The 51,271-nt window shown below is 64.7% G+C and carries 40 protein-coding genes; 26 read left to right on the top strand and 14 right to left on the bottom strand.

Annotated elements, in window-relative coordinates; all coding sequences use genetic code 11:
• The 3 genes from ABIV12_RS15885 to ABIV12_RS15875 form a co-directional block, all read right to left on the bottom strand.
• The coding region (locus ABIV12_RS15885) for a DNA topoisomerase I (RefSeq protein WP_348061102.1) at positions 1–2,159 on the bottom strand (2,159 nt) is incomplete at its 3' end.
• Positions 2,160–2,408: 249 nt separating this feature from the next.
• Entirely contained in the window at positions 2,409–3,572 is a 1,164-nt protein-coding gene (gene dprA / locus ABIV12_RS15880; protein ID WP_348061100.1) for a DNA-processing protein DprA, read from the bottom strand.
• A gap of 81 nt (positions 3,573–3,653) precedes the next feature.
• The gene (locus ABIV12_RS15875; RefSeq protein WP_348061098.1) at positions 3,654–4,814 is read right to left on the bottom strand and encodes a LysM domain-containing protein; all 1,161 of its coding nucleotides are present in this window, start codon (positions 4,812–4,814) and stop codon (positions 3,654–3,656) included.
• Between the two features lie 337 nt (positions 4,815–5,151).
• Between ABIV12_RS15875 and def the strand changes: the two genes are divergently transcribed.
• The 8 genes from def (at position 5,152) to ABIV12_RS15835 (ending at position 13,936) form a co-directional block, all read left to right on the top strand.
• Entirely contained in the window at positions 5,152–5,655 is a 504-nt protein-coding gene (gene def, locus ABIV12_RS15870) for a peptide deformylase (RefSeq protein ID WP_348061108.1), read from the top strand.
• A gap of 199 nt (positions 5,656–5,854) precedes the next feature.
• Positions 5,855–6,790: a methionyl-tRNA formyltransferase gene (gene fmt / locus ABIV12_RS15865; RefSeq protein ID WP_348061096.1), complete on the top strand. Its 936-nt coding sequence runs from the start codon at positions 5,855–5,857 to the stop codon at positions 6,788–6,790.
• Positions 6,787–8,151, top strand: a complete 1,365-nt coding sequence (gene rsmB, locus ABIV12_RS15860; RefSeq protein ID WP_348061094.1) for a 16S rRNA (cytosine(967)-C(5))-methyltransferase RsmB — start codon at positions 6,787–6,789, stop codon at positions 8,149–8,151. Before fmt ends, rsmB begins: the two co-directional genes overlap by 4 nt.
• Before the next feature lie 145 nt (positions 8,152–8,296).
• Positions 8,297–8,827, top strand: coding sequence for a DUF4390 domain-containing protein (locus tag ABIV12_RS15855; protein WP_348061092.1), 531 nt, complete (start codon positions 8,297–8,299; stop codon positions 8,825–8,827).
• Positions 8,806–10,968, top strand: a complete 2,163-nt coding sequence (locus tag ABIV12_RS15850; RefSeq protein WP_348061090.1) for an ATP-binding protein — start codon at positions 8,806–8,808, stop codon at positions 10,966–10,968. The genes ABIV12_RS15855 and ABIV12_RS15850 overlap by 22 nt, the downstream gene beginning before the upstream one ends.
• Positions 10,969–11,029: 61 nt before the next feature.
• Positions 11,030–12,019: a glycosyltransferase gene (locus ABIV12_RS15845; RefSeq protein WP_348061088.1), complete on the top strand. Its 990-nt coding sequence runs from the start codon at positions 11,030–11,032 to the stop codon at positions 12,017–12,019.
• Positions 12,020–12,045: 26 nt separating this feature from the next.
• Positions 12,046–12,984 (top strand): UDP-glucuronic acid decarboxylase family protein, encoded by a 939-nt coding sequence (locus ABIV12_RS15840; protein WP_348061086.1) that lies wholly within the window; start codon positions 12,046–12,048, stop codon positions 12,982–12,984.
• A 7-nt stretch (positions 12,985–12,991) separates the two neighbouring features.
• Positions 12,992–13,936 (top strand): glycosyltransferase family 2 protein, encoded by a 945-nt coding sequence (locus tag ABIV12_RS15835; protein WP_348061084.1) that lies wholly within the window; start codon positions 12,992–12,994, stop codon positions 13,934–13,936.
• A 17-nt stretch (positions 13,937–13,953) separates the two neighbouring features.
• Here ABIV12_RS15835 and ABIV12_RS15830 read toward each other — a convergent pair whose 3' ends face one another.
• A complete protein-coding gene (locus ABIV12_RS15830; protein ID WP_348061082.1) occupies positions 13,954–14,733 on the bottom strand; it encodes a glycosyltransferase family 2 protein in 780 nt (259 codons plus the stop codon).
• Positions 14,734–14,925: 192 nt separating this feature from the next.
• On the opposite strand from ABIV12_RS15830, the gene ABIV12_RS15825 reads away from it, so the two are divergent.
• From ABIV12_RS15825 to ABIV12_RS15815, 3 genes are all read left to right on the top strand, one after another.
• Positions 14,926–16,323 carry a sigma-54 dependent transcriptional regulator gene (locus ABIV12_RS15825; protein WP_348061080.1) on the top strand — a complete coding sequence of 466 codons (1,398 nt, stop codon included), beginning with the start codon at positions 14,926–14,928 and terminating at the stop codon, positions 16,321–16,323.
• A 248-nt stretch (positions 16,324–16,571) separates the two neighbouring features.
• Positions 16,572–16,901 carry a hypothetical protein gene (locus tag ABIV12_RS15820; protein WP_348061078.1) on the top strand — a complete coding sequence of 110 codons (330 nt, stop codon included), beginning with the start codon at positions 16,572–16,574 and terminating at the stop codon, positions 16,899–16,901.
• 15 nt (positions 16,902–16,916) lie between these two features.
• The gene (locus ABIV12_RS15815) at positions 16,917–17,510 is read left to right on the top strand and encodes a hypothetical protein (RefSeq protein ID WP_348061106.1); all 594 of its coding nucleotides are present in this window, start codon (positions 16,917–16,919) and stop codon (positions 17,508–17,510) included.
• On the opposite strand, the gene ABIV12_RS15810 is transcribed toward ABIV12_RS15815, so the two are convergent.
• Positions 17,507–18,400, bottom strand: coding sequence for a lipid A biosynthesis acyltransferase (locus ABIV12_RS15810; RefSeq protein ID WP_348061076.1), 894 nt, complete (start codon positions 18,398–18,400; stop codon positions 17,507–17,509). The genes ABIV12_RS15815 and ABIV12_RS15810 overlap by 4 nt on opposite strands.
• A 133-nt stretch (positions 18,401–18,533) precedes the next feature.
• Between ABIV12_RS15810 and dtd the strand changes: the two genes are divergently transcribed.
• Positions 18,534–18,974, top strand: a complete 441-nt coding sequence (gene dtd / locus ABIV12_RS15805) for a D-aminoacyl-tRNA deacylase (RefSeq protein ID WP_348061074.1) — start codon at positions 18,534–18,536, stop codon at positions 18,972–18,974.
• A 176-nt stretch (positions 18,975–19,150) separates the two neighbouring features.
• Positions 19,151–21,007, top strand: coding sequence for an RNA polymerase sigma factor RpoD (rpoD, locus tag ABIV12_RS15800; RefSeq protein ID WP_348061072.1), 1,857 nt, complete (start codon positions 19,151–19,153; stop codon positions 21,005–21,007).
• Between the two features lie 75 nt (positions 21,008–21,082).
• Here rpoD and ABIV12_RS15795 read toward each other — a convergent pair whose 3' ends face one another.
• Positions 21,083–21,454, bottom strand: coding sequence for a nuclear transport factor 2 family protein (locus tag ABIV12_RS15795; RefSeq protein ID WP_348061070.1), 372 nt, complete (start codon positions 21,452–21,454; stop codon positions 21,083–21,085).
• A gap of 309 nt (positions 21,455–21,763) precedes the next feature.
• Complete coding sequence (locus ABIV12_RS15790) at positions 21,764–21,991, bottom strand: hypothetical protein (RefSeq protein ID WP_348061068.1); 228 nt, start codon at positions 21,989–21,991, stop codon at positions 21,764–21,766.
• A gap of 186 nt (positions 21,992–22,177) precedes the next feature.
• Here ABIV12_RS15790 and fusA point away from each other — a divergent pair, with 186 nt between their 5' ends.
• Entirely contained in the window at positions 22,178–24,307 is a 2,130-nt protein-coding gene (gene fusA, locus ABIV12_RS15785) for an elongation factor G (protein ID WP_348061066.1), read from the top strand.
• Positions 24,308–24,468: 161 nt separating this feature from the next.
• Entirely contained in the window at positions 24,469–26,190 is a 1,722-nt protein-coding gene (locus tag ABIV12_RS15780) for an alkaline phosphatase (RefSeq protein ID WP_348061064.1), read from the top strand.
• A 112-nt stretch (positions 26,191–26,302) separates the two neighbouring features.
• On the opposite strand, the gene ABIV12_RS15775 is transcribed toward ABIV12_RS15780, so the two are convergent.
• The 5 genes from ABIV12_RS15775 to ABIV12_RS15755 all read right to left on the bottom strand — a co-directional run bounded on the left by ABIV12_RS15775 (position 26,303) and on the right by ABIV12_RS15755 (position 33,702).
• On the bottom strand, positions 26,303–27,409 hold the full coding sequence (locus tag ABIV12_RS15775) for a hypothetical protein (protein ID WP_348061062.1): 1,107 nt from the start codon (positions 27,407–27,409) through the stop codon (positions 26,303–26,305).
• A 130-nt stretch (positions 27,410–27,539) separates the two neighbouring features.
• Positions 27,540–29,900, bottom strand: a complete 2,361-nt coding sequence (locus ABIV12_RS15770) for a winged helix-turn-helix domain-containing protein (protein WP_348061060.1) — start codon at positions 29,898–29,900, stop codon at positions 27,540–27,542.
• A gap of 37 nt (positions 29,901–29,937) precedes the next feature.
• Positions 29,938–30,534, bottom strand: coding sequence for a class I SAM-dependent methyltransferase (locus tag ABIV12_RS15765; protein ID WP_348061058.1), 597 nt, complete (start codon positions 30,532–30,534; stop codon positions 29,938–29,940).
• Between the two features lie 345 nt (positions 30,535–30,879).
• A complete protein-coding gene (locus ABIV12_RS15760; protein WP_348061056.1) occupies positions 30,880–32,337 on the bottom strand; it encodes an alkaline phosphatase D family protein in 1,458 nt (485 codons plus the stop codon).
• A gap of 249 nt (positions 32,338–32,586) precedes the next feature.
• Complete coding sequence (locus ABIV12_RS15755; protein WP_348061054.1) at positions 32,587–33,702, bottom strand: substrate-binding domain-containing protein; 1,116 nt, start codon at positions 33,700–33,702, stop codon at positions 32,587–32,589.
• Positions 33,703–33,865: 163 nt separating this feature from the next.
• On the opposite strand from ABIV12_RS15755, the gene ABIV12_RS15750 reads away from it, so the two are divergent.
• From ABIV12_RS15750 to ABIV12_RS15725, 6 genes are all read left to right on the top strand, one after another.
• A complete protein-coding gene (locus tag ABIV12_RS15750; protein ID WP_348061052.1) occupies positions 33,866–35,545 on the top strand; it encodes an OFA family MFS transporter in 1,680 nt (559 codons plus the stop codon).
• Positions 35,546–35,659: 114 nt separating this feature from the next.
• On the top strand, positions 35,660–36,112 hold the full coding sequence (locus tag ABIV12_RS15745; protein ID WP_348061050.1) for a formate dehydrogenase subunit gamma: 453 nt from the start codon (positions 35,660–35,662) through the stop codon (positions 36,110–36,112).
• Positions 36,109–37,653 (top strand): NADH-ubiquinone oxidoreductase-F iron-sulfur binding region domain-containing protein, encoded by a 1,545-nt coding sequence (locus ABIV12_RS15740; protein ID WP_348061048.1) that lies wholly within the window; start codon positions 36,109–36,111, stop codon positions 37,651–37,653. Before ABIV12_RS15745 ends, ABIV12_RS15740 begins: the two co-directional genes overlap by 4 nt.
• A 121-nt stretch (positions 37,654–37,774) precedes the next feature.
• A complete protein-coding gene (fdhF, locus tag ABIV12_RS15735) occupies positions 37,775–40,666 on the top strand; it encodes a formate dehydrogenase subunit alpha (RefSeq protein WP_348061046.1) in 2,892 nt (963 codons plus the stop codon).
• Positions 40,647–41,495, top strand: coding sequence for a formate dehydrogenase accessory sulfurtransferase FdhD (fdhD, locus tag ABIV12_RS15730; RefSeq protein WP_348061044.1), 849 nt, complete (start codon positions 40,647–40,649; stop codon positions 41,493–41,495). The genes fdhF and fdhD overlap by 20 nt, the downstream gene beginning before the upstream one ends.
• Complete coding sequence (locus ABIV12_RS15725; RefSeq protein ID WP_348061042.1) at positions 41,492–41,725, top strand: formate dehydrogenase subunit delta; 234 nt, start codon at positions 41,492–41,494, stop codon at positions 41,723–41,725. The genes fdhD and ABIV12_RS15725 overlap by 4 nt, the downstream gene beginning before the upstream one ends.
• A 15-nt stretch (positions 41,726–41,740) precedes the next feature.
• Here the strand turns inward: ABIV12_RS15725 and ABIV12_RS15720 are convergent, their stop codons facing one another.
• Positions 41,741–42,622, bottom strand: coding sequence for a PHB depolymerase family esterase (locus ABIV12_RS15720; RefSeq protein ID WP_348061040.1), 882 nt, complete (start codon positions 42,620–42,622; stop codon positions 41,741–41,743).
• A 213-nt stretch (positions 42,623–42,835) separates the two neighbouring features.
• Between ABIV12_RS15720 and ABIV12_RS15715 the strand changes: the two genes are divergently transcribed.
• From ABIV12_RS15715 to ABIV12_RS15700, 4 genes are all read left to right on the top strand, one after another.
• Entirely contained in the window at positions 42,836–44,176 is a 1,341-nt protein-coding gene (locus ABIV12_RS15715; protein ID WP_348061038.1) for an outer membrane protein transport protein, read from the top strand.
• A 212-nt stretch (positions 44,177–44,388) separates the two neighbouring features.
• Positions 44,389–45,474, top strand: a complete 1,086-nt coding sequence (locus ABIV12_RS15710; protein WP_348061036.1) for a glycosyltransferase — start codon at positions 44,389–44,391, stop codon at positions 45,472–45,474.
• 123 nt (positions 45,475–45,597) lie between these two features.
• Positions 45,598–45,918, top strand: coding sequence for a hypothetical protein (locus ABIV12_RS15705; protein WP_348061034.1), 321 nt, complete (start codon positions 45,598–45,600; stop codon positions 45,916–45,918).
• Positions 45,918–47,300, top strand: a complete 1,383-nt coding sequence (locus ABIV12_RS15700; RefSeq protein ID WP_348061032.1) for a collagen-like protein — start codon at positions 45,918–45,920, stop codon at positions 47,298–47,300. The genes ABIV12_RS15705 and ABIV12_RS15700 overlap by 1 nt, the downstream gene beginning before the upstream one ends.
• Before the next feature lie 95 nt (positions 47,301–47,395).
• Here ABIV12_RS15700 and putA read toward each other — a convergent pair whose 3' ends face one another.
• A complete protein-coding gene (gene putA / locus ABIV12_RS15695) occupies positions 47,396–50,521 on the bottom strand; it encodes a bifunctional proline dehydrogenase/L-glutamate gamma-semialdehyde dehydrogenase PutA (RefSeq protein WP_348061104.1) in 3,126 nt (1,041 codons plus the stop codon).
• A 355-nt stretch (positions 50,522–50,876) separates the two neighbouring features.
• On the opposite strand from putA, the gene ABIV12_RS15690 reads away from it, so the two are divergent.
• The coding region (locus ABIV12_RS15690) for a cytochrome c oxidase subunit II transmembrane domain-containing protein (RefSeq protein WP_348061028.1) at positions 50,877–51,271 on the top strand (395 nt) is incomplete at its 3' end.

Below are 51,271 nucleotides of genomic sequence, written 5' to 3'. Positions count from 1 at the left end.
ACCTGGATGCCGTTGCCAAAGTCCTTGATGATCCGGTTCGCAGCGGCTTCGGCCTTCGCGCGGATCAATTCCACGGCGCGATCAAACTCGATGGTGTACGGATCATCTTCCGGCTGCAGCGATGCGTAGGTCGTGCCGTATTTGACGAACGGACCGAATCGGCCGACGCCGACCGTGATGTCCTCGCCATCGGCGCCGGGCCCGAGATTGCGTGGCAGCTTGAACAGTTCCAGCGCTTCGGGCAGCGAGATCGTGTGCATGCTCTGGCCGGTTCGCAGGGACGCGAATTTCGGCTTGTCCTCGTCCTCCTTGGTACCGATCTGCGCGAACGGCCCGTAGCGGCCAAGGCGCACCTGCACCGGTTTGCCGCTCTTCGGATCCAGCCCGAGTTCGCGCGCGCCGGTCGCCTCGGAGCGGTCGACGGTTTCGTTCTTGTCGTCGACCTGCGCCTTGAACGGTTTCCAGAATTTCTCCAGCAGCGGGACCCAGTCTTCCTCTCCTCGACTGACCGCATCGAGCTCGTCCTCGAGCTTCGCGGTGAAGTCGTAGTCGACGTACTTGGCGAAGTGACCGGCGAGGAACTTGGCCACCGCGCGACCCACGTCGGTCGGCTTGAAGCGACGCGCATCAAGGATCACGTATTCCCGGTTGAGAAGCACCTGGATGATGCTCGCGTACGTCGAGGGACGGCCGATGCCATGTTCCTCGAGCGTTTTGACCAGACTTGCTTCCGAGAAGCGCGGCGGTGGCTCGGTGAAATGCTGGTCGGCCGAGATCTCGCGCAGCGGGACCGCCTCGCCGACCTTCATGGCTGGCAGCTTGCGGCCTTCATCGTCTTCCTCGGCGTTTTTCTGGTCGCGTCCTTCCTCGTACACCGCGAGGAATCCCGGATCGACGACGGTGGTCCCGCTCGCGCGAAACGCGGAATCCGGACCGCAGCCGAAATCCACCGACACGGTGTTGAGCGTGGCGTACTGCATCTGGCTCGCGACGGCGCGCTTCCAGATCAGTTCGTAGAGCTTGCGGTGCTCGTCGCCGAGGAACGCGGCAATGTCTTTCGGACGATGCAGCGCGGAGGTCGGGCGGATGGCTTCGTGCGCTTCCTGCGCGTTCTTCGACTTGTTCTTGTAGGTGTTGGGTTCGGGAGGCAATGCGCGCGCGCCGTAGTCGCGACCGATCACGTCACGCAGTTCGGTGATGGCATCGGCGGACAGCGACACCGCATCGGTACGCATATAGGTGATGAGGCCGACGACACCTTCGTCGCCCAGCGCCACGCCTTCGTACAACTGCTGCGCGATCTTCATCGTGCGGCTGGTGGTGAACCCGAGCTTGCGCGCCGCTTCCTGTTGCAGTGTGGAGGTGGTGAAGGGAGGCGACGGGCGCCGCTTGCGTTCCTTCGACTGCACGTCGGCGACAACGAGTCGGCCGGCCGCCGCCTTCTTCAACGCATCGCGCGCGGCGTGCGCCGTCGTTTCGTCGACGATGTCGAACTGCTCGAATTTCTTTCCATTCAATCGGAGCAGGCGCGCCTTGAATGCCTGATCCGGATGCGCGCAATCGGCCTCGATGGTCCAGTATTCGCGCGCCTTGAAGGCCTCGATCTCTGCCTCGCGCTCGGCGATCATGCGTAGCGCCGGAGACTGGACGCGGCCGGCAGAGAGTCCACGCTGCACCTTGCGCCAGAGCACCGGCGACAGGTTGAAGCCGACCAGATAGTCCAGCGCACGACGCGCCTGCTGCGCATTCACCAGGTCCATCGACAGCTTGCGCGGGTTGGCAACTGCTTCCTTGATCGCCTTCGGCGTGATCTCGGAAAACACCACGCGATGCACAGTGCGGCCTTCCAGCAGCCCGCGCTCTTTCAAAATTTCGGCGATATGCCAGGAAATGGCCTCGCCTTCGCGGTCAAGGTCGGTCGCCAGATAGAGCGAGGTGGCCTGCTTGGCCGCCTTGGCGATCGCTTCAACGTGTTTCTCGTTGCGTTCGATCACCTCATAGTTCATCGCGAAATCGCGATCCGTCGCGACCGCGCCTTCCTTCGGTACCAGATCGCGCACGTGGCCGTAGGACGCCAGAACATGGAAGTCCTTGCCGAGATATTTGTTGATCGTCTTCGCCTTTGCGGGCGATTCGACGATCAGTAGGTTCTTTGCCATTGCTTTCCTTGGCCGTGCCGGTGACGGACGGCTTCTTCGACCAGTGGATCATCCACGGACGCGATCAAATTGATGTGACGGGCACCTGGGGCTCTTTTCAACGGCCGGCTTCTTTTAGTGGAAACACGCCGGGTGGCGGACTGTCAAGCTCGGGATGCCGGGACCGGAGCATCGGCGAAGGGATTTCATTGCCCCGCATATCATTGGTAACTCGTTGATATCTCGTGCGCGAACGCTCACAACCTCGTCTCAGCGGGGCTCGATCCGGCGTGCATAACCACCGCCCGGGGTCGCCACCACGTCGCCTTCGAGTTCGAGCATCAGCAACATCGAGGAAAGCGCCGACACATCCAGACCGGAGCGCCGGGACAGCTGGTCGATGCCAACCGCGTCATGGTCCAGTGCGTCAAACAGGGCGCGGTAATCGGGGTCGTCGATGCGGTTCGAACGCTTCGGGCGTGCCGCTGGTGCCGCGACGCCCTCGGAGGGCGCGAGTCGTTGCTGCACGCTCGCACCCCAGCGCAGCGCCAGCGGTGCAAGTTCTGCAACGACTTCTTCGGCCGACTCGACGAGGCGCGCGCCGTTGCGGATCAGTTCGTGGCAACCGCGCGACAACGGGTGATGGATCGAACCGGGGATCGCGAAGACCTCGCGTCCTGCATCGATCGCGTTGCGTGCGGTAATCAGCGAACCGGACCGCAGACTCGCTTCCACGACGAGGGTGCCGAGACCGAGGCCGGCAATCAGCCGGTTGCGACGCGGGAAGTGGCTGGCTTGCGCGGGTGTGCCGGGCGGGAACTCGCTCACCAATGCTCCGTGCGCGCAGATGCGGGCGGCGAGATCGCGATGCGACGTCGGATACACGCGGTCCGGCCCGGTTCCAAGAACGGCGATGGTCGTCGCGCCGACCGCCAGCGCGGCCTCGTGCGCCGCACCGTCGATCCCTTCCGCGAGCCCGCTGGTGATCGCGAAGCCGGCGCTGGCGAGCGCCCGCGCGAACGCGGTCGCATTGGCCAGCCCGGCATGGCTCGCGTTGCGACTGCCCACCACCGAAATCTGCGGACGCCACAGCGCGGCGGCATCACCGGCGACGAACAGCGCCGCAGGGGCCGATGGGATCTCGGCAAGCAGTTCGGGAAAATCGTCGGCGCGGTCGAACGTCAGCAAGGTGTGGTCGGTTGCTGCGAGCCAGCGCAGATCCTCGTCGATGCGCGTGCGATCCGGCGAGCGCAGCCAGCTGGCGCTCGCGGCGTTCGCCCCGTCATGACCGGCTTGCCGGCGCGCGACACCGACGGCTGCGGGCGCACTGCCGTGGCGCGTGACGAGCTCGCGAATTGCCGCCGGTCCCAGCCCCGGCGCGCGCAGCAGGATCAACCATGCTTCGATCGTGGAGCGATGCGCTTCGATGTCCATCCGGCGACTCTAGCGAGCGCCGGACATGGAAACGGCGCGATGTTGCCATCGCGCCGCGTAGGAAAACGCTGCGAAAACGACTTACGGCGTCGTATCCGGATCGTGCAGGAATGCACCGATATGCACCGGCTTGATCGAGTCCATCACCAGGCCGTAGCTCACCCGGTTGAACGTGCGGAAGATCATCACATGGCCGATGAACTCGGAGGGCAGGACCAGTTTGGAATCATGCGGGTGGAAAAACTTGCGCGCGCTTTCGTCCGGGTAATCGGTGCGATCGGTGATTTCCTCACCAGGCTGATAGATCGAGAAGGTCTGGCCGTTCTCGATGCTGTCCTCCGACCCGCGCGACAATGCGATCACCTGCTTCGATCCCACCGCGTTCAATGCGTCGCTGAACGCGACGACGCGCATGTTGTCCGGCGCCTTGCTCGGCGAATGGGGAACGTACTGGTCGTCGTAGGGCTTGTCCTCGATCGGCAGTACATAGTCCCCGGCGCGCACCTCGAAATCGGAATAAGTGACCAGCGCCGACGAGACATCGCCGCTGCGCGTGACTTCGACCACGCCGAAATCGCGCATCTCGTAGCCGAGGAAGCGCACGTTGCCCTTCAGCGAGAACTCGTTCGGACCGTGGCGCCAGAGCAGCGCGGGACGGCCGTCGCGGGCGTCCTTCTCCTGGCGGAAAACTTCGCGTGGGCTGTTCGCATCTTCGGGCGGCATGTCGTAATAGCGGCCGCTCGGACGCACCAGCGCGAGGCGCTGGCCCGGCTGTGCGCTCAGACCGCGGATATACACGAGCTGGCCGGCCGCGCCACGCAGCTGGTTCTCCTCGATACCCACCACGTGCGGGGCGTTCCGGAAATCGTCTTCACCGACGATGCGGGTGTTCTTCAGCCACTGCTTGAGCGCCGACAACGGAATCGGCGGAATCGCATCGTCGTAGCTGGTGATGCGTGCGTGCGGCCCGATCGACCCGTCGCCATGGCCGAGATGCCGGCCGGAAACGACCAGTTCGTCGCCCGGATAGATGAGATGGGGGTTGCGGACCTTCTGGTTGTCCTGCCACACCTCCGGCCAGAGCCAGGGCTGTTTCAGGAACTTCGCCGAGATGCTCCAGAGCGTATCGCCCTTCTGGACGATGTAGGTGTCCGGGTGGTGATCCGCCCATTGGGCAGTCGCCGCGTACACGGTGAGGGTCAGAAACAGACCGGCGCAAACCGAAAGCAGTTTTTTAAGCATGACGGCCAATCCCCTCATCCCCAAGCAATTTCACCGAGTGTAATGCAAAAGTTAACGGCGGGAAAACGAACTGCGTCGCAAGTGAAGAAGGCCGGTTTATCTTCTGAAGAGCGCAGGGCGGCTCGTCGGCCGGGTCTCGCGCACGGAGTCGTGACCCTCCATGGCTGTGGGGACTCATCCTCCGTTGCAGTCGCCGGCAGGCGATCGTCCACGATTCCCGGCGCCCTCTGACCTTTCAGACGGCAGCGAGAAGAGCGCATCGCGTACAGGCGTGCGACTCGGTAAAATCCCGGCATCGTCCCTTGCAGATCCGATGCGAACCCGCATCTTGCGTGCCATGAGCCAGCTCGAGATCCTCGAATTTCCCGATCCGCGCCTGCGTACGCTGGCGCAACCCGTGACCGTGTTCGATGCGGCACTGAAGACGCTCGTCGCCGACATGTTCGAGACGATGTATGCCGCTCCGGGTGTCGGTCTCGCCGCGACCCAGGTGGACGTGCATCAGCAACTGCTCGTCGCCGACATGTCCGAGAATTCGGACCATCCGCTCGTGTTGATCAACCCGCGCATCCTCGAGAAGGACGGCGAGCAGGTCTACCAGGAAGGGTGTCTGTCATTTCCGGGCATCTTTGCCGATGTCGATCGCGCGCTGCGCATCAAGGTGGCAGCGCACGACGCGGACGGCGGTGAGTTCGTTCTCGATGTCGAAGGCCCGCTTGCGGTGTGCATCCAGCACGAAATGGACCATCTCGTCGGCAAGCTGTTCGTCGACCATCTCTCGTTGCTCAAGCGCACGATGCTTCTCAAGCGCATGGAAAAGAAGCGTCGGCAGAATGCCTGAATCGCGCTCGGCCCGAAGGCTTGAAGCGAACGACTGAAACACGAAGAACACCGGGAGGCCTTCGAGCGCTGCCTGTGGATGCTTTGTTTTCTCCCGCCCTTCGTGTCCTTCGTGTTTCGCGCTTTGTTCTTCACGCCGTCGCCTGGGGAACAGTGCAAGCCCTACAATCGCGCCTGTTTCCCAGTCTGCCGCCCCTTTCATGTCACGACCCCTGCGCGTGGTGTTCGCTGGAACGCCGGACTTCGCCGTGCCCTCTCTCGATGCCTGCCTCGCGAGTGGCGTCGAGGTCGTGGCGGTGTACACGCAGCCTGATCGGCCGGCCGGTCGTGGCCGCAAGCTCGCCGCCAGTCCGGTCAAAGCGGCAGCACTTGCGGCCGGAGTGGTCGTCGAACAACCCGAAACGCTGCGCGACGCGAGTGTCCGCAAGCACCTGCGGGGCCACGCACCGGATCTGATGATCGTCGTGGCGTACGGATTGATCCTGCCGAGGTCGGTCCTCGCCGTTCCACGGCTGGGCTGCTGGAACGTGCATGCGTCGATCCTTCCGCGCTGGCGCGGCGCCGCGCCGATCCAGCGCGCGATCCTTGCGGGCGATTCCGAAACCGGTGTCGCGCTGATGCAGATGGAAGCAGGACTCGACACTGGCCCCGTGCTGCTGGACGTGCGCACGTCGATCGCCCCGGACGAAACGGGAGGTCAACTGCACGATCGTCTCGCGCAGCTCGGCGCGGGTGCGCTGCGCGAAGGACTCGGGTGTGCGATGCGCGGAGAGACACTCCCGCCGCATGCGCAATCCGACGTCGGTGTGACCTACGCGCACAAACTCGACAAGGCCGAGGCGCGCCTCGACTGGCATGAGTCAGCGGCAACGCTGGCGCGCAAGGTTCGGGCGTTCGACCCATGGCCGGTGGCCGACGCTGAAATTGAAGGCGAACGATTGCGCATCTGGTCGGCCGAAGCGGTCGCGGCGGGTGAAGCGGTCGCGGAGCCCGGAAGGATGGTCGCGCGCCACCGCGATGCGATCGATGTTGCGACCGGCGACGGCTTGCTGCGCATCCGCCAGGTGCAACGCGACGGTGGCCGCCCGATGGCCGTGCGCGACTGGCTCAATGCCCGCGATGGGTTGAAACGATGACGAAGCCACCGCAGCGCCGCCCTGCACCTGCCAGCTCCGCAGCGCCCGCACCCGGCGCGCAATTGCGCGTGGAGGCAGCGCGCGCGCTGGCTCGCGTCGTGTCCGAAGGCATATCGCTGCGCAGCGCACTGGGCGACGCCAACAGCCGGGTCGCCGATCCTCGCGACCGCTCGTTGCTTGCCGCGTCGCTGTTTGCGGCGTCACGTTGGTGGCTCCGGTTCGACGCGGCGCTCGATGCGCTCATCGACAAGCCTCTGCCGCCCAAGGCACGCGAGGCGCGCGCACTGCTGATCATCAGCATGGTGCAGATCGCCGTGATCGGACTGCCGGACTACGCGGTGGTTGCAGCGTGCGTCGATGCAATGCGCACCCTCGGCCAGCCGCACTACGCCGGCTTGGCCAACGCGGTACTGCGCCGCTTCCTGCGCGAACGCGAAGCGATCGAGAAAACCCTCGACGCCAGCGAGGTCACCCGCCATGCGCATCCGCGCTGGCTGATCGACGCGATCACGCGCGACTGGCCGGAACAGGCTGACACGATCTTCACGGCCAACAACCATCAGGCGCCTCTCACGCTCCGCGTGAACCGCCGCCGCGTCGAGCGGACGGTCCTGCTCCAACGGCTGTACGACGCAGGCATCGCCGCATCACCCCACGCGGATCTCGCCGACGCGATCGTGCTCGCCGAAAGCACCGACGTCACGCGCCTGCCCGGATACGCCGAAGGACTGTTCTCGGTGCAGGACGGAGCTGCCCAACGGGTCGTGGATCTGCTGGACATCGAGGATGGATTGCGCGTCCTGGACGCATGCGCGGCGCCCGGCGGAAAAGCCGCTCATCTGCTCGAGCGCGCGAACATCGAACTGCTCGCGCTCGACAGTGACGCCGCCCGACTGGATCGCGTGCACGAGAATCTTGCCCGCCTTGGCCTCGATGCCGACGTCGCCGTGGGCGACGCAATGGCTGTCGCCGGATGGTGGGACGGCCGTCCATTCGATCGCATCCTTGTTGACGCGCCCTGTTCGGCCACCGGCATCGTGCGCCGCCAGCCGGACATCAAGCTTCACCGGCGCGCCGCCGACATCGCACCGCTGGTCGCGGGCCAGTCGGCTTTGCTGGCGGCGCTCTGGCCGACCCTCGCGCCACGCGGTCGGCTGGTCTACGCGACCTGTTCGCTCCTGCGTGCGGAAAATGAAGACGTGATCGCGACGTTTCTCGACGCGCACGCGGATGCGCGGGCATTGCCCGTGCCTGCGAATTTCGGTCTTGAAGCCGGTCCGGGCCGGCAGAACCTGCCCGGTGAGAATGGCTGCGACGGCTTCTTCTATGCGGCGCTCGTCAAGGTGCAGGTGAATGAATGAGCGCGAACCGGCTAATCTATGCCGCCACCGGGGATGTGCCTGTCGCGAATCGGCATCGCCGCTGATGCGGTATCGCGCTCGGGTTGCGCAGCCGGCGGAGCCCGATTCCACGATCCCGATGCATCGTCGACCCTCATCGCTGTCCATGCTCATGCTGTCTTGTGCGCTGCTTGCCGGCTGCGGCGTGCTTCTGCAGCAGGCTCCGGGATCCCTGCAAGTGCGTGGCGCGTCGCTGCTCGCAGCGGGCAGACCGGCGCAATTGCATCTGGGCCTTGATTGCCGGCTGAGCGGTCCGATGCAGGACGCGCTCGATCATGGCATTCCGATCACGCTGCGCATCGATCTGCAGGCAGGCCGCTGGCCGCGCGCCCTCGTGTCCACGACGCGCTGGATCGAGCTGCGCTATTTCCCGCTGTCGCGCCGCTACCAGTTGCGTGAAACAGGCAACGACGACGTACGCAGTTTCGCGACACCAGCGCACCTGATCGCCGCGTTGGGATCGTTGCGCATCGACGTGCCGGCCGAGTTCGCGGCATTGCCGGCCACGACACCGTTGACGGTATCCGCACGCATCGATCCCGGCGCGTTGCCCGGCGCCTTGCGCCTGCCTGCGTTGTTCGAACCCGCGTGGCGGCTTGCCGCGAAGGATTTCGCGTGGACGCTCGCGGCGCGCTGAATTTTCTCCTTCGGCGGGCCTTGCCGATGCTGGCGGTCGCGGCGTTGCTGGTTGCGTCGCTGAAGCTTGCCGACGACGTCGCCGGCGACAGTGGCCGCTTCGCTGCCCACTACAAATGGGTGCTCGGAGCAGCGGTCGGCGCACTGGTCGTGCTGGTCGTGACGATCGGCCAGCGCCTGTGGCGGCTGCGCGCGGAACTCAAACGCGCGGCGCCGGGCGCACGGCTCAGCCGTCGTTTGCTGATCGTGCTGATCGCGCTCGCGTTGCCGTCAACCATCGTCGTGTACGGATTCGCGCTGCGCTTCCTCGACGCAACGGTCGACAGCTGGTTCGACGTGCATCTGGAACAAGCGCTCGACGACGCGTTGGAAATCGGCAGGATCGTGGTCGACGAACACCTGCACGCCGCCGAAACGTCGAGTTCGCCGCTGGTGCAGCTCCTGTCGACCGAACCGGACGCTTCCGCGCAGGCGGCGCTCGACGAGGCGATCGATCCATTGGCGGCGATCGAACTGACGGTGTTTGGCGCCGATGGCCGCGTCCTCGCGACCGCAAGTTCGGACCCGCGCTATCTCAATCCGCCGATCCCTGACAGCGCGCTGCTGATGCGCGTTCGTGGCGACGGTCGCTATGCAGCGGCCGAGCCATTCGGCGAAGGGCTTGCGTTGCGCGTGGTGCTGCCGCTCGGCAGGCCCGGAAGCGTCGAAACGCAGGGTCGATTGCTGCAAGGAATCTTTCCGCTGCCTGCCCGCCTGCAACCATTGACGCGTGGCGTGGAGCGCGCGAATTTCGATTTCCAGCGCCTGAAATTCCTGCGCGGTTCGTTCAAGCTCACCTTCGGACTGATCCTCACGTTTGTGCTGCTGTTATCCGTGCTGGTGGTGGTGTTGGCGGCATTCGGCATCGCGCGCAGGCTGGTCGCGCCGGTCGGTCGGCTCGCCGCCGCGACGCGCGCGATCGGTGCCGGACGCTACGACACGCCGCTGCCGACCGCGAGCGACGACGAACTCGGTTTCCTGGTCAGTTCATTCGCGCAGATGACACGCGAACTCGAATTCACGAGCGCACGCGCACAGAAAAGCGCGCGCGAAACCGAACAGCAGCGCGCATGGCTGGAGGCCGTGCTGGAGCGGCTGTCAGCAGGCGTGCTCGGCTTCGATCGCGAGGGCCAGTTGCGGGTTGCGAACCGCGCGGCGGAAGCGATCCTCGACGTGCCGCTGGCGCGCTGGCTCGGCCGCAGCATCGTCGAGCTGAAGCACGAACGCGCCGAACTCGCCGCGTTCGTCGATCCGCTTGCGCGGCATCTGCGCGAGAACCTGCGGGAGTGGCGCGAGGAAGTGGTCCTCGATACCGACGCCGGACCGCGCATGCTGATGCTGCGCGGCACGGCGCTTCCCGACAACGCGGGCTACGTCGCGGTTTTCGACGACCTGACCGTGCTCAACCGGGCGCAGCGCGATGCCGCATGGGGCGAAGTCGCGCGGCGACTTGCACACGAGGTGAAGAATCCGCTGACGCCGATCCAGCTCGCGGCAGAACGCTTGCGCAGGCGCTTTCTCGGCCGTCTCTCGCCGGAGGAAGGCGAGCTGATCGACCGTGCCACCCACACCATCGTCAGCCAGGTCGAGGCGCTCAAGACGATGGTCAACGCGTTCGCCGACTATGCGCGCGCGCCGCAACTGGCGATCCGCGCAATCGCTCTGCATGCATTGCTCGACGAGGTTCTCGATCTCTACGAGAACGATCAGCGGATGAGCCTGACGCGCCACCTGGCGGACGGTGAGCCGCGCGTGCGTGTCGATGCGGTGCGTTTCCGGCAGGCGTTGCACAACCTGATCAAGAATGCTCTGGAGGCAATCGGCGACGCACGCAAACCGCAAATCCGCGTTGCCACACGTCGCTTGCGCGTCGCCGATGAAGACTGGATCGAACTGTCGGTGAACGACAACGGCCCCGGCCTGCCGCCTGAATTCGGGGATCGGTGGTTTGAGCCATACACCACGAGCAAGGCGCGAGGAACCGGACTCGGCCTCGCGGTCGTGAAGAAAATCGTCGAGGAACACGGCGGCAGCGTGCGTGCGGAAAACGATATTCAGGGTGGCGCGACCTTCACATTGCGATTGCCGCTGGATGCATCGTGATGACGAGTCCTGTTTTTTCCGCACAACCACCCAATCGTGCTCTTGAGAGCGGGGAACACGCATGCTGCGCGTCAATCTGATCAGCTGGGACAACGGGGTCGGACTCAGCCGCGATCTGGACTTGCTCGCGGAGGCGCTCGCCGCCGGCGGCGCACACGTCCATTTCACGCGACGCGGCCGTGGCACCTGGCGCAAGCTCGGTCGCCCGCTCAAGGTCTTCGCGCAGACTGCGTGGCAAGCGATCCGCCACCGCGGCCGTGCGCGGTTCGACCTCAACATCATGCTGGAGCATGTGTTTCCAGAATACCTGCGATGGGCGCGCGCAACCGCGTTCATTCCCAATCCGGAGTGGTGCACGCCATCGGATGTTGCCGCACTCGACCGGGTCGCGCTCGTGCTTGCCAAGACGCATGCCGCGGAGCGGTTGTTCGCTGCGCATTCGACCGCCAGTGCGTACATTGGATTCACGAGCCCCGATCGCCTCGATCGTGATGTCGCGCGTCAACGCACGTTCTTCCATCTCGCTGGCCGCAGTGGCAACAAGGGCACGGAGCCACTGCTCGCGTTGTGGCGTGCGCATCCGGAGTGGCCGACCTTGACGGTGGTGCAGAGCCCGCGCACCGCAAAGCCAGGTGCTGCGGCGGCGAACATCCGGCACCGGGTCGACTACGTGGCCGATGGCGAGCTTCGCGCATTGCAGAATGCGCACCGGTTCCACCTGTGTCCGTCGGAAACAGAAGGGTTCGGACACTACCTGGTCGAAGCGATGAGCGTCGGCGCGGTTGCGTTGACGCTCGACGCGGCGCCGATGAACGAATTGGTGCAACCCGATCGGGGTATCCTCGTGCCCGCATCACGTACCGGCACGCAGAATCTCGCGACAACCCATTTCTTTGACGAGCGTGCCATGTCTGCGGCGATCGAGCAGATGATCGGCATGAGCGCGGACGAAGTCGATTTGCGAGGTTGCGCGGCGCGCGCATGGTACGAAACAAACAGCGCGGCCTTTCCGCAGCGACTGCTGGACACGGTCCGACGGTTCGAAACGTAAGCGTGACATCACAAGGACATTCGACCATGCAAAGCGTGCTGGTGACCGGCGGTGCCGGATTCCTCGGATCGCACCTGTGCGACCGGCTGATCCGCGATGGCCACGAGGTCCTGTGCGTCGACAATTTCTTCACCGGCAGCCGGCGCAATGTTGCGGCCCTGCTGAATGAGCCGGGTTTCGAGTTGATGCGCCACGATGTGACGTTTCCGCTGTACGTCGAGACCGAGCGCATCTTCAACCTCGCCTGTCCTGCGTCACCGGTGCACTACCAGTTCGACCCGGTGCAGACCACCAAGACGAGTGTCCACGGCGCGATCAACATGCTCGGGCTCGCGCGACGTGTGAAGGCGCGCATCCTGCAAGCCTCGACCAGCGAGGTGTACGGCGATCCCGACGTACACCCGCAGCCCGAGTCGTATCTCGGCCGGGTCAATCCGATCGGTATTCGAAGCTGCTACGACGAGGGCAAGCGATGCGCCGAGACGCTGTTCTTCGACTATCACCGCCAGCACCATCTCGACATCAAGGTGGTGCGGATCTTCAACACGTACGGCCCGCGCATGCATCCGAACGATGGGCGCGTGGTCAGCAACTTCATCGTGCAGGCGTTGCGTGGCGAGGACATCACGATTTACGGCGACGGCAGCCAGACGCGCAGCTTCTGCTACGTCGACGACCTGATCGAAGCGATGGTGCGGATGATGGACACCGACACCGGCTTCACCGGCCCAGTGAACATCGGCAATCCGTCGGAGTTCAGCATCCGGGAACTCGCGGAAAAGGTGATTGCGATGATTGGTGGTCCGTCAAAGCTCGTGTTCCGTCCGCTTCCATCGGACGACCCACGTCAGCGTCAGCCCGACATCGCGCTCGCGCGCAGTGCGCTCGACTGGGAACCAAAAGTCGCACTCGACGACGGCCTGCGCGAGACGGTCCGTTATTTCCGCGACCTGCTGAAGGCCTGATCCGACGATGTCGACCACCACGTTTGCCGTCGTCGTCACCTGCTACAACTACAGGGCGTATGTCGCCGAGGCTGTTGACAGCGCGCTCGCGCAATCGCGTGCGCCGACCCAGGTGATCGTGGTCGACGACGGCTCGACCGACGGCTCGACCGATCTCCTCCAGCAACGCTATGGCGGCGATGCGCGCGTGACATTGGTGTGCGTGCCGAACGGGGGCCAGCTTTCCGCGTTTCAGCACGGCGTCGCGCGGGCACAGTGCGATGCGATCTGCTTTCTCGATGCCGACGATCGATGGAGCGAGGACTATCTCGCGAAGCTCGGCAAGGTGTTCGACGAACGCGCAGATGTCGATTTCGTGTTCTCCGATATCCGCCTGTTCGGGGACGAGGAACGCGCGCTTGCGTTTGGCGATCGCGCGATGGACGTCGGGTACACCGCGATCAGTACGTACATCCTTGCGCAAAAGTACGGGGCGCCGACGTCGGCACTGTCGATGCGCGCGCGCTGGGCCCGAAGCTCGCTCGATCTCCCGGCAGACCAGTTGCCCGCGTGGCGGATCTGCGCCGACAACTGTCTCGTCTATGGAACCAGTGTTCTCGGCGCGAGCAAGATGTTTCTGCCGACCGGCAGCGTGCACTACCGCACGCACGGGAAGAACGGCTGGTGGGGCACCTACAGCCTGCGAAACCAGTATCACGATCGGTTCCGCACGCGCTGCCTGATCGAACTGTACGCGCGGCGGATCGGGCTCACCGCGCTGTGCATCGAGGATGCGCATCTCGAATTCCGCACCAAGGTGAATCCGTCGTGGCGCGAGTGCAAGCGCTACGCGGGTCTCGTCATGCAGCGTCGCACCGAGCGCTTCAACCGACTGGAACGTGCCTGGAAGATTCTCGTGGGCGGCTGGCGCGAGCGTGGCCGCGCGCCGATCGAGCACAAGTCGCCGCCCTGAGGGATGCAGCCGCAGGTTCAGATCCGCTGCCCGCGCTTCAACAGCCACAGCATGATGAATTTCTGGCGCACGTAGTTGGCTTCGACAGACGCGTAGACCAATCCCCTCCAGCCGTCCAGAAAGCCGCCGCGCACGATGTAGCCGCGAACGAATCGCCAGCCCGGATGGACGATCATTTGCAGCAGGCGGGCGCGTCGACCGCGCGCGTGCTGATGTTCAGCCATCAGGCGTGCGTAACGTTGCAGTCGTGCGAGCTGGTCGGCGAGCGAACGATAGGCATGGTGGTCGAGATCACCGGCAAGCGTTGCGACTGCGCCGTCGACACTGGCGTGCTCGTGGATCTCGCGGTCACCACGCCAGCCGCCGCGACGGCGGTCGAACAGGCGCAGCACCCGGTCCGGGTAGGCGTTGCCGTGGCGCAACGGCGCGCCGAAATACTCGGTGAGCCGCGCGAACCGATAGCCGGCGAATCCGGCGAATCCGCCGAGACACGCGTGCTCGATGGAGGCCCGCAACGTGGAGGTGACGCGCTCGTCCGCATCGAGGCAGAGCACCCAGTCGTTGCGCGCTGCGCCGACCGCGAAATGCTTCTGTGCGCGATAGCCCTCGAATGGGTGATCGATCACCTTCGCGCCCCTGGCCAACGCGCGCTCGCGCGTGCCGTCGGTGGATCCGGAGTCGACCACGATCACCTCGTCGCAAAACGAGAGCGAATCGATGCACGCCTCGATGCGATCCGCTTCGTTGAGCGTGATCACGCAGGCCGACAGGGGCAGTCGTTGGGACGAAACGGACATGGCGCGTGCGGTCGGACCGGGCACCTAGGGTAACGGAGCAGCGAAGCGCGGGCACGCGGGATGACCGTGTCGCAAGCGCTCCGCGGACCGCTCGTTCAAATGACGATGACGCCCCTTCGGCCGCCTTGTCGCACGCGCGTGGCCGCGCTGCGCTATTCTCGCTGTCTCTTTTTTGCAACGGACAGCGGGCCGATGACAGCGGGCGCACGCGTGCTGGTGGTCGATGACGAGCCGGATATCCGGCAGACCGTAAAGGACATCCTCGAAGACGAGGGTTACATCGTCGACGTCGCGGCGTCTGCGGCGCAGGCGCGCGAGGCGCGTCGCAGCCAGCGTCCCGATGCGGTCCTGCTCGACATCTGGATGCCCGACTTCGACGGCATCAGCCTGCTGCGTGAATGGAGCGAGCGCGGCGGTCTGCCGTGTCCGGTCATCATGATCAGCGGTCACGGCACGGTCGAGACCGCGGTCGAGGCGACCCGGCTTGGTGCCTGGGATTTCATCGAGAAACCGATCTCGCTGGCGAAGCTGCTGCTGGTGGTCGGCCACGCACTCGAGGCCGGCCGATTGAAGCGCGAGAACGACGGCTTGCGTCGGCAATTGCCTGCGCCGGCCGAGCTGGTCGGCGCGGGAAAGGCGATGCAGCTATTGCGTGCGCAACTGGACAAGATCGCCGCACACGACACGGGCGTGCTGGTGCAGGGCGAGCCCGGCACGGGCAAGGAAACACTGGCGCGCGCTCTGCACGAGAGAAGCGCGCGTCGTTCGGGGCCGTTCATCACCGTGGCGGCGGGGGCCATCGGCCGCGAGCACGCCGCGATCGCGCTGTTCGGCGTCGAGGATGCAAACGGCACACAGCCCGGCCTGATCGAGCAGGCGAATGGCGGCACCTTGTTTCTCGATGAAGTCGCCGATCTCGATCCGGAGCTGCAACTGCGCTTGTCGAGCGTGATCGAGCGTCGCGCGCTGATCCGCTGTGGCGGGCACGAACCGATTCCGATCGATGTTCGCGTGGTCGCTGCCAGTTCGCAGGATCTCGATGCGCTGGTTGCCGCCGCGCGCTTTCGCGAGGAACTCTACTACCAGCTCAAGGTGGTGCCGCTCGGCGTACCGCCGCTGCGCGATCGGGGCGACGACATCCCCGATCTGCTGCGCTATCACGCGGACTGGTTCGCGACGCGCGACAGTCTGCCGTACCGCAATTTCCCGGTCGCAGTGCAGAACCGCCTGCGCCATTACGCATGGCCGGGCAACCTGCGTGAATTGCGCAACCTGGTGCAGCGCCTGCTGGTGCTCGGCAATGCGGTTGATGTGGGGCTGGACGAAGTGGAGTCCGCGCTCGGCAGCGCGGTGACAGCGCCGTCGGCGGCGATCGCCCTCGGTGCGCCCGGCATCGATTTTTCGTTGCCGCTGCGCGAAGCGCGCGAGCAGTTTGAACGCACGTATCTGCTGCATCAGCTCGATGTTGCCGGTGGCAGCGTCGGCAAGCTCGCAAAAGCGGTCGGGATGGAGCGCACGCATCTGTATCGCAAGCTCAAGGACCTCGATATCGATCCGCGTGCGACAGGGCACATTGTCTCTGCAAAGTGACGCGTCGCGCGGCTGCTCCCCGACTGTCCAAATAATTGATTGCCAACATGTTCAGCGCCCTCTGCATCGGGCTCGGCGGAACTTCCTGGAGGGATGCGGGTCACATGGGCTAGCTTCATTGATCACTCCCTTGGGCGTCGCCCCCGCAACGGGCGGCGCATTTTTTTGTCTGCGTTCCAGGATCGGGGGATGGGTCATCAGACGTAAAGGCGGCTGCGCAATCGTCCGAAGCGCGCGATGATGCGCTCATGAATCCGGACTTCATCGCACGCTTGCGCGCGCAGTTGGGCGGCCCGCGAGACGGCGCCCTGCTGCGCTTTTCGCTCGGCAACGCTTTGCTGTGCCAAGGCGATGCAATCGGCGCGGCCACTGCATTCCGGGAAGCGGTGGCCTTCGATGCGGACTATTCCGCCGCGTGGAAGATGCTTGGCCGCGCGCTGGCCGATTACGGAGACCACGACGGTGCGGTGACAACATTCGAGCGTGGTATCGTGATTGCCCGTGCGCGGGGCGATGAGCAGGCGGCCAACGAAATGACCGTCTTCCTGCGTCGATTGCGCAAACCCGCAGCTCCGTAGCTCGGCGCCGTGTCGATGCGTCCCTGGATGGTGGTCGTTCTTCTGCTGTCGCTGGCCGGCGGCGTGAAGTGGTGGATCCATCGGCCGATCGTCCGCCCGGCCGGAATGCTGGTCGAGTCCGAACCGCGGCAGACGGAGCCGGTCGATCGCAGCGTGCTGCATCACGGCGACTACGCACTCACACCCCTCGCCGACTACGACATCGAAGCGCTCGTGCTGTCGCGTGAGGACTACAGCATGGACGCGGGGAGCGCGCTCGCGCCGACCGATCTGGCCGTTGGATGGCAGCGCATGTCGGACAGCGCGGTGATCGAGGGGCTCGACATCTCGCAGTCCGCACGATTCTTCACGTACCGATGGTCGAACCAACCGCCGATTCCGCCGACCGAGATCGCGCGTTCGGCGTCGAACATGCATCTGATTCCGGCAAACGACTCGGTGGCTCGCGATCTCGCGCGCGTACGCGTCGGCAATGTCGTGCACATGACCGGAGAGCTCGTCGAAGCCCGTGGCAGCGACGGCTGGACCTGGCGCAGTTCGCTGCGACGGGACGACACCGGCGGTGGCGCGTGCGAGCTGATGCGCGTCGAGTCGATCGAGAGGCGCTAGCCGTCCGCGTGGACCTTCACGCTGGGATAGCGCTTGTAGGTCCACTGGTACTGGGTGAAGGCCATCTGCACGCACGCCTCGACCCCGCGGTTCAACGCGGCGCAGGCGACGTCGACATCTGCGTCGTCGATCCCCGCCGGAGCGGGAACGAAATGCAGCCGATATCCTGCGCCGTGTGGCAGGCGCTCCATGAAGCTGAAAAGAACCGTTGCACCGGTGCGCGCCGCGAGGCGAGGCAGCAGCACCATGGTCGGTGCGGAAACTCCAAAGAACGGTGCCGGAATGCCTTCGCCACCGCGTGGCTGCTGATCCGGAAGAATCCCGACCACGCCGCCGGCAGCGAGCCGCTTGTACAGCGTGCGGACGCCGGCGCCTTCGGCGCGCACCTGTTCGACGGGCAGCGCACCGCGCGCCCTCAGCAGCAGCGGTTCGATGAATCCATGCCGGGGCGCGCGGTAGAGAATGGCCAGCGGCGTTTGCGCGGCCAGCCAGTAGTTGAGCAGTTCCCAGCAACCAAGGTGTGGTGCTGCAACGATCAGGCCGCGTCCGCGATCCAGTGCTGCCTTGAACAGCGCCTGCCCACGCACCTCCCGGACCAGTTCCAGCGCCGATCGGGGAGAGTTGCCCCAGATTTTCGCGATCTCGGTCAGGGCGCGTCCCGTTTCCGCGAGGACATCGCGGGCAATCCGATGTCGGGTTTCGGCGCTTTCTTGCGTTAATACGAGAGAGAGGTTGCGTTCGGTGATGCGCCGCGCGCGGCCGCCGGTGATCCACAGGACGCGGCCGATGACGGAGCCAAGTGCATGCAGCACGCGCAACGGCAGCCGGCCAGCGAGGCGCAGGCTGGCGTGCAGTGCGGCGACGGGCCAGGAAAGGGCAGGAGGACTCATGACAAAGGTCGCTTCATGAAAGGACACGGCGGCGCGGCGGATGCGATTGTAAAGGCAGCAATCGAGTCGGCCGGCGTATTGACCGCAGCGCGCTGCGACGGCGACGATGCGCGCCCGTGCAGCGGAGGCTTCGATGATTGCCCTGATCCAGCGCGTGACATCCGCGCGCGTCGAGGTCGATGCCGCGTCGGTTGGCGCGATCGGGCCGGGCCTTCTGGCCTTGGTCGCAGTGCAGCCCGACGACGGCGAGACGCAGGTACGCCGCCTGCTGGAGCGGATCGTCGGGTATCGCGTGTTCGGCGATGTCGACGGCAAAATGAATCGGTCGCTGACGGATGTCGGCGGTGGGTTGTTGCTGGTGTCCCAGTTCACGCTGGCCGCCGACACGCAGTCGGGCATGCGGCCGGGATTCTCGACCGCCGCCGCCCCGGCCGATGCGGAGCGCTGGTTTTCGCGCCTGGTCGAGCTTGCGCGCGAGCGTCACCCGGGGGTGGAAACAGGGCGGTTTGGCGCCCATATGAGGGTCCATCTGGTCAATGACGGGCCGGTGACGTTCCGGTTGGAAGTGCGTTGAGGGCTTGCCGCGAGGGTGCGGCCTGCCCGCTGGACGACATGCGTGCCGTCAGAAGGGGCATCCGGGAAGGGTGACCCCAAGTTCAAGCGTGGGGTGGTCGCCTGGATGCACGGCCAGACCCTTGACGCGACTCCTATACTCCTTTTCCTTTGCCGTACAGCACACCCGGAAACCAAATGGCCGCACAAACCAACGAGGCGCAGCAGTCCGAGATCAAGACCCTGATCATCAAGGGCAAGGAGCAGGGCTACCTCACCTACGCCGAAGTCAACGATCACCTGCCCGACGACATCGTCGATCCGGAGCAGATCGAAGACATCATCGGCATGATCAACGACATGGGTATCGAGGTGCACGAAGTTGCGCCGGATACCGAGACGATGCTGCCCGAGACGCCGGTCGCGACAGACGACGACACCGCGACCGAGGAAGCAGTCGCCGTCCTCAGCGCCGTCGATGCCGAAGTCGGCCGAACCACCGACCCGGTGCGCATGTACATGCGCGAGATGGGGACGGTCGAACTGCTGACGCGCGAGGGCGAGATCGCCATCGCCAAGCGCATCGAGGAAGGTCTCAACCAGGTGCAGGCCGCGCTCGCGAGCTTCCCGTGGTCGATCCAGCTGCTGGTCGAGGAATACGACCAGCACACGGAAGGCAAGAAGCGCCTCTCCGAAGTGCTCGCCGGCTTCGCTGACCTCGAGGTACCGGAAGCCGTCGTTGCCGAGCCCGTGGTCGACAGTGAGGCCGAGGCCGAGGAAGAAGACGACACCGCCGCCGCCGCTGGTGGAGACGAAGAAGAAGCAAGTCCCGGCGATACCGGCATCGACCTGGTCGAAGTCGCGCGCCGCATGGACGAGCTGCGCCAGATGTACGCGAAGTTCCAGAAAACCGCCGACAAGCACGGCAGCGCCGACAAGAAATCGCAGAAGCTGCGCGACGAGATGGCCGAGTTGTTCCTCAAGCTCAAGCTGCCGGCGATCATGATCGACAGTTTCGTGCGCAAGCTGCGCGAAGTGGTCAACAACATCCGCCATCACGAGCGGATGGTGGCCGATCTGTGCATCAAGCAGTCGCGCATGCCGCGCAAGGATTTCCTCAAGCTGTTTCCGTCCAACGAGACGAATGTCGAGTGGGCGGACGAACTCGCGCGCAAGCGGCAGAAGTGGTCGCCGGCCATCAAGACGCACCGCGACGCGATCGTGGGCGAGCAGGAAAAGCTGATCGCAATCGAAGGCGGCCTCTATCTCGCGGTTGCCGAGATCAAGGAAATCAACCGTGCGATGTCGATCGGCGAAGCGAAGGCGCGCCGGGCGAAGAAGGAGATGGTCGAGGCGAACCTGCGCCTGGTCATCTCGATCGCCAAGAAGTACACCAACCGCGGCCTGCAGTTCCTCGACCTCATCCAGGAAGGAAACATCGGCCTGATGAAGGCGGTCGACAAGTTCGAATACCGCCGCGGCTACAAGTTCTCGACCTATGCCACGTGGTGGATTCGCCAGGCGATCACGCGTTCCATTGCCGACCAGGCGCGCACGATCCGCATCCCCGTGCACATGATCGAGACGATCAACAAGCTCAACCGCATCAGTCGCCAGATGCTGCAGGAAATGGGTCGTGAGCCAACGCCTGACGAGCTCGCCATCAAGATGGAAATGCCGGAGGACAAGATCCGCAAGGTGTTGAAGATCGCCAAAGAGCCGATCTCGATGGAAACGCCGATCGGCGACGACGAAGATTCGCACCTTGGCGACTTCATCGAAGATGCAGCGATCGTCTCGCCGGTGGATTCGTCGACCAACATCGGCCTGATGGAAACGGTGCGCGACGTGCTCGCCGGTCTGACGCCACGCGAGGCGAAGGTGCTGCGCATGCGCTTCGGCATCGACATGAACACCGATCACACGCTGGAAGAAGTCGGCAAGCAGTTCGACGTGACGCGCGAGCGGATCCGCCAGATCGAAGCGAAGGCGCTGCGCAAGCTGCGTCATCCGAGCCGGTCGGAGCAGCTGCGCTCGTTCCTCGATCTCGAATAAGACAATACGTCCGGTGGAACACAAAAAGGGTGGCCACGAGGCCGCCCTTTTTGCTGTCGGCGCGTCGGGGCGCGCTCAGCCGACGTCGTAGAAGAACTGCTCGCGGACGATCTTTCCGTTCTTGACGTGATACACGCCGATCTCCTGCATGTCGACGCGGCCGCGCTGCTTGAATGTCACATCCATCGTCATCGTGACGGAAAACCAGTTGCCGACGAAAATCGGGTCGCCAACGCTGCCGCCGTGCACCGTTTCGATCGTCTCGTTGAATTGGCGTGACTTTTCGCGGATCGCAGCGAGGCCCGTCGTCGTCGTCGGCATGCCGGGCGGCAGGCCGTCCATTTCGATGTTGACGGCGTCGTCGGCGTAGAGCTCGTCATGCGCCTGCCCGCCCTTTCCGTCACGGCACAGTTCTGCGAGGCGTTTCGCAATCGACTCGGTATTCATGGCGCTCTCCTTTCGTTTGGAACGGCAATGGTGCGCCACCGCTGCTGACAGCATCGTGGCAGTAGCCAGCGAACGGCTGGCGGCAAGCTGGCGGCTCGCCTATCATCGCCGAACGGGCCTATAGCTCAATTGGTTAGAGCAGGGGACTCATCGAAATGGTGCCGCCGCGCAGGAATGTGCGGACGGGATCGGGATGAATTCAGGGAAACCTCAGCGGCACGCGTTGCGTGGCCGGTGGCAACCCTGAGCCAAGCCGGCGGTACACCGCCGGACGGTGCAGAGACTACCTGAGGGCTCCAGCGCCCTTGATCACAGGCTAGAGCGTCCCGCGCCCCACCAGCGAAAGCTGCGGGTGAAGAGATAGTCCGCGCCGGTCGGAAACGATCCGGAATACGCGAATCCCTTGGTTCCAGGTTCGAGTCCTGGTGGGCCCACCAACTCGGTCGTGCCGCGCTTCGCAACCGCCGGCCTACCCGATTGCTCCGTGACGCTGGTCAGGCGCTGGCCACGGTCGCGTCCGTCGGTGTGCGACGCCAACCCGCGACATTTGATATCATGATGGGCTGACAGCCGCGTCGAGGTCGCGCCCGCGGCTTCTTTTCGCGCAATGCCGGACGACGCTGCGCCGGTTTCACAGCCGGTTCGCTGCAGGAAACCGCGCCCGAAATGGCGAGCGATCCGGATCCAACCGTATTCCCGGTACCACCACTTGAGAGACACAGCATGGCTAGGCAGAAAGAGCTCAAGCTCTATCGCAACATCGGCATCATTGCGCACATCGACGCGGGCAAGACCACGACGACCGAGCGCGTGCTGTACTACACGGGGCGCAAGCACCAGATCGTCGACGTGCACGACACGAAAGACGGCAAGGGTTCGACCACGACCGATTATCTCGAGCAGGAACGCAAGCGCGGCATCACGATCCAGAGCGCGGCGGTCTCGACCGAGTGGAAGGGCTACCAGGTCAACGTCATCGACACGCCGGGACACGTCGACTTCACGATTGAAGTGAACCGTTCGTTGCGTGTGCTCGACGGCGCCGTGGTGGTGTTCGACGGCGTCGCGGGCGTGGAGCCGCAGACCGAAACGAACTGGCGCCTGGCTGACCAGTACAACGTGCCGCGTCTGTGCTACATCAACAAGATGGACCGCATCGGCGCGAATTTCGCCCATTGCGTGAAGGGCATCCGCGAGCGCCTCGGCGCCAACGCGTTGCTGTGCCAGATCCCGCTTGGCAGCCACGACGAATTCTGCGGCATGGCAGACCTGGTCGCCGGCGTCGGCTACATCTGGGCGTCGGACGACAAGGACAGCACGTGGGAAACGGTGCCGCTCGCGGATCTGCGCGCGCGCCTCAAGTTCGAGTCGACGGTCGACAATGACTGGATCGATCAGCTGCCTCAGCTGCGACAGGACCTGCTCGAGAGCGCGCTCGCGCTCGACGACGACGCCTTCGAGCGTCTGCTGGAAACCGGCGAATTCGACCCGGTCGTGCTCAAGCGGTGCATCCGCCAAGGCTCGGTCGGCGGAACGCTGGTGCCGGTCTTCTGCGGCTCGTCGTATCGCAACAAGGGTGTGCAGCAGCTGCTCGACGGCGTCATCGACTACATGCCGTTTCCGGGCGAGAACGGCGGCATCTCGATGGTTGACGAGGACGGCAAGATCATCGGTGAGCAGGAAGTGCGCGATGACGCGCCGGCCCGCGCGCTCGCATTCAAGGTGATCAACGACCAGTTCGGCACGCTCACGTTCGCGCGCATCTATTCGGGCGTGATCAAGAAGGGTGACACGTTGCTCAACGTCACGCGCGGCAAGAAAGAACGCGTCGGACGCATCGTCGAAGTGCAGGCGAACGCGACCAAGGACATCGACGAAGTGCGCGCCGGCGACATCTGCGCATTCGTCTCGATGAAGGAAACGGAAACCGGTGACTCGCTCTCCGATCCGGCCCATCCCGCTCTGCTCGAGCGCATGCGCTTTCCGGATCCGGTCATCAGCGTGTCGGTCGAGCCGAAGACGCGCAACGACATCGACAAGATGTCGACCGCGCTCTACAAGATGGTCAAGGCTGATCCGTCGCTGCGCCTCGAAGTGGACAAGGAAACCGGCCAGACCGTGCTCAAGGGCATGGGCGAGCTGCATCTGGAAGTGACCATCGACCGCATGCGCACCGAGCTCGGTGTCGAGGCGAACATGGGCAAGCCCAAGGTCAGCTTCCGTGAGGCGTTCGGCACCCGCGTCGACCACACCTACACGCACAAGAAGCAGTCCGGCGGTTCGGGTCAGTTCGCCGAAGTGAAGATGATCTTCGAGCCGGGCGAGCAGGGGACGGGCGTGGTGTTCGTCGACGAAATCGTCGGCGGCCGCATCCCGCGCGAGTTCATCCCGTCGGTGGAATTCGCGATCAAGAGCGAATCGCGCCAGGGCCAGATCGCCGGCTACGAAGTGGTCGACTTCAAGGCGCGTCTGATCGACGGCAAGTACCACGACGTCGACTCGTCCGCGCTCGCGTTCGAAATCGCCGGCAAGCAGATGTTCCGCGAGGCGCATCGGATGAGCAAGCCGAAGCTGCTCGAGCCGTCGATGCGCATCGAGGTGGTCACCGAAGCGGAATTCCTCGGTGATGTCATTGGCGACATGAACCGCCGTCGCGGCACCGTCAGCGACCAGGGGCAAAAGGGTCTGCAGGCATTCGTGCAGGGCTTCGTTCCGCTGGCCGAAATGTTCGGCTACATCAACTTCCTGCGATCGGCAACACGCGGCCGCGGCAACTTCACGATGGAATTCGACCATTACGACGAAGTGCCGGCGAACCTCGTGGACAAGCTGATGGAGAAGGAAGCGAAGTAAGCCGCAAGGTCCTCCGCTTTCCAACGAAAAAGGCGCCGGCGACGGCGCCTTTTTCGTTGCGCTGTCGCAACGGCGAGGGATCGGGAGGCGGTCGCGCCGCCGCGCTCGATCGCCTGCAACAATCGCCGCCATAATGCGTCTTTCAACCGATGGATCCGACGATGCATGTTTTGCGGAGAGTGAAGATCGCGTTGTGCGCCGCTGTTGTCTTCGTCAGCGCGTGCGCCACCGCGCCGCAACCGTCGGGATCGCGAGCGACGACATCGATCAACGTGCCACTGATCCATCACCCGGATGGCGAAACGCCCGCGTGGTGGTTTCTCAATGGCGCAGCGGCCGCCCACACAAACGCACCGGTGCGAGCGCACGCGAAGAACGTCATCGTTTTCCTCGGGGACGGCATGAGCATCCCGACGATCGCCGCGGCACGCATTCTTGACGGTCAGAGAAAGGGGCAGTCGGGCGAGGAGAATCGCCTCAGTTTCGAGAATTTTCCGGCGACCGCGCTCAGCAGGACCTACGAGACGGATTTCCAGACCGCCGACTCGGCCGGAACAATGACCGCGATCATGAGCGGCGTGAAGACACGGGCCGGCGTGATCGGTGTCGACCAGACCGGCGCGCGCGGCAACTGCGAAGCGAGCCGGGGCCACGAAGTTGTGAGCGCGCTCGAACTTGCCGCGGCGGCCGGCCAGGCGACCGGCGTGGTGACGACGGCGCGCATCACGCATGCGACACCTGCGGCGACCTACGGCCACCTGCCCGAGCGCAACTGGGAGTTCGACACGGAGATTCCGCCAAAGGAGCACGCGGACGGTTGCATCGATTTTGCGCGCCAGCTGGTCGAGTTCGGCATCGGCGGCGGCATCGACGTCGCGCTGGGTGGTGGCCGCACCGAGTTCATGACGGCCAACCAGACCGATCCGGAGTACGCAGGTCATCCCGGCAAACGGCTCGATGGACGCGACCTCATTTCCGAATGGCAGCGCCAACCCGGCTCGGCCTATGTGTGGAATGCGAAGCAGCTCGCGGCGATCGATCCGTCGCGCATGCAGCATGTGCTGGGCCTGTTCGAACCGGAACACATGAAGTACGAAGTCGAACGTCCGAACGATCCCGCGGGCGAGCCCAGTCTGTCGGAGATGACGCGCGCTGCGTTGTCGGTGCTGCAGAAAAATCCGAAGGGGTATTTCCTGATGGTCGAAGGCGGCCGAATCGACCATGGCCATCACGCCGGCAACGCGTACCGCGCACTGACCGAGACCATCGAATTCGCGAACGCGGTGCAGGTCGCCAACGAGATGTCGTCGGCCGACGACACCCTGATCCTGGTCACTGCCGACCACAGTCACACGATGACGTTCGCAGGGTACGCCGCGCGCGGCAACCCGATTCTCGGCAAGATGCGCGGGTCGAGTGGCGAAGGCGCGCCGAGCACGGATCTCGCGCGCGACGCGACCGGACTCAGCTACACGACGCTCGGCTATGCCAATGGCCCGGGCTACGCGGGTGCGAGCGACCGTCAGCCCGAAGGCGCGAAGCGCTATCCGCACAATCCGACCGCCTACTCGCGCGCCGAGCACGGACGGCCAAACCTCGAAAAGGTGGACACCGAGGCGCCGGACTATGAGCAGGAAGCCATGCTGCCCCTGTCATCGGAAACCCACGGCGGCGACGACGTGGCGGTCTTTGCTCGCGGTCCCGGTTCCGCCGCAGTGCACGGATCGATGGAGGAAAACGCGCTGTTCCACGTGATTGCGCAAAGCGACGACGCGATCCGTGCGCAGCTCTGTGCAATCGGTGCATGCGACGTGCAGGGTGTTCCGGTGAATCTTCCCGTTCGCGCGAAGTTGCTCGAAAGAGCCGCGGCACCGAACCGCTAGCGCCCGGGATGTAGCGAATGCAGGTCAATCTCTGCAGGAGCGGCTTCAGCCGCGATGCTTGTTCTTGGGCAAAGCATCGCGGCTGAATCCACTCCAACATCGCGTTTTTTGATCAGCCGTCGAAACCATCGGTGAAGATCGCATCGTCTGCGATCGGTGTCGCGATGAAGCTGCCGACATCGAAGTCGCCGATCCGGCCGACGCCGACGATGACACCGCTTTCGTTCACCGCGACCGCTTTCAGAAGATAGGGAAATCCCGCGTCGGAATCGGATTGCTCGAGAAGGTCCCATGACACGCCATCGATGAAGACGAACGCCTTGAACGCCAGCGTGGCGAAGTCCTGCGCGCGCCCGACGATCACGCCCTGTTCGTTGATGCCATACGCGCCACCCGCGGCGAGGTCGAGAAGCGCTCCCGGGATCGCGGCGACGACGCCGCCTGCGAATGTGACCGGCACTGCATTGCCGGAACCGTCGAGGTCCATCTCGCCAACGGCGGTGTCCGCATCATTGATGCCATGCGCGACGCTCTTCGCGTCGTAGGTGCCGGCTGCGAGCGGAGTGATTCCCGGTGTTCCGAACTGGCCGCTGGTCGCGTGCGCCGCGCCGAAGATGAAGTTCCAGCCGCCGACGATATGGCCGTCGTTGTTGAGCGCGGACCAGTACGCCTGTGCGCCATCCCCGACGGGCGGAACGCCGTCGTCGACCAGGCCGCCACCCGCGCTCCAGCTGAAGGCGCGGAACGCCCCATCCTGTGAGGCCAGTCCGACCACCACGCCGGCGTCGTTGATGTCGGCCGGATTGAGCTTGTTGGCCTGGTCGTCACCGATCACCGTGTAGGACTCCGGATGCGCGGCATCCCACAGCATCGCGCTGGACAGGGAACCATCGTCCGTGATCGTCGACGTGGTTCCGACGATCTGCCCGAGTTCATTGATCGCCGTCGCGTTGCCGTCCATGCGATCGGCGGGCCGCGGCAACGTGAAGGCGGTCGTGCCATCGAACAGGAACGCCTGATTCTCGAAATCCGCATCGACGTAGTAGCCGACCGCCTGACCCGCGTTGTTGATGTCGGCCACGAACACGTTGACGGCACCCGGAATGTTGATCTGGACCAGGTGGTAGTGCGGCCCCGGCGTGCCGGCCATGGCTGTCGCGCAAGCGAGCAGAAAGGTGGCGGAAACGGGTGCAATCAGGCATCGGCGGACTGTCGACATGGCGTTGGGAACCTCGGGGCAGGTAAGCGGATCCGCCACGAAGGCCGGATGACGCAATCGTGTTGCAGGCGCGGTCCAGGCGGGTTCCGATCGGATTCGGATGCCGCTCGGATCGCATTCCTCGCGCACCTCACCCCGGCGGCGCGGCCAGTTCGGCAGGAATCACGCGCTCGCCGGCCAGGCGGCGCACCGCTTCGAACGCGCCGGGCCAGGCATCACGTCGCCCTTGTGCGCGCACCATGCGCAACTGGATCAGCGCGGCGTCGTAGTCCTCGGCCGCCCACAGCGCCACCTGCGACGCAATGGCTGCGGCATCGGACACGCGGTGCTGTTCGAGCAGGAACTGCACGTAGTCGTCGGCGATGCGAACGAGGGTCAGCGGCACGCCTCGCGTCTGCGCGAGCGCGAACGCTGCCCCGAACGCGAGGCCCGCTTCGTCGGTGCGCCCCGCTGCCCACGCCCGGTTGGCTGCAGCCGCCTGTCTCAGCGGGGAGCGCGCGTCGGGCACGGGAATCGCCTCGATCGGACGGATCGCCGCAGTATCGGCCTGCGTATCGATCGCCCCGATGCTCCGCTGAAGGCGACTTCGCAAGAGTTCGATGTCCGCGCGGATCAGGTCGCTGTCGGCCGATGCAAGTGCGATTTCGGGGACCGATGCGAGTTCGGCCAACGCGTCGTCGGTGTGACCGCGTCGCCACGCCAGTTCCGCCCGAAGCAGCCGGATCCGCTCGTTCTCGGCTACATCGGCCGGACGTCCGATGTTGGCGGGATCGTCGAGCAACTGCGCGGCTTCATTGTGGCGGCCCTGCTGCAACAGCTCTTCCGTTCGATACAGCCGCATCGACAGGCGCGAGTACGGGCTTGGAACGCGGGTGTGCTGCGACCACGATGCGTCCATCGCTTCCCAGGCCTGCGTGTTCTTCAGCTGTGCGCGACGTGCGACGAACAGCAATTGAAGTTCGCCGAGCCGCTCCTGCACCATCCCGAGAGAATCGAAGCGCGCAATCGCCGTGACCAGGTACGGCTCGGCCTGCGCCGGATGACCGCGAAGCAGTTCCATCGCACCGATGTTGCCGTCGACCCGCGCGATGCTGCCCTCATCTCCGGCGCGCTCGAAATGATCGCGCGCGACACCATAGTCGAGCAGCGCCAACGAATAGTCTTCCAGTGACGTGTGGCTGATGGCGCGGCCATTGTGCAGTCGGCCAATCAGCTGCGGATCACCGGCGTCGCCGATCGCCGCGATGCCGTCACCGAACAGTCGGCCGGCGTCTGCGTACTGGCCCGAGCGGACAGCGATGGTTCCGCGCGCCGCGAGAAGTCGCGCACGAAAGGTCGGGTCGGAGCCGTGGGTGGCCAGCAATGCGTCCAGTGACGACCGCGCCTCGTCGAGACGGCCGGCGCGGATGTCGACTTCAGCGAGCTGCAAGCGGAGGCGCGGCTCGTCGTGCGCCAGGCGCCCGTCGGCGAGCAGGATCGCGCGCGCCGCGTCCGGTTCGTTCGCAAGCGTCGCGGCCTGCGCGCGTTGCAGCGTTTCGGCGACGCCATCCGGGTCGACCGACGGTGTCGGCACATGGCCGAGGGCCGCGGCGAGGCGATCCGCCACCTGCCGAAGCGCGCCCGTGGGAGAAGGATCGGTCGCATCCGCGCGAAGCGTCGGCGCATCGGGCGGATCGGCGCGCGCCGATGCCGACCAGCCACTTCCGTGCGCCTCGACGCGACCTTGCACGATGATGGTCTGCGGATCCGCTGCCTGCAGCGTCGCGACGTCGTCGGTGATTGCGTGGCCGCCTTTCCTGTCGATCTGCTGCAAGACGCTCAGGGTTTGCTCGCTGGGCTGTACGCGCAGGCCGCTCCGGCGCAGGCGGTCGGCAATCAGGTCCATTCCGCCGAGACGCAACCAGCTCTCTTCGGTGCTCGACGTCGAAACCGGCAACACGATGACGCGCCTGTCGAGCGATGCGACAGGGGAACGGGCATACCGCAACGCGGCCCACGCCAACGCAGCGATCACCCCGAGTGCAAGTGCGGCGCCGACCGCACGCCCCCACCGCGCATGCCTCCAGAGCGATCGGGTTGGCGACTGTGAAGCCGCCGGATGTTCAACCGCTGATTCATCGGTCGGTGGCACGACCGCCGCCTCGACGACGGCTGCCGCAACGCTGGTGTCGTCGTCGACTTCCGTCGGGGCGACCCAGTGATAACCGAAGCCGGGGACGGTACGGATCGCCCACTGGGCCTGGCCATCGTCGTCGAGCGCCCGCCGACACTGCACGATCAGCTGGCCGAGCTGGACGTCCGACGCGGCACCGTGCGACCACAGCGCGGCAATCAGTTCATCGCGACCGAGCGCACGTTCGCGTTGCTCGACCAGCAGCAACAGGCACGAGAATGCCCGTGGCGCCAACGCGATGCGCTCACCGTCCTTCGCGAGCTCGCGCACGGAGGGATTGAGACGATAGGCGCCAAAGCGGTAGTGGAACGCTTTCATGTTCCCATCGTGCGCCGCGCACACCTTGCACGCACGCTCAGAGACATTCCAGCGCAGCAACCGACCGCATCAGGCGGGGCGACAGGTACGAATGCGTGCCGCAGGGCAGCAGGCCCGCATCGACGAAACGCGTGCGATACCAGGAGGGCGACCGCGGAATGAAGCCGCGTATGTCGCCGCTGGCGTTGTCGGTGGAGGTGAACACTTCGAGGAATGCGAGACCTTCGAGCAGATCGCCGAAACCGGACAGCCCACGGCGTAACTCGGGTGCCGGCACGTAGTGCAGCACATCGCTGCAGACGATCAGGTCGAATCGCTCATCGAAGCGCAGTTCTCCGAGCTGGCCAAACGTTGCCAGGCCGATATCGCGCGAGCGGCCGTATCGTGCGACGGCGTATTCGCTCGATTCCAATCCGCGATACGCGAGCCGCGGGCGCAGTTTCAGCAGCGGCGCCCGCCATGCGGCTTCGCCACAGCCGACATCCAGCACGTTGCGGATCGGGCGTGCCAGGTAATACTCGGCCAGATGCACGACCATTGCGACCTTGCGTGCGAGTTCGGCACGCGAACCGACCCGATGGCGTTCGCTGCGGTACCACTTTTCGAAATAAGCGCGGTCGTAGGCTTTGGCCATCGCACAATCACAGGAAGGTGGAGCAGAGTGCATGGTAAGCCATGCGCGCCCCGACCCGATTCGACGTCGCCCTTGACGATCAGGGTGCGTGATCGCCAGCGAGAACGGCCAGATGAAGGCTTCCACGGCGCAAGACGATTGCAGTCGGGGCAAACCAGCACGTTCGCGCAACGCCGCGAACGGCGCCAAGCGTACCCCCAAAGCCGACCTCATCCGCGCGCCTGCGCGAGTGAGTGGCCGGTTAGCAGGATGACTGCGACGAAGGCTTCACAAGCGCGCCCCGGTCGCCCATGTTGCTTGTCGCGACCGCTGCAAGAAATACGACGGATTCTTGTGCCCGGCGCGTCAGGCCTGCACGCCCGCTCGCCCGCTCTCGACATGCAGGCTCAACAGGGTGCGCGCGTCGGAACGGACATCGGTGACGTCATCGACGATTCGCAGGTCGCTGCGCCAAAGTTTGGGCGTGATTTCGCAGCGCAGATAGCCGCGCCAGCGATTCTCGAAATGGCGCACGTGCGGATTGAGTGGCAGGTCGCGTGCGATCGCTGCGTAGTCGTCGCCCTGGGTCGACAGCGATGTGCCGACAAATTCGGTCGCGACGACCGGGCTGTCCGGATCGTCGAAGTCGGTCTTCAGGTCGGTCGCGTAGAACGCATGAACGTCGCCACCGAGGGTGACGACATCGGGGACGCGGCGTTCCGCGATGAAGTCGAGCAGGTGCGCACGCGCGCCGGCGTACCCATCCCAGCCATCGGTCCACACCACTTCGCGGCCGTCGTTTTTGCGCGACACGAACGGCGCAATCAGTGTTTGCTGCGCGATCACCTTCCAGCGCGTGGCGCTGGACGTGAGTCCGTCCTCCAGCCAGCGTTGTTGGGTGTCACCGAGCATCGTCTGCGCGCGCGACCAGCGCTGCGGGCAGTCGGCGACCTTCTCGCCTTGTTCTGCGCACGCATGCGCCGAGCGGTACTGCCGGTCGTCGAGGATGTTGAAGGTCGCGAGGTCGCCGAACTGCGCGCGCCGGTACAACGACATGCCACCTGCTCCAGGCCTGTGGCGCGCGCGAAGCGGCATGTGTTCGTAGTAGGCGCGATAGGCGCTGGTACGCCGTTGGACAAATGCGCTCGGCGTTTCGCCGTACCTGGAGACGGATCCGGCGTAGTCGTTGGAGACCTCATGGTCGTCCCATGTCACCAGCCAGGGATAGGCGGCGTGCGCGCGCTGCAGATCGTCGTCGCTCTTGTAGCAGGCATGGCGGTTGCGATAGCCGGCGAGCGTGTCCGCGCCGTCCGGCGATTCGTGACGGCGGACCTGCGGACCCCACGAGCCTTCGTAGATGTAGTCGCCCACGTGCAGCACGAGGTCGAGGTCGTCGGAGAGCATGTGCCGGTACGCAGCGAAGTAGCCGTGCTCGTAGTGCTGACACGATGCGAGCGCAAGCCGCAGGCGCGATGTTCGGGCGCCAGGCGCCGGAAGTGTTCGCGTGCGCCCGGTCGCACTGGCTTCACCCCCACACCGGAATTGATACCAGTAAGAACGATCGGCTGCGAGTCCGTCGACTTCGACGTGGACCGAGTGCGCCCAGTCGGCGCTGGCGATCGCGGTGCCGCGCCGAACGACCTGACGCAGCTGCTCGTCTTCCGCAACAACCCAGTCGACGGTGAAATCTTCCTGTGCGAGGAACGCTGCGTCGGAGCCGACGGACGCGATACGCGTCCACAGAACGAAGCCTCCCTCGTCAGGATCGCCGGAGGCGACGCCAAGCGCAAACGGATACGCCGCGAAACGCGGTTGCGCGTGCATGCGTCGACTCGGGCCGAAGCTCGCGATTCCGAGCGCCGCAGCACTGCCCAGTATGAAATGTCGCCGCGACCAGCCATCGGCGCGGGTGTGCGTCGCGCTTCGCATGCGGCGCAGGATCCATGTGAGATGGCGGCATCATCGTGTCGGACGATGGCAATCGGATGGCGCCCACTTTGCGATTTGAAGTCACGCAGTCCGCGCATGGAGGCGTCCTGCATTCCCGCTGGGATGCCTGGATGCGGATCGCAGTCAGGCCGACGCCCGAGGACGCTGGGCGGCGGGTTTTGCACGCCCGCGCTTGGGAATCGGGAAGACATCGCCGACCCGTTCCACCCGTCCCACGTCAACCGGATCGTAGCCGGGCAACGCCGCAATCAGCGCGTGCAGCTCTGGCCGTCGCAACACGTCGAGGATCGCCACGCCCATCGGTTCGGCAAGGAAGTCGCTGCGGCAGACGAAGAAATACCGCTCGCTGAGAATCGGCACGAAGTCGAGGCCGAATCGGCGTGCTGGCAGTTCCAGTGCGAAACCGACATCGGCCATCCCGCTGCCCACGTAGGCGGCGACGGCCGCGTGTGTGTATTCGGCGATGTCGTGGCCGCGGATTGCGAATGAATCGACGTTTGCTTGCTGCAACGCGAGGTCGAAGGTGACGCGCGTGCCGGAACCGGGTTGGCGGTTGACGAAGCGCACGTCGTCGCGGACAAGGTCTTCGAGCGTGACGATGCGCTTGGGATTTCCTGGCGCGACGACCAGACCCTGGCGTCGGTTCGCGAGGTGCACCATCTGCCAGTCGGGATCCATGTGCGCTGCGTAATGCGCCGCGGCGGACTGTTCCAGATCGCCGATCGGCAGATGCAGCCCGATCAGATCGCAGCGCCGGTCGGCGAGCACGTCGATCAGTTCATCCGAATCGCGATATTTCAGATCGATCGGCATCAGGTGGTCAACCATGTACTGACGCATCGCCTCCACCGCGAAGCCGTGGCTCGCCTGCAGGCGCAGAACCGGCTTGGACGTCCACAGGGCGCGTTCGATTTCCGACTCAACCTCCGAGGCGAGGCTGTCGAGCAGAGGCTTCAGGCGCGCGGTGATCCGCTGGTCGGCCCAGGCAAGCCGTTCGCCGAGTGCCGTCAGATGCGCCCCGGTCCCGCGCCGGCTTTCCACCAGCGGCTGGCCGAAGGCACGATCGCCCTCGCGCAGCAGGCCCCATGCGTAGCGGTAACTGAGGCCGGACGAGCGGCAGGCGGCGGCGAGCGTGCCGGTGCGCTGGATGCCGACCAGCAGCGAGGTCAGGCGCGGCATCAACGGCTCGCCTTCGCAACTCAGCAACTGCCAATGGGTGTCGATCGCGACCTTGAACATGACTTGATCATACCCCGGAGACAACAAAGGAAGATGCTCGGTAAAGCCTATTGTAGACTTTCGTAGCGTGGTTCAAAGTCCGTATCCCACCGAAGATGCGGGGCGATCAATAAGCGGACGAAAGCCTATTGACGTCATCCATCGATCAACCGGGGAGGGTTCCATGAGCGCGACGCTCGAACAGCAAGGCGGTACGGGAAGCACATCGTCGGGAGGCATCCTCTCGAAGGGGCGCACGGTCGCCCAATCGGGCTTCAATCGCTGGCTGGTTCCGCCGGCGGCACTGTGCATCCATTTGTGCATCGGCATGGCGTACGGCTTCAGTGTGTTCTGGCTGCCGATGTCCAAACTCATCGGCATCACCAAGCCGGTTTCCTGTCCGGCGGGAACCGGATGGTTGGGCGAACTCTTCGCATCCGGCTGTGACTGGAGCGTCAGCACGGTCAGTTTCACCTTCACGTTGTTCATCGTATTCCTCGGGCTTTCCGCGGCGCTCTGGGGCGGCTGGCTCGAACGCGTCGGTCCGCGCAAGGCCGGCGTCGCCGCGGCGATCTGCTGGGGCGGCGGCTTCCTGATCGGCGCGCTCGGCGTGTACACGCATCAGCTGTGGCTGGTGTGGCTCGGCAGCGGCGTTCTCGGCGGCGTCGGTCTCGGGCTCGGCTACATCTCGCCGGTGTCGACCTTGATCAAGTGGTTCCCCGATCGCCGCGGAATGGCGACCGGCATGGCGATCATGGGCTTCGGCGGCGGCGCGATGATCGGCGCTCCACTCGCGGACAAGCTGATGAAGGCCTTCGCGACACCGACTTCGGTCGGCGTGTGGGAAACCTTCGTCGTGCTCGGCGTGATCTATTTCGTCGTGATGATGATCGGTGCCTTTGGCTATCGCGTCGTTCCCAGTGGCTGGAAACCGGCCGGCTGGGTTGCCCCCGCGACCGACGCGAAGGCGACGATGATCACGCACGGCAACGTGCATCTGAATCAGGCGTGGCGCACGCCGCAGTTCTGGCTGATCTGGGTCGTCCTGTGCATGAATGTCAGCGCCGGTATCGGCGTGCTTTCGATGGCATCGCCGATGTTGCAGGAAGTGTTCGGCGGCAAGCTGATCGGGTCGGTGGCCGGCTTCAACGAGCTCGATGTTGCGCAGAAGGCGCAGATCGCGACGATCGCAGCCGGCTTCATCGGGTTGCTCAGTCTGTTCAATATCCTCGGACGTTTCTTCTGGGCGTCGGCGTCCGATTACATCGGCCGAAAGAACACCTATTTCGTGTTTTTCATCCTCGGTATCGTGCTGTACGCGACCGTGCCGACCTTCGGCCATTCCGGCCAGGTTCTGCTCTTCATCGCGGCGTTCTGCGTGATCCTGACGATGTACGGCGGGGGTTTTGCGACCGTGCCGGCGTATCTTGCCGACATGTTCGGCACGCAGATGGTCGGCGCGATCCATGGCCGGCTGTTGACGGCGTGGTCTGTCGCCGGCGCGCTCGGCCCGCTGCTGATCAGTTATTTCCGCGATACGCAGCTCGCGGCGGGAGTCGCCAAGAGCGCCGTGTACGACAAGACGCTGTACGTGCTGGCGGGACTGCTGGCCGTCGGCCTCGTTGCAAACCTTCTCGTGCGACCCGTAGCCCAACGCTACTTCATGACCGATGCACAACTCGCCGACGAGCGTCGTCGCGCGCACGAAGTGGCCGCCGCGAACGAAGTGCGTTCCGCGTCCGCGGCGGGCGTGGGCACGGTGGACGGTTCCCAGGGCCTGGTGTATCTGGCCTGGTTTGCCGTCGGCGTACCCATCGCCTGGGGAGTGTGGATCACTCTGCAGAAAGTGATGGTGCTTTTTTAACGAACCGGATTCGAAAGTTTTTCCATGGCAGCCGAACCGCTACCCCTGAAACCACCCCGACGACGCAGCGACGCCAACCCAATGGCGTCACTCGCGCCCGCCGTCGCCACAGCCATGCAAGCCGCGTTCGAGACGAACCGCGGCAAGCCCGGCGCGTTGCTGCCGATCCTCCACAGCGTGCAGGACGCGCTCGGCTTCGTGCCGCCGGAAACGGTGCCCGCGATCGCGCACGAGCTCAACCTCACGCGCGCCGAAGTGCACGGCGTCGTGAGTTTCTATCACCATTTCCGCACCACACTTCCAGGGCGCGCGGTAATCCAGTTGTGTCGTGCCGAAGCGTGTCAGGCGCTCGGTGCGCGCGCTCTTGAAGCGCACGCAAAGCAGTCGCTCGGAATCGACTTCCACGAGACGACTGCCGATGGCGCGATCACGCTGGAAGCGGTGTATTGCCTTGGCAATTGCGGCTGCGGACCGTCGGTGCTGGTCGGTGCAGACGACCTGCACGCGCGCGTCACGCCGGATGAATTCGACGAACTCGTGCGCGATTTGCGCAAGGAATCGGCATGAGCCTCGCGCTGAGGATCCACGTGTCGCGTGATGCGACATCGCTCGCACTGGGAGCGGATGCGACGGCCTGCGCAATCGCCACCGAAGCGGCCGCGCGTGGCATCGCGGTCGACATCGTCCGCAACGGATCGCGCGGCATGTTCTGGCTGGAACCGCTGGTCGAGGTGACGACTCCCACCGGCCGGATTGCGTACGGCCCGGTGAAAGCGCGCGATGTTGCCGCTCTGTTCGATGCGGGATTCGCAAGCGGTGCGGCGCACGCGCTCAGGCAGGGACGCACGGACGAGATCGGCTACTTCAAGCGGCAGGAACGCCTCACCTTCGCCCGCGTCGGCCTCACCGATCCGCTCAGCGTTGGCGACTACGTGGCGCATGGCGGATTCCGCGGATTGATCAATGCGCTCGCCATGGCACCGGCCGACATTGTTGCGGCGGTCACGGATTCCGGATTGCGCGGCCGCGGCGGCGCCGCGTTTCCGACCGGCATCAAATGGAAGACCGTGCTCGGCACGGAATCCGCGCAGAAATACATCGTCTGCAACGCGGACGAAGGCGACTCGGGTACCTATTCCGATCGCATGCTGATGGAAGGCGATCCGCTGTGTCTGGTCGAAGGCATGACGATCGCCGGCATTGCGGTCGGCGCAACGCAGGGCTACATCTATCTGCGAAGCGAATACCCGCATGCGCATCGCGCATTGACAGCGGCCATTGCCAATGCATACGCAGCAAACTGGCTTGGCGCAGACGTGCACGGCAGCGGCAGGCATTTCGACCTCGAAGTGCGCCTCGGAGCCGGTGCATACATTTGCGGCGAAGAAACCTCCTTGCTCGACAGCCTCGAAGGCAAGCGCGGGCAGGTGCGTTTCAAACCGCCGCTGCCCGCGATCAAGGGTTTGTTCGGCCAACCGACAGTGATCAACAACGTGATCTCGCTGGCGAGCGTGCCGACGATTCTCGACCACGGCGCCACGTTCTATCGCGATTACGGCGTCGGCCGATCGCGCGGAACGTTGCCGATCCAGCTCGCCGGGAACCTCAAGCATCCCGGGCTGGTCGAAAAAGCATTCGGCCTGACGTTGCGCGAACTCCTTTATGACTACGGCGGCGGATCGTATTCGGGTCGTCCGATCCGCGCGGTACAGGTCGGCGGGCCGCTGGGTGCGTACATGCCGGAGTCGCAGTTCGACACCGTGCTCGACTACGAGGCCTTCGCCGCGATCGGCGCGATGGTCGGCCACGGCGGCATCGTTGCATTCGATGACACCGTCGACCTGCTTGAGCAGGCTCGATATGCGATGGAATTCTGCGCGGTCGAGTCGTGTGGCAAATGCACGCCGTGCCGCATCGGTTCGACGCGCGGTGTCGAGGTGATCGACCGGATCCGCGCGGGGATCGACCGTGAGCGCAACGTGGCATTGCTGCAGGATCTGTGCAACACGATGCGATTCGGGTCGCTGTGCGCACTCGGCGGGTTGACGCCCGATCCGGTCCGCAGCGCAATGGAGTATTTCAGCGAGGATTTCGAGGTGCGGGTTTGAAGTGCCAGGTGGCGCCGACGCCAAATGCGCACCGCAACGAGAGATGACCGAGTTTGAATGTGGCGCAAGAGCGGGAGCGCTTGCGTAAAGAGACGCGTCCATACGACGCAGGAGTGGAATCATGTTGTCGATCAACGAAACCGATCTGGGTACCCCGAAGTCGAAGTCGACCCAGCAGGTCGCCCTCACCATCGATGGCGTGCAGGTGCGCGTGCCCGTCGGCACGTCGGTGCTGCGCGCTGCCGCCGAGGTGGGCATCCAGATTCCCAAGCTGTGTGCGACGGAACTGCTCGATGCGTTCGGTTCGTGCCGGCTCTGCCTCGTGCAGATCGATGGCATGAAAGGCTTCCCTGCGTCGTGCACGACGCCCGTCGCGGCAGGGATGAAGGTCACCACGCAGAACACGAAGATCGCCGACCTCCGGCGCGGCGTGATGGAGCTGTACATCTCCGATCATCCGCTCGACTGCCTCACGTGCCCGGCGAATGGGCACTGCGAACTGCAGGACATGGCAGGGGCCGTCGGGCTGCGCGACGTGCGCTACGGCTACGAGGGCGACAATCATGTGTATCGCAAAGATGCCCAGGGCGGAGTGAATCCGCATTTCGTCGCGAAGGACGAGTCCAATCCGTATTTCACGTTCGATCCGTCCAAGTGCATCGTATGTTCGCGCTGTGTGCGCGCATGCGACGAACAGCAGGGCACGCTCGCGCTGACGATCCAGGGGCGCGGTTTCGATTCGATGGTGTCGGCGAGCATGGGCGAGTCGTTCCTCGACTCCGAATGCGTGTCGTGCGGTGCCTGCGTGCAGGCATGCCCGACCGCGACACTGAGCGAGAAGTCGCTGATCAAGATGGGCCAGGCTGAGCACAGCACGATTACTACCTGCGCGTATTGCGGCGTCGGCTGCTCGTTCCGCGCCGAGATGAAGGGCGAGGAAGTGATGCGCATGGTGCCGAACAAGGACGGCCACGCGAACCACGGTCATTCCTGCGTGAAGGGCCGCTTTGCAATCGGTTACGCGACGCACGCCGACCGCATCACGAAACCGATGATCCGCGCGAAGATCTCCAATCCGTGGCAGGAAGTGTCGTGGGAGGTGGCGATCAATCACGCGGCGTCCGAATTCAAGCGGATCCAGGCAGCGCACGGTGTCGACTCGATTGGCGGCATCACCTCGTCACGCTGCACCAACGAGGAAACGTACCTCGTGCAGAAACTGGTGCGCGCCGGCTTCGGCAACAACAACGTCGACACCTGCGCTCGGGTCTGCCATTCGCCGACCGGGTATGGTCTCAAGAGCACGCTCGGCGAATCGGCCGGCACGCAGGATTTCGATTCGGTGATGAAGGCGGACGTGATCGTGGTGATCGGTGCGAATCCGACCGACGGGCACCCGGTGTTTGCCTCACAGATGAAGCGACGCCTGCGCCAGGGCGCACGTCTGATCGTTGCCGATCCGCGGCGCATCGACCTTGTGCGCTCGCCGCACATCCAGGCGGACCATCACCTGAAACTTCGGCCCGGCACCAACGTCGCGCTGATCACCGCACTTGCGCACGTCGTCGTGACCGAAGGTCTGGTCAAGGAAGACTTCGTGCGCGAACGCTGCGAGGTCGACTCGTTCGAGAAATGGCGGACCTTCGTGGCGGACGAGCGTCATTCGCCGGAAGCAACGGAAACCATCACCGGCGTCCCGGCAGCTGATGTGCGTGCAGCGGCGCGTCTGTATGCGACGGGCGGAAACGGCGCGATCTACTACGGGCTTGGCGTGACCGAGCATTCGCAGGGTTCGACGATGGTCATCGGCATCGCGAACCTCGCAATGGCGACCGGCAACGTCGGCCGTGAGGGTGTCGGCGTCAATCCGCTGCGTGGTCAGAACAACGTGCAGGGTTCCTGTGACATGGGCTCGTTTCCACATGAGTTCCCGGGCTATCGCCACGTCTCCGAAGATGCCACGCGGGAACTGTTCGAGAGAAGCTGGAGTGTCGCTCTGCAGTCCGAACCCGGGCTGCGCATTCCCAACATGTTCGAAGCAGCGCTCGACGGCGAGTTCCTTGGCCTGTACATCGAGGGCGAGGACATTGCCCAGTCCGATCCAGACACGCAGCACGTCACCGCGGCGCTCACTGCGATGGAATGCATCGTGGTGCAGGACCTGTTTCTCAACGAGAGCGCGAAATTTGCGCACGTATTTCTGCCTGGCTCGTCGTTCCTCGAGAAAGACGGCACCTTCACCAATGCCGAGCGGCGCATCTCGCGTGTGCGCAAGGTAATGAACCCGAAGGGCGGCTATGCCGACTGGGAAATCACGCAGCTGCTCAGCAACGCGATGGGTTATCCGATGAACTATGCGCACCCGTCCGAGATCATGGACGAGATCGCGCGCCTCACGCCGACGTTCACCGGTGTCAGCTTCAAGAAAATCGACGAGCTCGGCAGCATCCAGTGGCCGTGCAACGCGCAGCATCCGGCCGGCACGCCCACGATGCACATCGACACGTTCGTGCGCGGCAAAGGCAAGTTCATCGTCACCGAGTACATCCCCACCTCGGAAAAGGTCAATGCCAAGTTCCCGCTGATCCTCACCACCGGGCGCATCCTCAGCCAGTACAACGTCGGCGCGCAGACCCGCCGCACCGAGAACAACCTGTGGCACAGCGAGGACCGTCTGGAGATCCATCCGGCCGATGCCGAAGATCGCGGCATTTCTGACGGCGACTGGGCCGGCATCAGCAGCCGCGCGGGCGAGACGGTGCTGCGCGCCACCATCAGCGATCGCATGCAGCCGGGCGTCGTCTACACCACGTTCCATTTCCCGGGTTCCGGCGCGAACGTGATCACCACCGACAATTCCGACTGGGCGACGAACTGTCCGGAATACAAGGTCACCGCGGTGCAGATCACCCGCGTGACGCAGCCGTCGGAGTGGCAGAAGCGTTTCCACGAGTTCAGCGACCGACAGGAAGATCTGGTTCCGGAATCGAGCCATGCGCGCATTGCCAGCTGAGCACGCGATCGTGTCGGCCGGGTACGCGCTGCGTGACGTGCAGCGTTGGCGCGATGGTCGCATCGAGACCGATCAGGACTGTATCGCCGAGGAGCTGCCAATCGCGTTGCTCTACAACGATCGGCCGCACGTCGTCATGATGGCGACGCCGCGCGATCTCGACGACTTCGTGCTCGGGTTTTCATTGAGTGAGGCGGTAATCGATCACGCGGACGAGCTGTCGGACGTCCAGATCCACGCGCTGCTCGAAGGGATCGAAGTGCGCGTGCGCATTCCCGGCGCACATGCCGAGGTGCTCGAAGGACGCCGCCGCAATCTCACCGGCGGCACGAGTTGCGGACTGTGCGGTGCGCAGGCGCTGGAGGATGCGGTGCGCCAGCCTGCGCCGGTCGACGCGGGTGTGGAAATCGATCCGCGGGCACTCCATCGTGCGCTCGACCACTTGCAGGACCTGCAGCCGCTCAATACCGCCACCGGGGCGACGCATGCCGCCGCGTGGGCACATGCCGATGGCTCGATTGCCCTGCTGCGGGAAGATGTTGGTCGACACAACGCGCTCGACAAGTTGATCGGTGCGATGACGCGCGCCGGGGAGCGGGTCAGCGCCGGCTTTGCGGTGATCACCAGCCGCGCCAGCTACGAGATGGTGCAGAAGGCCGCGACGGTCGGCATTCCCGTGCTGGCCGCCATCTCGGCGCCAACCGCGCTGGCGATCCAGCTCGCGGAATCGACCGGGGTCACGCTGATCGGATTCGCCCGCAACAACAGCCATGTGATCTACACGCAACCGCATGCGGCCACCGGTTCGCGCAGGGAGCATGCCGCATGAGTGGTTCCGAACATCTCGTGCGGATGGCCAACGACATCGGCAATTTCTTCGAATCGGAAGGCGACCGTGACGCGGCGATCGCCGGTATCGCAGCGCACATCCGCCGGTTCTGGGAGCCGCGCATGCGGCGCAAGATCTATGCGCATCTCGACGCGGGCGGCGAAGGCCTCGGTGATCTGCCGCGCGCCGCGATCCGCCAGCTGGCGGAGAAGGAATCCGCTGCGAACTGACCGCGGGCGAAGCGGTCAGGGGCCGAGCGCGAACGGGCAGAGATTGTTCCAGATCTGCGCGAGGTGTTGCGGGGTGTAGGTGTGACCGCCGTTGAACAGCGTGTAGTGCAGGTCGACTGCGCTCACCCAGCCGCCCGCGATGAATCGCGCGGGATCATTCCCGGCGCCATAGGTGGTGTAGAGCGGGTCGGTGTTGCCGAGATGGATGTCCACCGGAATTTTCCGCTGGATGCCCGCGAGGAGCGACGCGCACGTCGGTGGATACGAACCATCGTCGGTGCAGGCATACTGTTCGAGCGATCCTGCGCTGACCCCATACGCGGCGAAGAAATCGGTGTTGTCGAGCGCGACGCCATGGCCGAAATGCGCGCCGGCCGAAAATCCCCACAGATACACACGGCTTTGCTCCACGTTGTACGCCGCAAACGCGTCGGTCTGCACGGCCGAGATTTCGGCGCCGTCGGCGCTTGCGCCCCAGCCACCCTGTATCTGATTGCCAACCACCGACACGACGATGAAGCCCTGGCTGTCGGCGAGTGCGGACCAGTCCGTGCGCACCGCTTGCGCGGCGGCGGGCGCGGACGCCGCCGAGCCGCTGGCGCCATGGAAGACGAACAGAAGTGGCCACGCCTGTGTCGGCGTGTAATTTGTCGGGAGATGCAGGTAATAGGTGCGCATGCCCACCTGGGCGACCGCCACGGTTCGGGTGACATTGCCGGGAAACACCCCGCCGGTTCCGTGCGAAGGATCGTTCGGGATCGCACTGACCTCGAAGGCGTCGCGGAAAATCGCTTCGCCCGCGGGACATGCGGACGGCGGCAGGCGGACGGTCGTCCGGGCATCGGCCAACCCGCCGATGAGGAGAAGAACGAGGGGTGCGAAGGGGGTCGGATGCATGGGCGCGATTGTGCGGACTGCGTGATGAACCAGGCCGGGTGGATCGTCCTCATCCATACGCAACAGTCTGGAACATCGCGGGCATCGGCGGAGGCAAACGGCGCCCGGACGCGATTTGCGGCGGCGCACGATGGAACGTTCTGCGATCTTGCGGCTACTATCGCGACCAATTTGTTACAAACCCGCGAAGAAACCGTTTTGAAGGAGTGATGTATGCACCGTGAGAACCGTCGGACCTGGATCGCTCCTGCACTGGCTGTATTGCCGCTGGCGCTGGTCGCCGCGCTCGCCGGTCGGGACGCGATGGCCAGCGGCTTCCAGCTGAAGGAAAACAGCGTGCAGGGCCTTGGCCGCGCGTACGCTGGCGAATCGTCGGCTCCCGGCGATTGCGCAGTGGTCGTCAACAACCCGGCCGCGATAGGCGACATTGGCGGCGCCAACTGCGCCCAGGTCGACCTCAACGTCATCAACTTCAAAACGGAGTTCAAAGGGTCGGGGACGGATTTCCTCGGCACTCCGTTGTCCGGCGGCAACGGAGGTGACGGCGGCGTGACCAAGCCGGTGCCGGCGATGTATTTCACCCACAAGCTCAACGACCAATGGGCGTTTGGCGCATCGGTCGGAGCACCGTTCGGTTTCCAGACCGAGTACGACGATCGTTCGGTCGTGCGCTACGAGGGGGTGAAATCGAAGCTGGAATCCCTCGACCTGACCTTCGCAGCGTCGTACAAAATCAATGACCAGTTCTCGATTGGCGGAAGCATCATTGCGCAGCGCACCAGCGCAGAACTCAACCAGGCAATCGACTTCGGCACGATCCTCGCTGGTCCGACCAATGGCGCCGTCCTGCCGCAGGAAGCCGACGGTTTCGGCGGTCTCAAGGGAGACGACTGGGGCTACGGGTTCGATATCGGCCTGCTGTGGAAGCCGACCAGCTCCGATCGCATCGGCTTCAACTACCACTCGCAGATCGACCATCGACTGTCCGGAGATGCCAAATTCTACGTGCCGTCGAACATCCTGCCGCTGCTTGGCGGCGCGTTCGTCAACCAGCACGGCGAGGCGGACTTCGACACGCCCTGGTTCGTCAGCGGCAGCTGGTGGCATAACGTGGATGACCGCCTCAGCTTCGGCGCCGATATTGCCTTCACCCATTGGTCGAGCTTCAAGCAACTGAAGATCGACTACTCGGTGCCGGCGCAGGACCGGTTTGCGGCTGCGCAACCCTTCAACTGGGAAGACACCTGGTTCTATTCGGTTGGCGGCGAATATCGCCTCGATGACGCGTGGACGCTGCGCGCGGGCCTCGCCTACGACCAGACGCCAACCGTCGACTCGACGCGTACACCGCGCGTGCCCGACGGCAATCGCACGTGGGTCTCCGTGGGCCTCGGTTACAAGATGAGCGAGAGCACCCGCTTCGACCTCGGCTTCGTCCACCTGTTTGTCGACGATGGAAAGATCGACAACGAAACCGCAACCTTCAATTCGCTCAACGGAAAATTCGAGAGCAAGGGCAACGTGCTCGGCATCTCGGGCCAGTACCTGTTCTGACGGAATCGCTTCAGGGAGAGGGCAGCGGGCGCCTGCGGGCGCCCGTTTTTTTTTTTGCTGCGGGTGCAGCGAGACGTGCGAAAACCCTCCTTTGTATGAATAGGACGCTTATGCGTTTGAAATGACAGAGTTCTGTTGGTGATCAGCGGGATGAAAGCGCGATAGCCGCGTCGACTTGGAAGGCATGCCGGTGTTACGTCACACTTGCGCGTATGCGGATCTGCCTCAACATGATCGTGCGGAATGAGGCGCCCGTGATTGAGCGCTGCCTGGCGTCGGTTCGGCCTCACGTCGATGCGTGGGCGATCGTGGACACGGGGTCTACCGACGGCACCCAGGCGCTCATCGCCAACGCGATGCGTGGGATTCCCGGCGAGCTCGTCGAGCGGGACTGGGTCGATTTCGCCACCAACCGCAACCAAGCGCTCGAACTCGCGAGCGCATACGGAACGTTCGCCTTGATCGTCGATGCTGACGAAGTGCTCCATGTCGATGCGGGCGCGCTGCGACCCGGCATTGAACTGTCCGCCGGCATGTTTCGCTTCGCCCTTGGCGAGCTCGACTACTGGCGTATCGCGCTGGTCAGGCTCGACCTCGACTGGCGCTGGCGGGGCGTTCTCCACGAAGTGCTCTCGTCGCCAACGGCCGCAGCGGCCACGCGCTTGAAAGGCTGGCGGGTGGAGTCATTTCCGGATGGCGCACGCAGCCGCGTGCCGTCGCAGCAAAAATACGGGGCCGATGCCAGAGTGCTTGAACAGGCTCTTGTCCACGACCCGGACAACACGCGTTACGCGTTCTATTACGCGCAGAGTCTGCGCGATGCCGGATGCGAGGTCGAAGCGCTGGCTGCCTACCGGCGGCGGATCAGCATGGGCGGCTGGGCAGAGGAACTCTACATCTCTCGATTGCAGGTCGCGCTGCTGCTCGAGCGCGCGCAAGCGCCCGTCCCCGACGTTGTGTTCGCTTACCTGGAAGCGCATGAAGCGCGCAGCGCGCGTCCCGAAGCGCCATGCGAACTGGCCCGTTACCTTCGCTTGCAGCAGCGTTATCCGCTCGCGCTGATCTTTGCGCGCATTGCGGCCGAAGCCGCGCCTGGCGACGATGTACTTTTCATCGACACGAGCGTCGCGGCCTGGCGTGCGCACGACGAATGGTCGATTGCCTGCTGGTACTGTGGAGATGGCGAACTCAGTGCGCGGCTGTGCGAAGGCTTGCTGGCGGGCCCAGCCCTGCCAGTCGATCAGCGCGAACGCGTGCGGCGTAATTTGGCATTTGCGATCGAATTACGCGACCGCTAATCCACGTCCGGGGAGCCGCCGGGGGCGCGTAGGCACCTTTCGTGCATTCGTTTCGTGGCGCCGGCGATGTCCCGGCGTCCCCGACGCATGGAGTGCGTCGCCACGCAGGCGGACTTTCCGACGATGAATTTCACGGGCCCAACCAAACTGCGCCGTAGGCACAGTTTGTCCATTCTTTTCTTCTTGCTAGGCGCTGGCTATGCCAGCGCCAGCACTACAGACACCTTCGCGCTGTCCGGCGTGACGATTGCGAGCGGTGGCATTCACGAGGTCAGCAATGCCTGCTTTGTGTTGTCGTCGACCATAGGCCAGCCCGTCGCGGGCTTCTCCAGGGTAGTGCCGATCGCAGCGCGAAACTTCGTGCTCATTTCCGGATTCTGGGGCGGCTTCGATTCGTCCAGCACCGACAGTCTGATGCATGACAACTTTGAGGTTTGCCAATAATGAACAACCTTTCCTTGTATCGCTCCATCCTTCTCGCGCTCGGTATGGCGGTGTCTGTTTCGGCGTTCGCGAGCAATTCAGTGCCGGCCGAAGCGCAGTCGCTCGATTTCGTCTACCAGGGTCGCCTCCAGCAGAACGGACACCCTGCAAGCGGCAATTTCAATCTGGAATTCACGTTGTGGGACGCGCAAAGTGGCGGCACGCAGTTCGGTAATCCGATCGACGAAGCCGCGTGGCCGGTGATCGATGGTGTTTTTTCCATCAACCTGGCGTGGCCGGGCGCGTTTGACGGCACTCAGCGCTGGCTGCAGGTCAAAGTCAACGGCGTGCTGTTGCAGCGCACTCCTGTGGCGACTGTGCCGGTCGCCCAGTTCGCATTGAACGGTGTTGCCGGTCCGGCGGGTCCGGCCGGCGCGACCGGTGCTGCGGGCCCCATCGGAGCGACCGGCGCTGGCGGCGCTACTGGCGCCACCGGCGACGCAGGTGCGGCCGGGCCGACCGGCGCCGCAGGTCCCACTGGTGCTGAAGGCCCCACGGGCGCCACCGGCGCCGCGGGCGCTACCGGTGCAACAGGTGGCACCGGCGCTCCGGGCGAAACCGGTCCGCAGGGCGCGACCGGCACGACGGGGGCCGCGGGCGCAGCAGGCGCCAACGGCGCCACGGGCGCCACGGGTCCTGCGGGTGCAACGGGTTCAAACGGGGCGACCGGTGCAACCGGTGCCCCGGGTCAGGTCGGAGCAACCGGCGCGGCAGGTGCAGTGGGTCCAACGGGTGCCAATGGATCGCCGGGAGTCCAGGGTGCCACAGGGCTCCAGGGCCCAACCGGCCCAACCGGAGCCAATGGTGCGACCGGCGCGACCGGTCCAACCGGTGCCGCTTCGACGGTGCCCGGCCCGACCGGTCCGACCGGCGCCGCAGGTCCCGCCGGCTCGGGCGGTGGCGCGTCGGTGCGTGCCAGCAATGGAACGACGATCGGCGCACTCACCGCGATCAACCGCAGCGGTGTATCCGTGATCAACAGCAGCGGCTATGCGTTCAACATCAACTGGAATGGCACTGTCGCTGTCCAGCAGACGTATTTCAGCAATGCGGACTGCACCGGAACGGCCGTCCTCAATTCCGGAGGCTCGACAACGGTTGGAGCAACCGTCTATGGAAAGACCGTGCTGCGCTCGAGTGCCGGTCAGCTTTACAAGGTGACATCGGTTGATGTGAACCTGTCCAGTTCCGCCGTCAATTCGGGTATGACGGCGGCATCGATCGACAACCTCAGTACTGGCTGCTCGTCGAGCACCTCGGTGGCCTACGGTTGGCCGTTGACCGCGGTCAACCCAAGCGATGTGGGTATCACCACCACGGCGGCGCCGCTGTCGTTCCCCTGATACGTCGAGTCAACGGTGCGATGAAATGAAAGAGCGGCCGTGAGGCCGCTCTTTTCTGTCTCCGGCGACCAAGGCTGCCGATGTGACGGCGACCGCTATTCCGCGAGGGTCAGCAACGACGCATTGCCGCCTGCAGCGGTGGTGTTGATCGTCAGCGTGCGTTCGGTCGCAAAGCGCAGCAGATAATGCGGGCCGCCTGCTTTCGGGCCGGTGCCGGAAAGATTTTCTCCGCCGAACGGCTGCACGCCGACCACCGCGCCAATCTGGTTGCGGTTGACGTAACAGTTGCCGACTTTCGCGCGCTGGGCGATGTGTGCGACGGTGGCGTCGATGCGGCTGTGGATGCCAAGCGTGAGGCCGAACCCGGTCGCGTTGATTGCGTCGATGACGGCGTCGAGTTCGCTCCCCTTCCAGCGGATCACATGCAGCACCGGGCCGAACACTTCGTTGGTCAGCAGCGACAGCGATGGAATTTCGTATGCGCGCGGCGCGAAGAATGTGCCATTGGCGCTGTCCGCATCGACCTTCGCTTCGTTGATCTTCTTCGCGACGCCGTCCATGCGCAGCGAATGGTCCACCAGCAGTTTTCGGGAGGCCTCATCGATCACCGGACCGACGTCGGTGGACAGTTTCGCCGGATCCCCGACCACCAGTTCGTTCATCGCACCGGCGAGCATCGCGACCACCTTGTCGGCAATGTCCTCCTGCACAAACAGCACGCGCGCGGCGGAGCAACGCTGGCCGGCCGAGTCGAACGCCGACGCCATCACGTCCTTGACGAGCTGCTCGGGCAGCGCCGACGAGTCGGCGATCAACGCATTCTGCCCGCCGGTTTCGGCGATCAGTGCCGCGATCGGCGAATTGCGCGCCGCCAGCGTGCGGTTGATCGTCCACGCGGTTTCGGTCGACCCGGTGAAGCAGACGCCGGCCACTTCATTGCGTGTCAGCAGCGTGTTGCCAAGCACCGATCCCTTGCACGGAACGAACTGCAGCACCGCTTCCGGCACCCCGGCTTCATGCAGCAGTTTCACTGCGGCGTAGCCGATGAGCGTCGTCTGGTCGGCAGGTTTCGCGATCACAGCATTGCCCGACGCAAGCGCTGCAGCGATCTGGCCCATGAAGATTGCGAGCGGGAAATTCCACGGGCTGATGCACACGAACACGCCACGCCCGCGCAGGAACAGCTGGTTCGATTCGCCGGTCGGCCCGGGAAGTGTGTCTGGCTGCCCGAACAGCTTGCGCGCCATCGCCGCGTAGTATCGGCACATGTCGGCGGCTTCACGCACTTCGGAAATCGCTGCAGCCATCGTCTTGCCGGCTTCGCGCACGCACAGCGCCATGAATTCGGCGCGCCGCGCTTCGAGAAGGTCGGCCGCGTGTTCGAGGATCGCCGCGCGACTTGCCGCCGGCAGGGTATCCCAGTCGTCGAACGCGCCGATCGCGTTTCCCAGCGCCTTCTCGATTGTCTTCGCGTCGGCGTTGCGGCTCTCGCCGATCACCTGCCGCCGATCCGCGGGGTTGGTGACCGCGCGAGCTGCTTCGCCCGTCGTCGCGCCTGGTACCAGCGGCGCGGCAATCCACGGCGCGTGCGGCGCATTGATGGCCTCGGCGAGCGCGCGAAGTTCGTTGTCGTTGGCGAGGTTGATGCCCATCGAATTCTTCCTGGAGACATGATTTGAAGTCTGCGGGACAGCAGACGTGTCCGCATAGAGGCTGACCGGCAGCGCGATGCGCGGATGCGTCCTGGACACAAAGGCGCGTACGGCATCGCAGGGATCCGCGACCAGCTCCCGGATCGACACGTCGGCATCGACGATGCGGTTGACGAACGAGGTGTTCGCGCCGTTTTCAAGAAGGCGCCGCACCAGGTAGGGCAGCAGATCCTCATGGCTGCCGACGGGAGCGTAGACACGACATGGAACGTCGAGATTGTCCGTGCCGATCACCTCGGCATACAGATCGGCGCCCATGCCGTGCAGGCGCTGGTATTCGAACGGACGCTCTTTCGCGCGATGGTGGATGGCGGCAATCGTGTGCGCGTTGTGGGTGGCGAACTGCGGATAGATCGCATCGCTGCCGGCGTCGAACAGTCGGCGCGCGCATGCAAGGTACGACACGTCGGTGTTCGGCTTGCGCGTGAACACCGGATAGCCGGCATAACCGCCTTCCTGGGCGCGCTTGATTTCCGAATCCCAGTACGCTCCCTTGACCAGTCGCACGCACCAGCGCCGCTGCGCCTGGCGCGCGGTCTCGGCCAGCCAGTCGATCACGAATGGCGCGCGCTTCTGGTACGCCTGCACGGCCAGGCCGAACCCGTTCCAGCCCGCCAGTGACGGATGGGCGAAGACCTCGCCAATGATCTCCAGCGACAATTCCAGACGTTCCGATTCCTCCGCATCGACGGTCATGCCGATGGCGTTCTTCATCGCCAGTTGCGCCAGCTCGAGCAACTTCGGCGTCAACTCCGCGTGGACGCGCGCGCGCTTGGCCGTTTCGTAGCGCGGATGCAGCGCGGAGAGCTTCACCGAGATCGACGGTGCGTCGAGTACGTCCTTGAAGGGTCCGCGCTTGCCGAGCGCGCTGATCGCATCCTTGTAGGCGCGGTGATACCGCTCGGCGTCGCCGCCGGTGAGCGCGGATTCGCCGAGCATGTCGTACGAGTAACGGTAGGCGGCGTTGGCTTTTTCGGCGGAGCGATCGAGCGCCTCGTCGATGGTGCGGCCCATCACGAACTGGTGGCCCATGATGCGCATCGCCTGGCGAACGGCAAGACGGATCACCGGCTCGCCAGCGCGGCCAACGAGGCGTTTCAGCGCGCCGGTGAAGTCGCGGCGCGTGTCATCGGCAAGATTGACCAGATGCCCGGTCAGCATCAGCCCCCAGGTCGATGCGTTCACCAGCACCGATTCACTGCCGCCAATGTGTTTTTTCCAGTTCGCCTCGCCGAGCTTGTCGCGAATCAGCTTGTCGGCCGTCGCGCCATCGGGGATGCGCAGCAACGCCTCGGCGACGCACATCAGCAGCACGCCTTCCTCACTCGAGAGGTCGTACTGGCGCATGAAGGATTCCACTGCGCTTTGCTGGGCGGCGCGTCCCCTGACACGCGCAACCAGTTCCGCGGCGCGCGTCAGAACGACATCCCGTTCGACCGGCGCGAGAGTGGCCTGCGCAAGCAAGGCGTCGATCGCCTGGGTCTCGTCGCACGACCACGCAGCGGTCATGCGCGCCCAGGTCGGCCCGGGGACGGGCGGCAATTGCGGAATCAGGCGTTCGCTCAAGGCAGCTCTCGGCAGTGCGGGTGCGCGACGGGCAGACGCACGCGCGATGGCGCGTAGTGTAGTGACGGCACCGCGAAGGACCAAGGTCCGACGCGGGAACGCGCCGTTGCCGTCGCAGATCTTGCGGCGGTTTGCCGCATCCTCGGCAACGGCCGCGGTTGCCGCTGTCGCGCAGGGTCCACTATCATCGTAAAGTTGAGTTTCCGTGTCTCGGGCCCCGGTTCCATCGGAGGTCGGGCCGGTACGCCGCAGCAACGGCCAAGACAGTGAATCCGAGTACTCGAATCAAGGTGATGTGATGATTTCATCCGGGGTCCTGCGCGCTTGCCGCGTCTTTGCGGCACTTGCCCTTCTGGCGAGCGGCCCGGCATGGGCGAATCCGCAGCCGTGGCAGCTGAACATGACGCCTGGCGTGACGTCCATCTCCCACCGGATCCATGACGTCCACATGCTGGTGTTCTGGGTGTGCGTCGTCATCGGCATCGTGGTGTTCGGTGCAATGGCCTACGCGATGTTCGCGTTCCGCAAGTCCAAAGGGGTGACTCCGGCGACGTGGAGCCACAACACGCTGATGGAAGCGATCTGGACCACGGTGCCGATCCTGATCCTGATCGTGATGGCGTGGCCCGCAACGAAGCTGCTGGTCGACATGGCCGATGTCGAAAATTCCGACATGACGATCAAGATCACCGG

The organism is Dokdonella sp., from assembly GCF_039926425.1.
Classification (GTDB): Bacteria; Pseudomonadota; Gammaproteobacteria; order Xanthomonadales; family Rhodanobacteraceae; genus Dokdonella_A.
The sequence above is the reverse complement of the archived record's forward strand: the minus strand, read 5'-3'. Positions and strand labels throughout refer to the sequence as shown.

Excerpts from the sequence above, each read along its gene's own strand:
- dprA (WP_348061100.1), bottom strand. The coding sequence starts at position 3,572 with ATGGACATCGAAGCGCATCGCTCCACGATCGAAGCATGGTTGATCCTG.
- ABIV12_RS15875 (WP_348061098.1), bottom strand. The coding sequence starts at position 4,814 with ATGCTTAAAAAACTGCTTTCGGTTTGCGCCGGTCTGTTTCTGACCCTC.
- def (WP_348061108.1), top strand. The coding sequence starts at position 5,152 with ATGAGCCAGCTCGAGATCCTCGAATTTCCCGATCCGCGCCTGCGTACG.
- fmt (WP_348061096.1), top strand. The coding sequence starts at position 5,855 with ATGTCACGACCCCTGCGCGTGGTGTTCGCTGGAACGCCGGACTTCGCC.
- rsmB (WP_348061094.1), top strand. The coding sequence starts at position 6,787 with ATGACGAAGCCACCGCAGCGCCGCCCTGCACCTGCCAGCTCCGCAGCG.
- ABIV12_RS15855 (WP_348061092.1), top strand. The coding sequence starts at position 8,297 with ATGCTCATGCTGTCTTGTGCGCTGCTTGCCGGCTGCGGCGTGCTTCTG.
- ABIV12_RS15845 (WP_348061088.1), top strand. The coding sequence starts at position 11,030 with ATGCTGCGCGTCAATCTGATCAGCTGGGACAACGGGGTCGGACTCAGC.
- ABIV12_RS15840 (WP_348061086.1), top strand. The coding sequence starts at position 12,046 with ATGCAAAGCGTGCTGGTGACCGGCGGTGCCGGATTCCTCGGATCGCAC.
- ABIV12_RS15835 (WP_348061084.1), top strand. The coding sequence starts at position 12,992 with ATGTCGACCACCACGTTTGCCGTCGTCGTCACCTGCTACAACTACAGG.
- ABIV12_RS15830 (WP_348061082.1), bottom strand. The coding sequence starts at position 14,733 with ATGTCCGTTTCGTCCCAACGACTGCCCCTGTCGGCCTGCGTGATCACG.
- ABIV12_RS15825 (WP_348061080.1), top strand. The coding sequence starts at position 14,926 with ATGACAGCGGGCGCACGCGTGCTGGTGGTCGATGACGAGCCGGATATC.
- ABIV12_RS15820 (WP_348061078.1), top strand. The coding sequence starts at position 16,572 with ATGAATCCGGACTTCATCGCACGCTTGCGCGCGCAGTTGGGCGGCCCG.
- ABIV12_RS15815 (WP_348061106.1), top strand. The coding sequence starts at position 16,917 with ATGCGTCCCTGGATGGTGGTCGTTCTTCTGCTGTCGCTGGCCGGCGGC.
- ABIV12_RS15810 (WP_348061076.1), bottom strand. The coding sequence starts at position 18,400 with ATGAGTCCTCCTGCCCTTTCCTGGCCCGTCGCCGCACTGCACGCCAGC.
- dtd (WP_348061074.1), top strand. The coding sequence starts at position 18,534 with ATGATTGCCCTGATCCAGCGCGTGACATCCGCGCGCGTCGAGGTCGAT.
- rpoD (WP_348061072.1), top strand. The coding sequence starts at position 19,151 with ATGGCCGCACAAACCAACGAGGCGCAGCAGTCCGAGATCAAGACCCTG.
- ABIV12_RS15795 (WP_348061070.1), bottom strand. The coding sequence starts at position 21,454 with ATGAATACCGAGTCGATTGCGAAACGCCTCGCAGAACTGTGCCGTGAC.
- fusA (WP_348061066.1), top strand. The coding sequence starts at position 22,178 with ATGGCTAGGCAGAAAGAGCTCAAGCTCTATCGCAACATCGGCATCATT.
- ABIV12_RS15780 (WP_348061064.1), top strand. The coding sequence starts at position 24,469 with ATGCATGTTTTGCGGAGAGTGAAGATCGCGTTGTGCGCCGCTGTTGTC.
- ABIV12_RS15775 (WP_348061062.1), bottom strand. The coding sequence starts at position 27,409 with ATGTCGACAGTCCGCCGATGCCTGATTGCACCCGTTTCCGCCACCTTT.
- ABIV12_RS15770 (WP_348061060.1), bottom strand. The coding sequence starts at position 29,900 with ATGAAAGCGTTCCACTACCGCTTTGGCGCCTATCGTCTCAATCCCTCC.
- ABIV12_RS15765 (WP_348061058.1), bottom strand. The coding sequence starts at position 30,534 with ATGGCCAAAGCCTACGACCGCGCTTATTTCGAAAAGTGGTACCGCAGC.
- ABIV12_RS15760 (WP_348061056.1), bottom strand. The coding sequence starts at position 32,337 with ATGCACGCGCAACCGCGTTTCGCGGCGTATCCGTTTGCGCTTGGCGTC.
- ABIV12_RS15755 (WP_348061054.1), bottom strand. The coding sequence starts at position 33,702 with ATGTTCAAGGTCGCGATCGACACCCATTGGCAGTTGCTGAGTTGCGAA.
- ABIV12_RS15750 (WP_348061052.1), top strand. The coding sequence starts at position 33,866 with ATGAGCGCGACGCTCGAACAGCAAGGCGGTACGGGAAGCACATCGTCG.
- ABIV12_RS15745 (WP_348061050.1), top strand. The coding sequence starts at position 35,660 with ATGCAAGCCGCGTTCGAGACGAACCGCGGCAAGCCCGGCGCGTTGCTG.
- ABIV12_RS15740 (WP_348061048.1), top strand. The coding sequence starts at position 36,109 with ATGAGCCTCGCGCTGAGGATCCACGTGTCGCGTGATGCGACATCGCTC.
- fdhF (WP_348061046.1), top strand. The coding sequence starts at position 37,775 with ATGTTGTCGATCAACGAAACCGATCTGGGTACCCCGAAGTCGAAGTCG.
- fdhD (WP_348061044.1), top strand. The coding sequence starts at position 40,647 with ATGCGCGCATTGCCAGCTGAGCACGCGATCGTGTCGGCCGGGTACGCG.
- ABIV12_RS15725 (WP_348061042.1), top strand. The coding sequence starts at position 41,492 with ATGAGTGGTTCCGAACATCTCGTGCGGATGGCCAACGACATCGGCAAT.
- ABIV12_RS15720 (WP_348061040.1), bottom strand. The coding sequence starts at position 42,622 with ATGCATCCGACCCCCTTCGCACCCCTCGTTCTTCTCCTCATCGGCGGG.
- ABIV12_RS15715 (WP_348061038.1), top strand. The coding sequence starts at position 42,836 with ATGCACCGTGAGAACCGTCGGACCTGGATCGCTCCTGCACTGGCTGTA.
- ABIV12_RS15710 (WP_348061036.1), top strand. The coding sequence starts at position 44,389 with ATGCGGATCTGCCTCAACATGATCGTGCGGAATGAGGCGCCCGTGATT.
- ABIV12_RS15705 (WP_348061034.1), top strand. The coding sequence starts at position 45,598 with ATGAATTTCACGGGCCCAACCAAACTGCGCCGTAGGCACAGTTTGTCC.
- ABIV12_RS15700 (WP_348061032.1), top strand. The coding sequence starts at position 45,918 with ATGAACAACCTTTCCTTGTATCGCTCCATCCTTCTCGCGCTCGGTATG.
- putA (WP_348061104.1), bottom strand. The coding sequence starts at position 50,521 with ATGACCGCTGCGTGGTCGTGCGACGAGACCCAGGCGATCGACGCCTTG.